This is a genomic window from Thalassospira tepidiphila MCCC 1A03514 (assembly GCF_001662875.1).
GTDB classification, from domain to species: Bacteria; Pseudomonadota; Alphaproteobacteria; order Rhodospirillales; family Thalassospiraceae; genus Thalassospira; species Thalassospira tepidiphila.
On the sequence record NZ_JPVZ01000001.1, the window covers coordinates 1 to 57,671 of the forward strand.

Annotated in this window: 51 protein-coding genes and 1 pseudogene; 16 read left to right on the top strand and 36 right to left on the bottom strand. The window is 54.7% G+C overall.

Annotated elements, in window-relative coordinates:
- The first annotated feature begins 687 nt into the window (after positions 1-687).
- On the top strand, positions 688-1,860 hold the full coding sequence (locus TH4_RS00005) for a M23 family metallopeptidase (protein WP_064779450.1): 1,173 nt from the start codon (positions 688-690) through the stop codon (positions 1,858-1,860).
- Positions 1,861-2,039: 179 nt separating this feature from the next.
- On the opposite strand, the gene TH4_RS00010 is transcribed toward TH4_RS00005, so the two are convergent.
- Together TH4_RS00010 and cyaY are read right to left on the bottom strand one after the other, a co-directional pair.
- A complete protein-coding gene (locus tag TH4_RS00010) occupies positions 2,040-3,836 on the bottom strand; it encodes an ABC transporter transmembrane domain-containing protein (protein WP_064779451.1) in 1,797 nt (598 codons plus the stop codon).
- 49 nt (positions 3,837-3,885) lie between these two features.
- Positions 3,886-4,224, bottom strand: coding sequence for an iron donor protein CyaY (gene cyaY / locus TH4_RS00015; RefSeq protein ID WP_063088989.1), 339 nt, complete (start codon positions 4,222-4,224; stop codon positions 3,886-3,888).
- Positions 4,225-4,491: 267 nt separating this feature from the next.
- On the opposite strand from cyaY, the gene rpmE reads away from it, so the two are divergent.
- Both rpmE and TH4_RS00025 read left to right on the top strand, forming a co-directional pair.
- The gene (rpmE, locus tag TH4_RS00020; protein WP_008891651.1) at positions 4,492-4,716 is read left to right on the top strand and encodes a 50S ribosomal protein L31; all 225 of its coding nucleotides are present in this window, start codon (positions 4,492-4,494) and stop codon (positions 4,714-4,716) included.
- Positions 4,717-4,971: 255 nt separating this feature from the next.
- On the top strand, positions 4,972-6,795 hold the full coding sequence (locus TH4_RS00025) for an adenylate/guanylate cyclase domain-containing protein (protein ID WP_064779452.1): 1,824 nt from the start codon (positions 4,972-4,974) through the stop codon (positions 6,793-6,795).
- Between the two features lie 120 nt (positions 6,796-6,915).
- Here TH4_RS00025 and TH4_RS00030 read toward each other — a convergent pair whose 3' ends face one another.
- A complete protein-coding gene (locus tag TH4_RS00030) occupies positions 6,916-7,362 on the bottom strand; it encodes a DUF1465 family protein (RefSeq protein WP_008891653.1) in 447 nt (148 codons plus the stop codon).
- Between the two features lie 491 nt (positions 7,363-7,853).
- On the bottom strand, positions 7,854-8,048 hold the full coding sequence (locus tag TH4_RS00035; protein ID WP_064779454.1) for a DUF1192 domain-containing protein: 195 nt from the start codon (positions 8,046-8,048) through the stop codon (positions 7,854-7,856).
- A gap of 89 nt (positions 8,049-8,137) precedes the next feature.
- On the opposite strand from TH4_RS00035, the gene TH4_RS00040 reads away from it, so the two are divergent.
- The 3 genes from TH4_RS00040 (at position 8,138) to TH4_RS00050 (ending at position 11,102) form a co-directional block, all read left to right on the top strand.
- Complete coding sequence (locus tag TH4_RS00040) at positions 8,138-9,145, top strand: NAD(P)H-quinone oxidoreductase (protein ID WP_064779456.1); 1,008 nt, start codon at positions 8,138-8,140, stop codon at positions 9,143-9,145.
- A gap of 300 nt (positions 9,146-9,445) precedes the next feature.
- The gene (locus tag TH4_RS00045) at positions 9,446-10,126 is read left to right on the top strand and encodes a DUF1013 domain-containing protein (RefSeq protein WP_008891656.1); all 681 of its coding nucleotides are present in this window, start codon (positions 9,446-9,448) and stop codon (positions 10,124-10,126) included.
- A gap of 166 nt (positions 10,127-10,292) precedes the next feature.
- Positions 10,293-11,102 carry a DeoR/GlpR family DNA-binding transcription regulator gene (locus tag TH4_RS00050; protein WP_064779458.1) on the top strand — a complete coding sequence of 270 codons (810 nt, stop codon included), beginning with the start codon at positions 10,293-10,295 and terminating at the stop codon, positions 11,100-11,102.
- Between the two features lie 5 nt (positions 11,103-11,107).
- On the opposite strand, the gene TH4_RS00055 is transcribed toward TH4_RS00050, so the two are convergent.
- Together TH4_RS00055 and TH4_RS21010 are read right to left on the bottom strand one after the other, a co-directional pair.
- On the bottom strand, positions 11,108-11,779 hold the full coding sequence (locus tag TH4_RS00055) for a LysR family transcriptional regulator substrate-binding protein (RefSeq protein WP_425337450.1): 672 nt from the start codon (positions 11,777-11,779) through the stop codon (positions 11,108-11,110).
- Between the two features lie 51 nt (positions 11,780-11,830).
- Positions 11,831-12,010: pseudogene (locus tag TH4_RS21010) on the bottom strand (helix-turn-helix domain-containing protein); the annotation flags it as partial.
- Positions 12,011-12,111: 101 nt separating this feature from the next.
- Between TH4_RS21010 and TH4_RS00060 the strand changes: the two are divergent.
- Complete coding sequence (locus tag TH4_RS00060) at positions 12,112-12,684, top strand: GNAT family N-acetyltransferase (RefSeq protein ID WP_064779462.1); 573 nt, start codon at positions 12,112-12,114, stop codon at positions 12,682-12,684.
- Between the two features lie 97 nt (positions 12,685-12,781).
- Here TH4_RS00060 and TH4_RS00065 read toward each other — a convergent pair whose 3' ends face one another.
- Together TH4_RS00065 and TH4_RS20420 are read right to left on the bottom strand one after the other, a co-directional pair.
- The gene (locus TH4_RS00065; protein WP_063088983.1) at positions 12,782-14,677 is read right to left on the bottom strand and encodes a propionyl-CoA synthetase; all 1,896 of its coding nucleotides are present in this window, start codon (positions 14,675-14,677) and stop codon (positions 12,782-12,784) included.
- A gap of 395 nt (positions 14,678-15,072) precedes the next feature.
- Entirely contained in the window at positions 15,073-15,237 is a 165-nt protein-coding gene (locus TH4_RS20420; protein ID WP_008891661.1) for a YdcH family protein, read from the bottom strand.
- Between the two features lie 115 nt (positions 15,238-15,352).
- On the opposite strand from TH4_RS20420, the gene TH4_RS00070 reads away from it, so the two are divergent.
- On the top strand, positions 15,353-15,970 hold the full coding sequence (locus TH4_RS00070) for a UbiX family flavin prenyltransferase (RefSeq protein WP_064779464.1): 618 nt from the start codon (positions 15,353-15,355) through the stop codon (positions 15,968-15,970).
- A gap of 12 nt (positions 15,971-15,982) precedes the next feature.
- Here the strand turns inward: TH4_RS00070 and TH4_RS00075 are convergent, their stop codons facing one another.
- Together TH4_RS00075 and TH4_RS00080 are read right to left on the bottom strand one after the other, a co-directional pair.
- Positions 15,983-16,447, bottom strand: coding sequence for a TIGR02444 family protein (locus TH4_RS00075; RefSeq protein WP_064779466.1), 465 nt, complete (start codon positions 16,445-16,447; stop codon positions 15,983-15,985).
- Positions 16,448-16,475: 28 nt separating this feature from the next.
- Positions 16,476-17,582 carry an ATP-dependent 6-phosphofructokinase gene (locus TH4_RS00080; RefSeq protein WP_064779468.1) on the bottom strand — a complete coding sequence of 369 codons (1,107 nt, stop codon included), beginning with the start codon at positions 17,580-17,582 and terminating at the stop codon, positions 16,476-16,478.
- A 120-nt stretch (positions 17,583-17,702) separates the two neighbouring features.
- Between TH4_RS00080 and TH4_RS00085 the strand changes: the two genes are divergently transcribed.
- Positions 17,703-17,909 (top strand): YdcH family protein, encoded by a 207-nt coding sequence (locus tag TH4_RS00085; protein WP_008891665.1) that lies wholly within the window; start codon positions 17,703-17,705, stop codon positions 17,907-17,909.
- Between the two features lie 48 nt (positions 17,910-17,957).
- On the opposite strand, the gene TH4_RS00090 is transcribed toward TH4_RS00085, so the two are convergent.
- Positions 17,958-18,770, bottom strand: coding sequence for a GGDEF domain-containing protein (locus TH4_RS00090; protein ID WP_245227646.1), 813 nt, complete (start codon positions 18,768-18,770; stop codon positions 17,958-17,960).
- A gap of 283 nt (positions 18,771-19,053) precedes the next feature.
- Between TH4_RS00090 and purE the strand changes: the two genes are divergently transcribed.
- The 3 genes from purE to TH4_RS00105 all read left to right on the top strand — a co-directional run bounded on the left by purE (position 19,054) and on the right by TH4_RS00105 (position 21,603).
- Entirely contained in the window at positions 19,054-19,554 is a 501-nt protein-coding gene (purE, locus tag TH4_RS00095; protein ID WP_008891667.1) for a 5-(carboxyamino)imidazole ribonucleotide mutase, read from the top strand.
- A gap of 103 nt (positions 19,555-19,657) precedes the next feature.
- Positions 19,658-20,743 carry a 5-(carboxyamino)imidazole ribonucleotide synthase gene (locus TH4_RS00100; RefSeq protein ID WP_064779970.1) on the top strand — a complete coding sequence of 362 codons (1,086 nt, stop codon included), beginning with the start codon at positions 19,658-19,660 and terminating at the stop codon, positions 20,741-20,743.
- A gap of 179 nt (positions 20,744-20,922) precedes the next feature.
- Complete coding sequence (locus TH4_RS00105) at positions 20,923-21,603, top strand: thermonuclease family protein (RefSeq protein WP_064779470.1); 681 nt, start codon at positions 20,923-20,925, stop codon at positions 21,601-21,603.
- 114 nt (positions 21,604-21,717) lie between these two features.
- On the opposite strand, the gene TH4_RS00110 is transcribed toward TH4_RS00105, so the two are convergent.
- From TH4_RS00110 to TH4_RS00125, 4 genes are read right to left on the bottom strand one after another with little or no spacing between them, the layout of a single operon-like run.
- On the bottom strand, positions 21,718-22,413 hold the full coding sequence (locus TH4_RS00110) for a COQ9 family protein (RefSeq protein WP_063088977.1): 696 nt from the start codon (positions 22,411-22,413) through the stop codon (positions 21,718-21,720).
- On the bottom strand, positions 22,414-22,998 hold the full coding sequence (def, locus tag TH4_RS00115) for a peptide deformylase (protein WP_064779471.1): 585 nt from the start codon (positions 22,996-22,998) through the stop codon (positions 22,414-22,416).
- A 52-nt stretch (positions 22,999-23,050) separates the two neighbouring features.
- Positions 23,051-24,283: an HlyD family secretion protein gene (locus TH4_RS00120; protein WP_064779472.1), complete on the bottom strand. Its 1,233-nt coding sequence runs from the start codon at positions 24,281-24,283 to the stop codon at positions 23,051-23,053.
- Positions 24,276-24,689, bottom strand: coding sequence for a hypothetical protein (locus tag TH4_RS00125; protein WP_064779473.1), 414 nt, complete (start codon positions 24,687-24,689; stop codon positions 24,276-24,278). Before TH4_RS00125 ends, TH4_RS00120 begins: the two co-directional genes overlap by 8 nt.
- A 361-nt stretch (positions 24,690-25,050) precedes the next feature.
- Between TH4_RS00125 and rpsU the strand changes: the two genes are divergently transcribed.
- Positions 25,051-25,254, top strand: coding sequence for a 30S ribosomal protein S21 (rpsU, locus tag TH4_RS00130; RefSeq protein ID WP_008891676.1), 204 nt, complete (start codon positions 25,051-25,053; stop codon positions 25,252-25,254).
- Between the two features lie 153 nt (positions 25,255-25,407).
- On the opposite strand, the gene TH4_RS00135 is transcribed toward rpsU, so the two are convergent.
- From TH4_RS00135 to TH4_RS00165, 7 genes are all read right to left on the bottom strand, one after another.
- Positions 25,408-26,172: an SDR family oxidoreductase gene (locus TH4_RS00135; RefSeq protein ID WP_157097676.1), complete on the bottom strand. Its 765-nt coding sequence runs from the start codon at positions 26,170-26,172 to the stop codon at positions 25,408-25,410.
- A gap of 147 nt (positions 26,173-26,319) precedes the next feature.
- Positions 26,320-26,907, bottom strand: a complete 588-nt coding sequence (locus TH4_RS00140) for a hypothetical protein (protein ID WP_064779475.1) — start codon at positions 26,905-26,907, stop codon at positions 26,320-26,322.
- A 119-nt stretch (positions 26,908-27,026) separates the two neighbouring features.
- Positions 27,027-28,424: an NAD(P)(+) transhydrogenase (Re/Si-specific) subunit beta gene (locus TH4_RS00145; protein WP_064779476.1), complete on the bottom strand. Its 1,398-nt coding sequence runs from the start codon at positions 28,422-28,424 to the stop codon at positions 27,027-27,029.
- Positions 28,425-28,436: 12 nt separating this feature from the next.
- On the bottom strand, positions 28,437-28,868 hold the full coding sequence (locus TH4_RS00150; RefSeq protein WP_008891680.1) for an NAD(P) transhydrogenase subunit alpha part 2: 432 nt from the start codon (positions 28,866-28,868) through the stop codon (positions 28,437-28,439).
- Positions 28,861-30,024 carry a Re/Si-specific NAD(P)(+) transhydrogenase subunit alpha gene (locus TH4_RS00155; RefSeq protein WP_064779477.1) on the bottom strand — a complete coding sequence of 388 codons (1,164 nt, stop codon included), beginning with the start codon at positions 30,022-30,024 and terminating at the stop codon, positions 28,861-28,863. The genes TH4_RS00150 and TH4_RS00155 overlap by 8 nt, the downstream gene beginning before the upstream one ends.
- 774 nt (positions 30,025-30,798) lie before the next feature.
- Positions 30,799-32,178: an ABC1 kinase family protein gene (locus TH4_RS00160; RefSeq protein ID WP_064779478.1), complete on the bottom strand. Its 1,380-nt coding sequence runs from the start codon at positions 32,176-32,178 to the stop codon at positions 30,799-30,801.
- 1 nt (position 32,179) lies between these two features.
- On the bottom strand, positions 32,180-33,955 hold the full coding sequence (locus TH4_RS00165; RefSeq protein WP_064779479.1) for a M3 family oligoendopeptidase: 1,776 nt from the start codon (positions 33,953-33,955) through the stop codon (positions 32,180-32,182).
- Positions 33,956-34,372: 417 nt separating this feature from the next.
- On the opposite strand from TH4_RS00165, the gene TH4_RS00170 reads away from it, so the two are divergent.
- Together TH4_RS00170 and TH4_RS00175 are read left to right on the top strand one after the other, a co-directional pair.
- Positions 34,373-36,193: an AMP-dependent synthetase/ligase gene (locus TH4_RS00170; protein WP_064779480.1), complete on the top strand. Its 1,821-nt coding sequence runs from the start codon at positions 34,373-34,375 to the stop codon at positions 36,191-36,193.
- 27 nt (positions 36,194-36,220) lie between these two features.
- The gene (locus TH4_RS00175; RefSeq protein ID WP_008891685.1) at positions 36,221-36,643 is read left to right on the top strand and encodes an ATP-binding protein; all 423 of its coding nucleotides are present in this window, start codon (positions 36,221-36,223) and stop codon (positions 36,641-36,643) included.
- A gap of 10 nt (positions 36,644-36,653) precedes the next feature.
- Here the strand turns inward: TH4_RS00175 and TH4_RS00180 are convergent, their stop codons facing one another.
- Positions 36,654-37,457 carry a DUF4197 domain-containing protein gene (locus TH4_RS00180; protein ID WP_245227648.1) on the bottom strand — a complete coding sequence of 268 codons (804 nt, stop codon included), beginning with the start codon at positions 37,455-37,457 and terminating at the stop codon, positions 36,654-36,656.
- A gap of 125 nt (positions 37,458-37,582) precedes the next feature.
- A complete protein-coding gene (gene clpB, locus TH4_RS00185) occupies positions 37,583-40,174 on the bottom strand; it encodes an ATP-dependent chaperone ClpB (RefSeq protein ID WP_064779482.1) in 2,592 nt (863 codons plus the stop codon).
- Between the two features lie 373 nt (positions 40,175-40,547).
- Between clpB and TH4_RS00190 the strand changes: the two genes are divergently transcribed.
- Positions 40,548-41,318, top strand: a complete 771-nt coding sequence (locus TH4_RS00190) for an MOSC domain-containing protein (protein WP_063088962.1) — start codon at positions 40,548-40,550, stop codon at positions 41,316-41,318.
- A gap of 10 nt (positions 41,319-41,328) precedes the next feature.
- On the opposite strand, the gene TH4_RS00195 is transcribed toward TH4_RS00190, so the two are convergent.
- From TH4_RS00195 to TH4_RS00250, 12 genes are all read right to left on the bottom strand, one after another.
- Positions 41,329-42,921, bottom strand: a complete 1,593-nt coding sequence (locus tag TH4_RS00195; RefSeq protein ID WP_064779483.1) for a type IV secretory system conjugative DNA transfer family protein — start codon at positions 42,919-42,921, stop codon at positions 41,329-41,331.
- Between the two features lie 282 nt (positions 42,922-43,203).
- On the bottom strand, positions 43,204-43,980 hold the full coding sequence (locus TH4_RS00200) for a DUF4167 domain-containing protein (RefSeq protein WP_064779484.1): 777 nt from the start codon (positions 43,978-43,980) through the stop codon (positions 43,204-43,206).
- A gap of 292 nt (positions 43,981-44,272) precedes the next feature.
- Positions 44,273-45,175, bottom strand: a complete 903-nt coding sequence (prmC, locus tag TH4_RS00205) for a peptide chain release factor N(5)-glutamine methyltransferase (RefSeq protein ID WP_064779485.1) — start codon at positions 45,173-45,175, stop codon at positions 44,273-44,275.
- A 2-nt stretch (positions 45,176-45,177) separates the two neighbouring features.
- A complete protein-coding gene (gene prfA, locus TH4_RS00210) occupies positions 45,178-46,260 on the bottom strand; it encodes a peptide chain release factor 1 (RefSeq protein ID WP_008891692.1) in 1,083 nt (360 codons plus the stop codon).
- A complete protein-coding gene (gene hemA, locus TH4_RS00215; RefSeq protein WP_064779486.1) occupies positions 46,257-47,603 on the bottom strand; it encodes a glutamyl-tRNA reductase in 1,347 nt (448 codons plus the stop codon). The genes prfA and hemA overlap by 4 nt, the downstream gene beginning before the upstream one ends.
- Before the next feature lie 7 nt (positions 47,604-47,610).
- Positions 47,611-48,852 (bottom strand): histidine--tRNA ligase, encoded by a 1,242-nt coding sequence (hisS, locus tag TH4_RS00220; protein ID WP_064779971.1) that lies wholly within the window; start codon positions 48,850-48,852, stop codon positions 47,611-47,613.
- A 128-nt stretch (positions 48,853-48,980) separates the two neighbouring features.
- The gene (gene ispG / locus TH4_RS00225; RefSeq protein WP_063088957.1) at positions 48,981-50,105 is read right to left on the bottom strand and encodes a flavodoxin-dependent (E)-4-hydroxy-3-methylbut-2-enyl-diphosphate synthase; all 1,125 of its coding nucleotides are present in this window, start codon (positions 50,103-50,105) and stop codon (positions 48,981-48,983) included.
- A gap of 180 nt (positions 50,106-50,285) precedes the next feature.
- A complete protein-coding gene (locus TH4_RS00230) occupies positions 50,286-51,488 on the bottom strand; it encodes a helix-turn-helix domain-containing protein (RefSeq protein ID WP_245227650.1) in 1,203 nt (400 codons plus the stop codon).
- Positions 51,489-51,656: 168 nt separating this feature from the next.
- Positions 51,657-53,939: a phosphoenolpyruvate--protein phosphotransferase gene (gene ptsP / locus TH4_RS00235; protein ID WP_008891697.1), complete on the bottom strand. Its 2,283-nt coding sequence runs from the start codon at positions 53,937-53,939 to the stop codon at positions 51,657-51,659.
- A gap of 5 nt (positions 53,940-53,944) precedes the next feature.
- Complete coding sequence (locus tag TH4_RS00240; RefSeq protein ID WP_008891698.1) at positions 53,945-54,973, bottom strand: NAD(P)H-dependent flavin oxidoreductase; 1,029 nt, start codon at positions 54,971-54,973, stop codon at positions 53,945-53,947.
- Between the two features lie 140 nt (positions 54,974-55,113).
- Positions 55,114-56,334: an aspartate kinase gene (locus TH4_RS00245; RefSeq protein WP_008891699.1), complete on the bottom strand. Its 1,221-nt coding sequence runs from the start codon at positions 56,332-56,334 to the stop codon at positions 55,114-55,116.
- A gap of 354 nt (positions 56,335-56,688) precedes the next feature.
- Positions 56,689-57,633, bottom strand: coding sequence for a hypothetical protein (locus tag TH4_RS00250; RefSeq protein WP_157097677.1), 945 nt, complete (start codon positions 57,631-57,633; stop codon positions 56,689-56,691).
- Positions 57,634-57,671: the final 38 nt, after the last annotated feature.

The window sequence follows — 57,671 nt, forward strand, 5'->3', positions numbered from 1 at the left end:
GTTATAGGCCCCACTCCCAAAACTGTCAAACCCTTTTTTGAGAAAAAACGTCAGAAAAAGACATTTTTGTAAAAAGGGCCAAAACTGGCCGGAACCGGGGGAATTCACCCTTCATCCCGTGGTTGAGAAACCGTGGTTGAACATGGATCAGACCGGTCGACATGCCCGTCATTCCATATAGCCCATTTGCAACATCGGAAGCCGTCGTTTTCCTACACCGAGCACAGGCAGATAACGACACATATATATATGTCATATCGCGCGCTTGATCGGCGGCCCTGTGAACTGGATTTCATTTTGTTTTCGGCTGCCATGTTCTTGCCACTGTGGGCTGGCACATGATCGCCGCCCATCGTGACCAAGGCAGCAGGATTCCCTCAACGGTTCGTAAAGGAAATCGCGCCATTATGTCGGGACGGGTTCCACTTTTACCTGCGGCAATTCGCATTTCACATCGCCAAATCTTTTATGTATAAGGTTCTTGGCGATGTTGCCAACAAGAGCGACGGCCCGGGTGAACTGACAAATGGCTTTTAGGGGAGTTCTGCGGCAATGGCCGGAAGAGACTTGGTTTCTATTGCGAGCGTGATGGTAATTCTGGGGGGAACAACCGGATATCTGCTATCTGATCATTATTCGAACGCCTCGGATACTGCCCTGTCTGCCAGCGCTGCAGAGAGCCTCGTTATGGGGGGTGACGCCGACGTCACTGAAACCGCCAGTATCCCCGATCTTGAACCACGCCGCGAAACGGTTGTCCTTGAAAAGGGCTCCAACCTGATGGCAACACTGACCGCCACGGGCCTTGAGCGGACATCTGCCTATAACGCGATTGAAGCCCTGCGCGATGTTTTTAATCCACGCAAGCTGCGTGCCGGTCAGGAATTCGACCTTGTTTATGCTGCTGATGCGCAGGACGATATCGAACTTCTGGACCAGATGAGCTTCCAGCCGGACCCGGAAACCATTGTTTCGGTTTCGCGCACCAATGACGGCTATCAGGCATCCTCGGACAAAATCGAACTGACACCTTCGCGCAATGTTGCGTCGGGCACGATTGAGCAAAGCCTGTTTCTGGCAGCGGAACGCAACGGTGTTCCGATCCCGGTTCTGATGGAACTGATCGAACTTTATTCTTATGAAGTCGACTTCCAGCGTGACATTCAACCCGGCGACAGTTTTGAGATCATGTATCAGGAACTGAAAAACGATGCCGGTGAACGCGTACGCTATGGCGATGTGCTTTATGCCAGCATGACACTGAGCGGTCATGAGGTTCGGCTTTATTCCTATACCGACAGCAACGGCGAAACCGACTTCTATAACCAGAAGGGCGAATCTTATCGCCGTGCGCTGATGCGCACACCGATCAACGGCGCACGTCTGTCATCGGGTTATGGCAAACGCAAGCATCCCATCCTTGGCTATACCAAGATGCATAAGGGGATCGACTTCGCAGCCCCGACCGGCACACCGATCTTTGCCGCCGGTAACGGCACGATTGCCAAGATTGGCCGCAATGGCGGTTATGGCAATTACATCCAGATCCGCCACAATGATTCCTATGCCACCGCCTATGCCCACATGAACGGCTTTGCCAAGGGCCTGAAGCAGGGATCACGAGTCAAGCAGGGCGATATCATCGGCTATGTTGGCACAACCGGCCGCTCCACCGGTCCGCACCTGCATTACGAGATCCTGCAGAACAACGCACAGGTCAACCCGATCCGCGTGAAGATGCCGAGTGGCAAGACGCTTAAGGGTGAAGAGCTTGATCGCTTCCTTGCGGATTCTGATGTGTTGCGCAAACAGTATGCTGAACTGTCAATCGGCAACCGCAAGATCGCCAGCGCCGAATAAGACCCCGATTGGTCCAAAATCAAAAACCCGCCCTTGTGGCGGGTTTTTTGTTTCTGGGACATCAAGACAGATGTCTGCACTGTTGAAGCCTAGGCTCAGCGTTTTAGGTCGGGAGAATGTGGCGATAAAGAAAGCAGATAGAGGACAGCCATACAGCACGCTTTGGCTTTGGCCCAAGATCAGGCTGCGTCGCGTTCAAACTGCAGCTTGGCCAGACGCCCGTAAAGCGGAGAACTTTCGAGCAGTTCCTGATGAGTCCCGACTGCTACCAGCTTGCCATCATCAATCACAGCAATCCGGTCTGCATGCAGAACCGTTGCCAAACGATGCGCAATCACGAGCGTGGTGCGCTCTTTCATGATGGTTTCAAGTGCCTTTTGAACAACCTGTTCACTTTCGGCATCCAACGCGCTGGTGGCTTCATCTAGAAGCAGGATGGCCGGATTGCGCAGGATCGCGCGCGCAATCGCAATGCGTTGCCGCTGACCGCCCGACAGGCGAACCCCCTTCTCACCCAGGAAGGTATTAAAGCCATCTGGCAACCGGTCAAGGAACTCGCTGGCATGCGCGGCGTCAGCAGCCGCACGCACATCAGCATCGCTTGCCCCTGGACGGCCATAGCGGATGTTGTCCCATGCACTGGCCGCAAAGATCACCGGATCCTGTGCGACAAGACCAATGCGTTCGCGTACTGCGACCGGATCGGCCGTCTTGATATCAACCCCGTCAACCTTGATCACACCACTTGCCGGATCATAGAAGCGCAGCAACAGCTGGAACACGGTGGTCTTGCCTGCCCCCGAAGGGCCAACAAGTGCAACCGTTTCCCCCGGTTTGACCGAAAGGCTGAGCCCCTCAAGGGCCGAGCGGTCAGGGCGGGCAGGATAATGGAAGGTGACGTTTTCGAAACTGACATGGCCCTGATGGGGTACTGGCAACGCGACGGGGTTTTCCGGGGCCTTGATTTTGGGTTCCGTCGACAGCAACGCAACAAGGCGTTCCGCCGCGCCAGCCGCTCGTTGCAGATCCCCGATCACTTCACTGATGGCGCCAACGGAACCGGCAACCACCACGGCATAGAAGACAAAGGCCGAAAGTTCCCCCGCCGAGATCGTGCCATCAAGCACATCATGACCACCAATCCACAGGATGGTGCCGACCGCACCAAACACCATGACGATAACAATCGCGGTCAGAAGTGCGCGGGCAGAAATACGCGCGACCGCTGTTCTGAAGGCCCCTTCGACATGGCCACTGAAACGTTGGCTTTCGATTTCTTCGTGGGTATAGGCCTGCACCGTGCGCAGCGCATTGAGGGTTTCTTCGGAAAAGGCGCTGACGTCGGCAACCCGATCCTGGGACTCTCGCGACAAACGCCGCACGCGTCGGCCGTATCCGACAATCGGAATGACCACCAAAGGAACAACCAGCAAGACAAGGGCTGTGAGCTTGGGACTGGTGATGGCCAACATCGTCAGGCCACCAACAAACATCAGGGCATTGCGAAGCGCGATCGAGACGCTTGAGCCAATGACGGCCTGAAGCAATGTGGTGTCGGTCGTCAGACGCGAAAGAACTTCACCGGTTCTTGTGACTTCAAAGAAGGCTGAGTCCAGTCGGATGATATGGCGGTAGACGGCAGAGCGAATATCGGCAACCACACGTTCCCCGATCCAGGAAACCAGGAAGAAGCGCATATAGCTTGCGCCCGCCAGCAAGAGGGTTACTGCAAACAGAACGAACAATGCCCGGTCAAGAAGCGAGCCATCACCTTCGGCAAAGCCTTCGTCAACCAGCATGCGCAGGCCATTGCCAAGCGCAAGTACGGTGCCAGATGCTGTCACCAGTGCGATCAGCGCGCCGAACAGCTGCAAACGGTATTTTGTGACGAACGGGACAATGGCACGGAGCGACGAAAGGTTCCGGCTGGTTTCACGATCGGTGAGTTTTGCAGAAGAAGTCGGTGTACGCGCCAAGGCACTTTATTCCGTATGCAGTGGTAACCACGCGGCCGATATAAAGAGATCAGCCAAGATCAAGCTTGTTCCCGGTTTTGACAGCGAGATCAGCCGAAAGCTGATCATGGAGCGTGGTCGAACCGCGGGTCGAGGTCCAAGTTTCGTTGTCTTCATCAAAGTCATAGTGGCTTGCCCCACTGACCGGCGAAGAAAGCCAGACCTGGCGGTTCGGACCATGCTTGTTGATGATGAATTGTTCGCCCGAATCGAGTTCGATGGTCAGGATGCCGGACTGCAGATCAACATCAAGGTCATCGCCCAAGGCATCATCAATAACATCAGACAGCGTTTCGATGGTTTCGTCTGCAAGCTGATGGAAGCGGGTTTCCTCAAGGGCCACAGTCATATTCTCCGTCTATCATCGGGGTCCAATGCCCCGGCAAGGCGACAATCAATTGTTGGCGCACCATACTATATAAAGAGGCCTGTGCAAGTATGCATAAGCACGGGTGCGAGAAAAGCTTGAAACATGGGTCAACCACTGTTAAACGACCGCCTGATCGCTACTGCACTCCCCTCATTTGGCGTTAATCGGATAATTACCGGTTACAGGGGTTGCGCGAGCCGATTTTTTACACTATACACCGCGCTTCAAATTCCGGAGTGATAGGCGATGAAAAAAGATATCCATCCCGATTACCATGAGATCACCGTTCAGATGACTGACGGCAGCACCTTCACCACGCAGTCGACCTGGGGCAATCCGGGCGATGTGTTGAAGCTCGACATCGATCCGAAAAGCCACCCGGCTTGGACTGGTGTTCACCGTCTTCTGGACAGCGGCGGGCAGCTTGCTAAGTTCAAAAAGCGCTTCGCTGGTTTCAATATCGGCAACTAAGCAAGAACACGCTTCTGTGTTCTGTGGGATCAGCGCCCGTCGCATCTTCTTGATGCCGCGGGCGTTTTTCTTTGTCTAAACCCTGAATTTGCATAGCTGCCGACGGTAAAAAGCTGTGGTTGGAACAACTCTTGGCTGTTATTGAGCATATCTGATGGTGATTTCGGCATTTTTTTGCCATAATCCCATTCGTTAGGATAAGGCGGCACCGATTCTGCTGCCCTGTTCTGCTTGCACGCATGATCAGGCTCTTAGATGAATCAAGTGACAGCACGTAACCAGGTTAGCTATGAGGTCTATGTTAAAGACCGTTCAGGCCGGTGGCAGATCCACGGTCACTTTACTGGTGCGCAAAGAAAGCAGGCAGAAGAAGAAGCCAAACAGATCGAGCGCGCAAATCACGTGTCAGGCGTGAAAGTCATTCGCGAGATTTACGACCACGCAACCAACAGCTCTGACGAATACGTGATTTACGAAACGCGCGGTCAGGGCAGACTGGAAAACACCAACCCGCAGGCAAAACCAAGGCGGTCAGCCCCGCCCAAGGCCGATGCGCAGCGTCCTGCCCCCGCCCCAATGATGCCAAAGGCAGATACATCTGCCGACAAGCCCAACGATGCGGCACCTGCGAGCGAAAAGAAACCCGCAGCTGTTCGCCCAACTGCATCGGTTGCAGAAAGCCAGACCCTTATTGGTCTAGGCCTTAAGATGATAGTCGCCTTCTGTGTTGCGATTGCGGTTGGCCTTGCCACCATGTTGCTTGCGGCCAAGGGGCTTGAATTCCTGCCGGGGATGGGGCTCAAGATCAGTCAGGGTTTTTATGACAAAGCCAACTTCCTGTCCTTCACCGTTGGTTTTTTGGCCAGCGTCGTACCGATGCTGATGGCGCTGACCAAAAAGTTCAAGGGACGTGCACGCAGATCTTCGATGGCGTCTTTTCGTTCGACAGGATCGAAAACGGCCCGCACCGGTAATCGCACGGGCAACACACAGGGATCTGGTTCGGATGTGCGCCGCAAGTCAGCCGCAGAAATGGCGGCCGAAATGGCCCGTGAGGATGGTGACACGGACGTAGAGGTCGCAGAAGACGCGCAGGACGACACACCGGCAGAGGCCGCACCGGAGCCGATTGACGATACGCCGGAAAAACCATTGGTCGAAACACGCGAAATGCGGGCGACACGCGAACAGATGCGCGACTTCATCACCGGATCGATCGAAGCCATTCAGCGTAAAGTGACGTCGCTTGATGCCTATCACAAGTTTGGCGTGAACCTTTATGTCGCCGGGGCCTGTGACGCATGCAGTGAAAAACACGCACTGGATCAAAAAGACGGGCGCGTCATTTTACGGGATTGCATTTCGGCAATGGGCGCGAACAAAAGCATGGCCGAGACATTCTGCAAGAATGTCGACGACTATATTCTTGAGCCGAAATACAAGGATATGTATGGCGCGGGCCGCCAGTCGATGGACGCCTATATCAAAGATGAAAAGAGCATCACGTCATCGGTTGCCAAAGCAATCAATGACTGGAGCGACAAGCCCGCCGCGGGCCCACAAGGTGCCAGTGGCAAAAAGCTTCATGCCCTGATGTTTACCGACATCGTCAATTCCACAGCCAAGACCCAGGAACTGGGGGATCATGGCGCACAGCAGATGGTGCATATCCATAACCAGATCGTGCGCACGGCCCTGATCAACAACTATGGCAAGGAAGTCAAACATATGGGCGACGGCATCATGGCCGTGTTCCCGTCCTCGGCGAGTTCGGTAGAAGCCGCCATTGAAATCCAAAAAAACATGGCATCCCACAATGCCAGCCAGGATCTGAAATTCCAGATCCGTATCGGCATCAATGCCGGTGAAGCCATTGCCGAGGAAAACGACCTGTTTGGCAGTGTGGTGCAGCTGGCCGCGCGTGTCTGTGCGCAAGCAGGCGGTGACGAAACACTGGTTTCGGAAAACGTCAAGAATACCTATAGCGGCAGTCGCGCAAGCTTCGTCTCGCAAGGCACACGTCAGATGAAGGGCTTTGCCGACCCGATTGAGGTCTTTCAGGTTCAAGCCCGCAGCTGAGCTTTGCGGCTCCCCCCCCCTATATCCCTTGATCACCAGAATGCGCTATGCGCCGTTATCAACCAAACGCGCCGCAACCAGTCCTGGGCAAAAGCAATGTTCGGGTAAGGCTGAGGTCTATTAGCCGTTGCAGCGTGCGGCGACCTGCAATTCCATACGGGCGGTACGCATGTAAAGTGAATGCGCGCGCCCCATCAGGTCGAGAAGACCGGGCGAGAGAAAGCCATATTCCTCGTGCGGATTGACCGTACAGACCCGAAGATCGACCATCAGATCATCGATATCGACAGCCTCATCCCAGGGGATTTCCCCCGCTTCAACAGCACGCACGGCAAGAAGCCACGCCATTGCCCGTATCAATCGCGTGGTCATGCGCATCTCTTCGACGCATTGTGCAACGGCTTCGCGACTGCCCTGTTTCTTGCTTTGGCCTCGATGGGCGGAAAGGTAATTCCGTGCCTCTATCAGCAGTGTAAAGGCTTCATCGTAGGTACGCGAAAAATGAACAACCGAGAAATTGCTTTGATACGACGCCGCCTTTGACGTCGGGGGATGCTCGTGAGTCATCCTGAATATATTGGGAAGGTTTTGAGCGGCTTCAAGACGGGAATTGCGCAAATAGAAAGACCGCCCACTTTCGGGGCGGTCTCACCTCAACCTGCTAAACTTGCCGGACTTTTTTTGGTTTTGTTTTTGTTGTGTGCGAACTTTAGCCAGCGCTTAAGAGGCGGTCAAGGCTATTCATGGCACAAATGTGACAATACGTATTAACCCGTACCTTTTTGCAGATTAATACGGGCACGCAGATGCGCACTGCCTTAATTGGCAGGCCACTAAGTCGCTAAAAATCAATCACAAAGAAAAAGAACCGCCCAAAAAAGGGCGGCTCAGTTTAACAGGGAGGCATCGAAACATCACGTTCGACAAGAGAGCCATCAGATGACCCTCTATTCCACATATAAGACGGCAAGTTTAATTTTCAATTAACCGCAGGTTTAAAAAAACCATCCTCACGTCTAGTAATCGAACATGCCGCTCCGAAGCATCCAGATGGGGTTTCAGCTCTTGAACAATGCTTCTGCACCCTCGGTCACACCTTTGCGGTGTTCGAGCGTCTCATCCACATGTTTAATTTCACGCTCCAGCGCGGCGCGATAGTCTTTCAGACTGGTGACCGACATTCCTTCAAGATTGCGCGGCAAGCCAAATTCACCCGATTTGAGAACAGCAAACTCTTCTTCGTCCACAATCATCCTCCATTATTCCCTGTCAGGTCAGGGGCATTGAATTTCCTTCATGTCCTAGATAGGTATAAAACGCTATTTTCGCCAACGAGGTCCCGATGTCCAATCCAGAATTTCCCAAAAAGATGAAAGCCGTCGAGATCACGAAAGACACCGACACCCCTGCCCTTGTGCTGGGTAATGTCGCGGTGCCGGACTTTGGCCCGGATGATGTGTTGGTGCGGGTTGCGGCAAGTGGGGTGAATAGACCGGACCTGATGCAAGTTGCAGGCATGTACCCGCCCCCGCCCGGTGCATCGGAAATCCCGGGGCTTGAACTGTCGGGCGAAATTGTTGCCGTTGGATCAAACGTCACTGACTGGAAATGCGGGGACAAGGTTTGCGCACTGGTTACCGGCGGAGGCTACGCCCAATATGCCGCAGTACCAGCGGCGCAATGCCTGCCGGTGCCGAAAGGCATGTCCATGACAGCCGCCGCCGGGGTACCCGAAACCTTTTTCACGGTCTGGCACAACGTATTTGACAAGGCACAGCTGAAGGCGGGCGAGACATTTCTGGTGCATGGTGGCACATCGGGGATCGGCACCACCGCCATCCAGCTTGCCAAGGCATTTGGCGCCAGGGTGATTGCCACCGCAGGCACAGACGAAAAATGTCAGGCCTGCCGTGACCTGGGGGCAGATGTTGCGATCAACTACAAGACCCAGGACTTTGTCGAAGAGGTCAAAGCCGCAACCGATGGCAAAGGCGCAGATGTTATTCTGGATATGGTCGCAGGCGACTATGTCAGCCGGAATTTCAAGGCAGCTGCCTTTGAAGCGCGCATTCTGATCATTGCCTTTTTGCGCGGCCCCAAGGCGGAAACCAACTTTACCCCGCTGTTGCTCAAACGTCTGACGCTTATGGGATCAACGTTGCGTGCGCAGCCGGTTGCCAACAAAGGTGCAATTGCCACTTCGTTGCGCGAAAAAGTCTGGCCGCTTCTGGAATCTGGTCAAGTTGCCCCCGTAATTTACAAGACCTTCCCGCTTGAACAGGCATCGGAGGCACATGCCACATTGAAGGGTGGCGCACACATCGGAAAAGTGATACTGGAAGTCGACTGATCGCGTATGGACGAAGGTCTGATAAGTTTTATCTGACCGATCCAAGGCAACATTGCTATGCTTGCGGTCCTGAAAGAAATATTCTTTTCAGAATGCCGCAACAGATTGTTGCATTTACCCGCACATTGATCGAAAAGAACGCAATGGCGGATCCGATGATGCGCAGCAACCCCGGCGGTTGACCTTGCTGCATTGCCGGACCACCTAAAGAGATTATATTCTGGGGCAGACATTCCCGCGCTTTTTGGGCCTTATACCCATCGCCGGTCTCCAGAGAGAAAGAAGGAAACAGGAGGAAATATGGCACAGCCCCTCATGCCCAAAGCAACCGCTGTATGGCTTATCGACAATACCGGCTTGTCGTTCCGGCAGATTGCTGCCTTTACCGAACTCCATGAGCTTGAAATTCAGGCCATCGCAGACGGCGACGTCGGCCAGGGTATCGTTGGCCTTGATCCGGTTGCCAATGGTCAGCTGACCAAAGAAGAAATCGCGCGTTGCGAAAAAGACCCGCGCGAATTCCTGAAAATGGCGAAATCCGACCTGCCGCGCCCGCGCGCGCAGTCGAAGGGTGCACGCTATACCCCGGTTTCCAAACGTCAGGACCGCCCGAATGCGATTGCATGGCTTCTCAAACACCATCCGGAACTTTCCGATGCGCAGGTTTGCAAGCTGATCGGTACCACCAAGGACACCATTGGCAAGATCCGTGATCGTTCGCACTGGAACTCGGCCAACCTGACGCCGCGCAACCCGGTCACCATGGGCCTTTGCACTGAGCTTGACCTTGAAAAACAGGTCGTGATCGCGCGATCGAAGAACCCGGAAAAGATCGCCAAGGATGTCGAGCCGGATCCGCTGCCCGAAGAACTGCAGATCAATCCGGAACCGGATTATCCGGGCAAGAAAAAGGACGAGAAGAAAGACGAGCCGAAAACTTCCGATTACATGGAAGCGGCCGAAAACCTCTTCAAATCCTGATCGGATTTCAAAGGCCGCCCACCGGGCGGCCTTTTTCGTTGGGGTTTACGTCCTGCTTGCGTAAGGTTTGTTTCACAGTAATGCAGCGAAACGGTAACGCAACCGACATGGTGGCGACATACCATTCGGCTGCTTTTCAAATGAACAACACCGAAGACACGTTTCCATGCAAAAACGCCCGACCGAACGCCAGGCAGGCATTGTCGAACTTGTTCGTGCAGATGGCTTTCGCACCATCGAACAACTTGCAGAACGCTTTGACGTCACCCCGCAAACCATCCGGCGCGACGTGAATGCGCTGTGCGATGAGGGCCTGCTACGCCGTCGTCACGGCGGTGTTGAACCCGCCCTTGAGCATGAAAACATCGCCTATCGGGCGCGCAAGGTTCTGAACGTCAATGACAAGCGCAAGATCGCGGCCCTGGTAGCGCGCGAAATTCCCAACGGGGCGTCGCTGTTCTTTTCTATTGGCACCACCCCGGAACTTGTCGCCAATGCCTTGTTGCAACATCGTGAACTTCGGATTTTCACCAACAACCTGAATGTCGCCTATGTCGCGGCCACCAATGACAGCTTTGAAGTGACCCTGATTGGCGGGCGTCTGCGCAACCGTGACCGGGATGTACTTGGTCCCGAGGTCGAGGCGTTCTTTAACAGCTACAAGGTTGATTACGGCATCTTTGGCGTCGGCGGGATTGATCCGGATGGCAGCCTGCTTGATTTCGATGAACAGGAAGTCCGCGCCCGATCCGCCATCCTGAAAAATGCCCGGAAATCCTATCTGGTTGCCGATCACACAAAGTTTGGCCGCAACGCCGTTGTGCGCGGCGGCTCCATCCGCAATGTCAGCGCGTTCTTCACCGATTGCCCGCCGCCAGATCATATCGCCGAAATGATCACGACGGCTGGTGTGGCGCTTCACGCGCCGGAGCCGGATGCGGATTTTCCAACCTTCTTCATTTCGGACGAAGACTGACCGGTTTACCGATCAGTTTTGCGCCTGTCAGCGGCTGCTTTCAGGCTATTGCAGACGGCCTGCAGTCCCGGGGTCAGAGTTTTGTCGCGACGCATGATGAGCGCAAGTTCACGCACGAGTGGCGGTGACAACGGGCGGGTCTTGATGGGAAACTGGGTTCGATCTGGTCTTGCACCCATTTCGGGCAGAATCGTCGCACCGATGCCTGCCCCGACAAGTTCCCTGATCGCCTCCACACTGCCGAGTTCCATCACCGAACGACCATTAACCCCGGATTTGCGCAACCAATCATCGACCAATGTGCGGGTCAATCCGCCGCGTTCATAAAGCACCAATGGCATCGCTTCCAGATCGACAGGGCGAATAACATCCCCGACATCGGCATCTGCGTGAAAGATTGCGACGAACGGATCGGTCATGATCGGCGTCACCGAAAGGCTGCGCCCACTGCATGGCATGGTCACAAGGCCGATATCGAGCTTGTTGTCCTCAATCGCACGAACGATGTCGCCAGCATTGCCAGTACGAACCATGATTTCGAGTTTTGGGAAGCTGCGTTGAAGCTTTTCCAGAATGGCGGGCAGGAAATAGATACAGGCTGTTGCCCCGGTTCCGATCCGCACGCGACCGGCTGCACCACTTGAAAATCCGGCCACGGCGTCCTCGGCCGCGCGCACAGATGCATCAATGTCGCTGATATGGGCCAAAAGGGCCAATCCCGCCGGTGTGGCCTCGGCACGTTTGCCAACGCGTTCAATCAATTTGACACCCATGCGGGTTTCAAGCTGACGCACCTGTTGGCTGATGGCGGGCTGACTGAGATTTAGCTTATCGGCTGCGGCCGAAAAACTTCCCAGTGCGACAACATCGGCAAAGGCATGAAGCTGATCAAGGTTAAGTGCACGCATACCAAACTTTTCCTTATGCTGTGCATAATTTATCAAAGCTAAACTTATGCTGTATTTGGGCGTAATGTCAGCTCAAACATCATCATGCCGGATAAAAAAACATGCCTTCGAACACCCCAGCCCAAGACGTTGCCACAACCCTGTCACCAAACATCACCATCCGCGATGCCGGACTTGAAGACATCCCGGCCATCACGGCGATTTATCGCCACCATGTTCTGCATGGCACGGCATCGTTTGAAGAAACGGCACCTGGCGAGGCCGAGATTGCCAATCGGTTCGCCGCCATTCGCGATAAAGGCCTGCCCTATCTCGTTGCGGTCCGCCTCGATGCGATTGTTGGTTATTGTTACGCTGGCACCTATCGCCCTCGCACGGCCTATCGCCATACGGTCGAAAATTCGATCTATGTGGCCCATGATTGCGTCGGCCAGGGGGTTGGCAGCCTTCTGATGGCGGCCCTGATTAAACGGTGCGAAGACGGCCCGTGGCGCCAAATGGTTGCCGTGATCGGGGATAGTGCGAACAAGGCATCGATCAGCCTGCATCAACGCCATGGCTTTGAAATGGTCGGTACGTTTAAAAAGGTCGGCTACAAGTTTGACCGCTGGCTTGACTCGGTCCTGATGCAACGGCCACTTGGCGACGACAGCCCGATCATTCCCAAAACTTGATCCTAAAAAAAGCACCCGCTTTTGAAAGCAAAAGCGGGTGCAAGGATGCTCCGTTAAGTTGGGAGCGGGAGTTTGCATCTGTGATGGACGGGTCTATCTATTTTGCATAACCGATTTCTTTGAGGACCTCGGCGATTTCGGGAAGGATTGCCGGATCATCGATCGTTGCCGGGGTGTTATAGCTTTCACCATCGGCGATGGAACGCATGGTCTTGCGCAGGATCTTGCCCGATCGGGTCTTGGGCAGGCGTTCGACCACAGTTGCCTTCTTGAATGCCGCCACCGGGCCAATCTGATCGCGGACCATGGCAACGACTTCGGCCAAGATCGCGTCATGCGGGCGGGTGACCCCGGACTTCAACACGATGAATCCCAACGGCAATTGCCCCTTAAGATCATCATGCACACCAATGACCGCGCATTCGGCAACATCTGGATGGCTTGAAAGCACTTCTTCCATGCCCCCGGTCGACAGGCGGTGCCCGGCAACGTTGATGATGTCGTCAGTGCGCGACATGACGTAGATGTAGCCATCTTCGTCAATAAAACCGGCATCCCCCGTGGCATAAAAGCCCGGGAATTCTTCAAGATAGGATGACTTGAACCGGTCATCATTCTGCCACAGGGTCGGAAGCGTCCCCGGTGGCAGCGGTAATTTGGCGGCAAGCGCACCAATCTGACCGCGTTCAAGCGGCTTTCCGGCCTCGTCGAGAACCTGCACATCCCAACCACAAGCCGCCACCGTTGGCGAGCCATACTTGATCGGAAGCAATTCAATCCCGCGCGGATTTGCACAGATCGACCAGCCGGTTTCAGTCTGCCACCAGTGGTCAATCACCGGAACGCCAAGGCTGTTTTCTGCCCATTGCAGGGTATCGGGATCCGAACGTTCACCCGCCAGATAGAGCGCCTTAAGGCTGCCAAGGTCGTAATTTGCCATATGAGCGGCCTTGGGGTCATCTCGTTTGATCGCACGAAACGCCGTTGGTGCCGTAAACAGCACCTTGACCTTGTGCTGGGAAATTACCCGCCAGAACGCCCCGGCATCCGGCGTTCCGACCGGTTTGCCTTCATACATCACCGTCGTACAACCGGCCAGAAGCGGCGCGTAAACGATATAGGAATGGCCAACCACCCAGCCAACGTCAGACGCCGCCCAGTAAACGTCACCGGCATCGACATCATAGATGTTCTTCATCGACCAGTTGAGTGCGACCATATGCCCGCCATTGTCACGGACAACCCCCTTGGGCTGACCGGTCGTGCCGGACGTGTAAAGGATATAAAGCGGATCGGTGGCATCAACCGGGACACAGTCAGACGGAGCGGCCTTGGCACATTCCACTTCCCAGTCGTAATCACGACCATCCATCAGCAACGCATCGCTTTGTGGCCGCTGGAACAGAATGACGCTTTCGGGTTTGTGATCCGCCATGGCGATGGCTTTATCCAGCAGCGGTTTATATTCAATCACGCGCGATCCTTCGATGCCGCAGCTTGCGGTCAGGATCAGTTTTGGTTTGGCGTCATTGATACGGGTCGCCAGTTCGTTGGATGCAAAACCGCCAAACACAACAGAATGGATCGCGCCGATCCGCGCACAGGCCAGCATCGCCATCGCGGCCTGCGGGATCATCGGCATATAGATGATCACCCGATCACCCTTGGTCACCCCGCGCGCATGCAGCGCCCCGGCAAGGCGGGCGACATCGTCGCGCAGATGGGAGTAGGTAAATGTCTGGACCGTGTTGGTGACGGGGCTGTCATAAATCAGGGCTGCCTGATCACCCCGGCCGTTTTCAATGTGACGATCCAGTGCGTTATAGCAGGTATTGACCTTGCCACCGACAAACCAGCGGTAAAACGGCGCGTTACTGTCATCAAGAACGCGATCCCATTTCTTGTACCAGGAAATGTTTTCAGCAGCTTCTGCCCAAAAGCCTTCCTTGTCGGCGATCGAACGTTCGTAGATTTCCTGATAGCGACCGGTCATTGGTGAAATACCCTCCCGCGGCGTTTGGTCTGGCGTCCATTTTGGACGCATGCGGAGCTATATGCTCGTAAATCGGCATCATAATACCGATTTAATTTACACATACCCCTTAGACATTGGTAGCGCCCTGTAATCCTTGGTTTCTGCGGATTACAATTACTCAAAACAGATACATGGTTGATCCCCTCCGTCAGGGGTTTCGTATCTGTTTGCAGCGATATGATGAATGTGGGAAGTTGCCCGTGATTTTGAAGTGCAGACATAAAGTTGCCGCCTCAAGCGTGGGCGTTAAGATGAGGCGGCAAAAGCAAGAGTTAGGAAATCTTTGAGGTCGTCAAACCGTTCGCATGGGGGATCGCGTGTTCTTGATCACGCGTTTGGCCATGCCACAACGGCTAATGGGTTATTCGGTTTATCTCGTCCTTGATTTCAAGCTTGCGGCGTTTAATGTCTGCAACAACGGAATCGTTGGGCGCCGGGCGGCGCGTCTCGAGGTGGAGTTCCTGCTCTAGTGCAGCATGTTTGGCAGTTAGAGCTTCGATATGGCTTTGAACGCTCATTCGCCTACTCCTTATATCTGACATTGCCCACAACAAGATGGTATTAATTTCGTAACATGATTTCCAGTGTTTCGATCAGAAACGTGAACAAGAACACAGCCCGGCAAGGATTGGCATGACGCAAAAAGATCGACTTATCATTGGCATAACTGGCGCATCGGGTGTGATTTACGGCATACGTTTTTTACAGTTGCTGAAAAATACGCCAATCGAGACTCATCTGGTTCTTTCCAAAGCAGCCGAGCGCACCATCGCCTATGAGACCGATTTTAAAATCCGCGAAATCAAGGAGATGGCTGACGTTGTCCATGACAATGCCGACATCGGTGCCTCGATTGCGTCGGGTTCCTTTCGCGCCCGCGGTATGATCATTGCCCCCTGCTCGATGAAGTCTCTGGCCGAGGTCGCAAGCGGAGTCGCAGATAATCTGATCGCGCGTGCCGCCGATGTTATCCTTAAGGAGCGTAAGCGTCTTGTCCTGATGGCCCGTGAAACACCGCTTCATGCCGGCCATATCCGCAACATGGCGCTGGCCACGGAAAACGGCGCAATCATTGCCCCGCCGGTCCCGGCATTCTATGCCCGGCCGCAATCACTTGATGAAATGGTGACGCAAAGTTGCGGACGCATTCTTGATCTGTTTGAGATTGACCTGCCGGAAACCGCCCGCTGGGGCGATACCGAGGCCGCCAATCCAATCCCGGTCACCGGCAAACCCAAAACACGCGAATAGAATAACCCGCCGCTAGGCGATCCCCATCATCCGGGTCAGGTCGCCAAGCGCCTTGTCACAGGCCTGCTGATCCAACGCAAACCGGTTGGGTGACAAATATGCATGGGCGGCGGCCATCGGATCATCACTGGGCACGGTTTCAACCGCGTCGCACAGGATATGCTGTTCAATCCGTTCAGCCTGCAATTCGTCTGACTTGACCTTCTGGCGCAATTCCTGTGCGCTGGCGCGCGGATCATCGCGCAGGTGTCGCCGTGTCTGGCGCAGTGGCTTGATCACGTTTTCGCGCCAGTCACGCACAGATGCCTCAAGTGCTGAAATGCTCAGCGGTGCCAATCCCTTCTGGCCCAGAAAGAACATGAAAAGCAGCATGTTCACATCAAGGTCACAGCGTTCCTGAAGATCAAGGCACAGCTTGGCGACGCCATCGCGACCATACATCGCGACCGTAAAGGCCCAGACTTCTTCCTGATCCATTCCCAACCTGCTGTGTTTTTATTGGATATCAAACGGTTTTGGCCGCTCTGGCAACTTTCGGCGGATGCCCCATATAGGCACCAAGCCCCTTGGCGGTCGACACCATCGTGCCTTCGGTATCAACAAGCCGCGGGCCGACAATAACATCTTCCATCGCAACATCGACGACTTTGCGCTGTTGCCAGGCGCAGACACGATCAAATTTCTTTTCTGCGATCAGATCCACCGCATGCACCCCAAAGGCCGAAGCAATCACACGGTCACGTGGTGATGGCGTGCCGCCGCGCTGAACATGCCCCAACACCGTCACACGAGTTTCCCAACCGGTCCGCGCGCCCAACTCATCGGCAAGCCAATGGCCGATGCCGCCATAACGGACTTTCTGGCCGTCATCGCCAAGGGTTACCGCCGATCCGTCATCACGTTTGACCGCCTCAGCAACGATCACCAGCGCATGGTTGCGGCCGCTTTTGCGGATATTGAGGCAATGCTGGCTAAGCTCATCAAGGTCATAATCCATTTCCGGGATTAGGATGACATCCGCCCCGCCCGCAACCCCAGCAAACAGGGCAATATGCCCGGCATCACGGCCCATGACCTCAAGGATCATGATCCGTTCATGGGAGGCCGCGGTTGGTTGCAAACGATCAAGGGCGTCTGTTGCGACATTCACCGCCGTGGTAAAGCCAATGGAATATTCCGTCTGGGCAAGGTCGTTATCAACCGTCTTGGGGATACCCACCAGATTGATACCGCCCATCTTGGCCAAACGATGCAGGATCGCCATGCTGCCATCGCCACCAATGCCAATCAGGGCATCAAGGCCAAGCTTGTGATAGCCTTCAATGACTTCGCTTGATCGGTCGGCAAAGCTGCCATCAGGCATCGGATAATGGAACGGATCACCCTTGTTCACCGTGCCAAGGATCGTCCCACCAAGGCGCAGCAACCCGTCACTATTGACCTGATCATTAAGGTCAATGGCCTGGGGCGGGTCCTGCATCAGGCCATGGGTTCCCTGACGAATACCGACAACATCCCAGCCATAGCCAAGAACCGCACGGCGGACCACCGCAAGAATAACAGCGTTCAATCCGGCGCAATCACCGCCACTGGTCAAAACTCCGATGCGCATTTGTTTCCTTCCCGATCATGGCAAATTTGTTTTACAGGGTGGTACAAATCATATGGGTTGCCAACATGATATCTGGTATTATCACTGTCCCCTCGCATTGGTTATTAAGCTGGATCAAAAATGGACGAAATCAATCAGATCGAGATTGAAAAGAGACTTCTTTCGCTCCGCGAGGAACACCGTGATCTGGACGTCGCCATCGAACAAATGGTTCAGGCCCCCCATCATGATCAACTGCGTCTTGGCCGCATGAAAAAGCGCAAATTGGCCTTAAAGGACGAAATCCTTTATATCGAGTCGCAGCTGGTCCCAGACATTATCGCCTGATTTACCAGCGGCCACGTCAAAATCTGCCTGATGTAAAATGGGAAGTAATCAGATGCCCTGCGGAATGCGATCCAGCCGGGCCAGATACATTTCCTTGTGCGCACGCAGTGCCGCATCTGTCGCCTTCAGGGCCGAGGCCGGTGTATCGCCGCTTTGCGCGTGATAAAGACCGAATACCGGCACCACCGGGATCGGTTTGCCCTTGTGGGTATAGGGATGTTGGTCAAGCCATCTGGTAATGGCGTCAACGCGTTGCCAGACATCTTCCTCGTCAACGTTATACATCAGGGCGGCAAAGTCATTGCAGCCGAGATATCCCAAATGATGCGGCGCCATGATGAAATCGGCCATTATGCGCCGGACATAGTTAAACAGGCCGTCTTTGCAGTCCTGCCCGTGAAGTTGCAGGATATCGTCAAGATTGGCCAATTCGCACATCAAAACCATCCGGCTTGTCCGATCCACACCAACCAGTGACATTTCGTTTTCAAGGATCTGCATGAAGGCCGGCCGACTGATCGCCCCGGTAAAGGGATCGCGGCCCTCATTGCGGGCTAGATGGGCCTGGCGTTGCTTCAGTTCATTGAGATTTTCGGTCAGGCCATTGATGCGCACCATCAGACGACCAATCGCCTGTTCTACCGCAGGTGTAACCTGTTGGTCCGGAATACCTAGAACGTTTGCGATATCGGGGGTGTGATAGGGTGTCTTGTCGACCGGATCCGGTATGGCGTCGGTGTCGATATCAACCTGATGGTCCTGATTTGGCGCACGACGACGGCCCGCATCCTTGCCATATGCAAGAATCCCGTAAGGGCTTGATGGATATCGTCCATCCCCGCCCCCCATAGAGGGTGTCATTGATCCTGGTCTTGTGACTTTCATGTCTGACCTTCGCGTGCTACCTGCACAGTTATATAAGGCAATGGTAAATAATAGATCAAAAACGCAATTAATTCACCAAGATTTTCAATCCTGAGTGATATTGGCTGCGATTTGCCATTACTTCATGAATTTCTTAATAAGGTCAGCATCATATACAAGGCTTTTCCCGACAAGACAATCCCGCAAGCAAGCTTGCATGATAGAACTTGCTGCATATAATGCGGGCCTTCATGAAACCGCCCGAAACGGAGCCGCCAATATGAGCGATCAAACCCCGGTCATCGGCATTATCATGGGAAGCCAGTCAGACTGGGAAACCATGAAAAATGCAGCAGATGTCCTTGATGCGTTGAACGTCGCGTACGAGACCAAGATCGTCTCCGCCCATCGCACGCCGGATCGCCTGTATGACTATGCCAAAACGGCAAAGTCGCGCGGCCTTAAGGTCATTATCGCCGGTGCCGGTGGTGCGGCCCATCTTCCGGGCATGGCAGCGGCCATGACCCCGCTTCCGGTTCTGGGTGTTCCGGTTCAAAGCCGTACCCTTAAGGGCCTTGATAGCCTGCTTTCCATCGTTCAGATGCCGGGTGGCGTTCCGGTTGGCACCCTTGCCATCGGTTCTGCCGGTGCCAAGAATGCCGGTCTGATGGCAGCCGAAATCATGGCGCTTATGGATGATGGCCTTGCAGCCCGCCTTGATGACTGGCGCGCAGCCCAGACCGCATCGGTCGCAGACGAGCCGGTCGACCCGGCCCCCTGATATCCTGATCTGAAAAAGGCGCCCCCGACGGGGCGCGTTTTTGTTTGATTGCACCAGATTTGACGATTGCCCGACAGATGGGCGAGTTTTGATCGAGGAATACATGACGGATTTCGACACGCGCATCATCGCCCCGGGCAGCACCATTGGCATCATGGGCAACGGCCAGCTTGGCCGTATGGCTGCCTTCTGTGCGGCGGAGCTTGGCTATAAGGTCCATGTGTTTGGTCCCGGTGCCGACAGCCCGACCGAACAGGTCTGCGCCAAGGCAACCGTTGCCGATTACAGCGACCTTGATGCCCTGCGCGCCTTTGCCGAGGATGTCGATGTTGTGACGTTTGAATTTGAAAACGTCCCGCATGACAGCGTCAAACTGCTGGCCGATATTGTGCCGGTCCGTCCGGGCTGGAAATGCCTGCATATTTCGCAAAATCGCCTGCGCGAAAAAACCTTCTGCAATGATCATGGTATTGGCACCGCGCCGTTTGAGGCGGTTCGATCCCTTGCCGATCTTGGGGCCGCCGTTGCCAATCTTGGCCGCCCATCGGTTCTGAAAACCACTGAACTGGGTTATGACGGCAAGGGACAGGTCAAGATCGCTGCTGATACCGACCTTGCCGAAGCCTGGTCTGAAATGGGCGGGGCCGAGGCCATCCTTGAAGGCTTCATCTCGTTCGAGCGCGAGATTTCAGTGATTGTCGCGCGCGGCGTCAAAGGTGACACCGCCTGTTTCTGCCCGGTTGAGAACGTGCATACCAATCACATCCTTGATGTCACCGTTGCCCCGGCTGAAATCGCAGACGACCTTTCCAAGAAGGCCGAAGACATCGCGATCAAGCTGGTCAGTGCGATGGAATTTGTCGGACTTCTGGCGGTTGAGATGTTTGTCACCTCTGATGGCGACATTCTGGTCAATGAAGTTGCCCCGCGTCCGCACAATTCCGGTCACTGGACGATCGATGCCTGCATCACCAGCCAGTTCGAACAGTTCATCCGGGCTGTTTGCGGCCTGCCGCTAGGCGATCCGGCCCATCATTCCAAGGCCCGGATGAAGAACCTTTTGGGTGACGACATCAATGACTGGCAGGCAATTTTGACCGAGCCGAATGCCAAACTGCACCTTTACGGCAAGGCCGAAGCAAAGCCCGGCCGCAAGATGGGCCATGTGACCTGGGTTCTGCCGAAATAAGGCGGTCCCGACGTCCAACCAAAACAAGAAATTGCCCCGGATGCCAAGCGTGTCCGGGGCTTTTTCGTATGTGATTCATAACGTTACACAAAACATCACTCGACTGGCATTTTATGCCCAGTTGATTGGCATCCGGTTTGCTGTTGAAGGGGCAGGAAACTCTTTACGGATGACATGTGATGAAAAAACTTCTGATCATTCTTTCACTGACCCTTGGCCTGATCGCCGTTGAAAGCCGCACGAACCAAGCCACGGCCACACCGGGGGCCGCAGGCTTCCCGGATGTGATCGAAGGCGACAAGCTGCGCTTTGGCAATCTGATTGTCGAACTGTTTGGCATTCGCGCGCCAAAACCCGGCATGATCTGCCGAGCCGGTTCGGTTGAATTTCAGTGTGGTGCTGCGGCTGCCCAGGCGCTTGATCGCATCATCGAAAACTATGCGATCAAATGTCAGCAGGTCTCGGACGTTCAACTGTTCCCGATGCTGACCGAATGCCAGATGGGTCAGGTTGACCTCAACCGTCTGATCCTGCGCGCCGGTTGGGCGATGGTTGATATGGTCAGCTGCGACACCCATCCGAGTTGCACCACCTATCTGCGTGATCAGCAGTTCGCCAAGGACAACAAAAAGGGCATCTGGATGGGCACACCGCCGTCCGAACTGGTCGCGCTTGCGGCCAAGCCGCCAAAATATGACCTTCAGGAAGCGGATGACGCCAACGCGCTTAAGACCCTGATTGAGGATGAGCTTGAACCACAGCGCCCGGAAAATCCGATCGAGATTGATCTGGCGTCTGAAATGGAAGAAGCCAACAAACCCGACATGACGCTTTTAAGCTTCCTGACCAATACCTTCTGATCAGGCCGTATCACTGCGTCCGCAAAAGTTTCCTTCCCTCAAAACTCAAAACGCCACCGGCACAATGCACGGTGGCGTTTTTGTTTTCAGCGGGATTTTTGACGGCCTTTTGTATCAGCCACCAAACTGGCGGCGCATCCGGCCCGGTGTTGGCATGCAGCGCGCAATCTTTGCCCCCATTTTAAACGGGGCGGCGGCAAACTTGCCAGCCTTGCCAATCTTGGCGGTGATTTTCGGGATCTGCATGACATTGCCAATCCGGCGATCCAGGAATGCCCAGCTATCGGCGTGGCCTTCGGACGTGTCATCCAGCCAATAGGCAAGGGTTGATCCATAGACACCAGCCAGCAACATGCGTTTGGTGTACCAGTTATGATCGGTCGAGGTATCCCCGGCTGCCACCCACATCGCATCCACCGTCCCATGGGTCAGTTTCAGACCAAGGGCGGCATTTTGCGGCAGGGTCATAAAGGCAAGGGCGGCACGCACGGTGTCTTTTTGCCCCTCGACCAGTTCAAGGCGGGTTTTAACCGCCGTCGCGATGCGATCACGAATTTTCAGGTTCTCAAGGCCCTTTTCATCAAGGGCCGCGATCATCTTGCGATCGGTCATTTCGACATAGGTAACGATGGCCTGACGAATGCCATTGGGAAGCAACCGATCAACCTCGCCCGGTGCAAGATCAAGGTCTTCTGCCCCGGCATGAAGTGCCTGTTTGGTCCAGCCATCGAACGGCACATGTTCAAGGGCTGCCTCGACCAGTGCTTCGCGCTGGGCTTGCAGACGGGTCATGCTTTCAGTAACAGACATTCAGGCCTCCTCGTCATCAGATCCGGCGTCGGTCGCAACCGACTGCCTAAAGGTAGTCTCGGGCGGGTTTTCGCGCAATTCCTCGTTAAAACCAAGCAACGACATATCTTCCATACGTTCGGGATACATCACCCCGATCAAATGATCATATTCGTGCTGAACCACGCGGGCATGGAAACCACCGGCGGTGTGTTCCACACTTTCGCCCTTCTCATTTAACCCGCGGTAACGGATTTTGTTCCATCGCGGCACCACACCCTGAAGGCCCGGGATCGACAAACACCCTTCCCAGCCATCAACGATTTCATCGCCAATCGGCTCGATTTCCGGGTTGATCAGAACGCTCAAGGGCACCTCGCCATCGTCGGGATCGTCGCTTTTGCGAAGGGCCGGCACGTAATAGACCATGATCGCCAAGGACTGAAACACCTGCGGTGCCGCAAGGCCAACGCCCGCGGCATCCTTCATGGTGTCCTTCATATCAGCAATCAGGCGCTGAATTTCGGGATCAAGCGGGTCTTCGACACGGTCTGCAACACGGCGCAGTACCGGGTGGCCCATCCGGGCAATTTTAAGGATCGACATGGCCCTATATCCAACCAAAAACGACCGGCTGTAAAGTCCTAATGCCTTGCTCCTAGTGTCCCGCAAAGACCAGAGTCTGGATCGGCCAGATCAATGCCTGCACGCGCAACAGGACCGCATGCACGGCACCCACTGTTTGCACCATGTGCAAAAACAGCCACCGCCCTGTTCCGATATCAGGATCTTCAAGCTGATCATGGGTGTTGGTATAGGCATTGGCGACACATTTACTGCCAAGTGGCACATCACGGATCGTTTCCGGATAAAGCGGCACCATCTTGGCCAGGAAGGTGCCCGGCCTTGCGCGATCAGTGATATCAAGCAACTGGTCCGTTGGCCGGAACTGGCCAGCAGCAATCACTGGCTGCACGTCGGTTACCACCATCGGGATGATTTCAAACGGCAATGACGCACAGGTGACCTCGGTGATCACACCGGGCTTGACCACCTGTGTGGCGATCTGGGCAAAGCCCGCCTGATAGATCGTCTCGCCGTCCTTTTCCGGGATCAGGATACCCGCCGGGCGCAGGACCGGACTGACATAATCACCAACTTGCAGGGCAAATTGCTGGATCTTTCCGGCCACACCGGCACGCACCACGGTTTTGGAAAGCTCCGCCTCTGCCGATCTTAGTGCCGCTTGCGCATTGGCAAGCTGCGCCGGAAGAAGGCTTTGAAGTTTGGTTTCAATCACCGTCATGCTCGCAAGGACGGCGTTCAGCCCGCCCTGCCGGGTTGTCAGGGATACTTCCAGGCGTTCGACCTCACGCCGTGATACCGCATTGTTCCCGCGCGACAAAAGATCGGCTTTGACTTCAAGCTCGTCACGCACCTGATTATAGGCGCCACGTGCCTGTTCAACATTGCCCTCGGCGACGGCAAGGTCGGCACGGGTGACATCCATCTGGGCGCGGATTTCGGCAATGCGCTGCTCGGCCATGGCGACGGCTTCGCGTTCGACCCGGTTATCAATGCGAAACAGCGGATCACCGCCCGCGACGACCTGATCGTTATCGACATAAATCTCGACCACACGCCCGCCCTTTTCCGGCAGGATCGTCACGGTTCTGAAAAATGACGACACATTCATGGTCGATGGATGGAAATAGAAAATCGTCGCAATAAGCGTGATCGTCAGGATCGCACAGCCAACAATGCCATAACGCAGCTCATACCAGACGGAAAACAGGGTGATTTCCTTGCCGATCCGCTTGCCCTGCTTATAACGGCGAAACAGGTAATCGGGCAGGATGGTGAACAACGAACACAAAAGAAGCTCAAACATCTTTGGCATTCTCCTGCGTCGTTACTGGCTCTGACGCAACGGGCGAGTCGTCGACAGCCCCCTTGTTGCGCGCCATTGCCTTGACAGACTGCGCAATCGACTGGAGCGGGCTATAGAAATCCGGCACCTGAACCACCGCAATCACAAGGGCAGCCAACCAGAACAGGTTGTTATGGGTAAACAATGCCAGAAGGGTCAGGATACTGATGAGCTGGATTTGCGTATGGTTGGCGTGATGGGCCATCCGTTCGGGGAGTGCATGCAGGCTAAGATAAAGCGCCCCTGCACCGAACACCGCCAACACCACGAACCACACAACAATGGTGAATAAAACATCTGTTTCACCGGGGGCTGTGACAAAAAACGGCGCATGTGACATCGCCGTTTCGCGCAAACCACCTTCCATTTCCCATCCTCCGAGCTGTTTGCATATCCCGCCCGGAAACCCGGGGAAACCAGATCATCTACCCGATCAGGATCAGGCAATAGATGTTGTTATCTCAAAGCATTATAACAACCTTTAAGGCATTTCTACCATATGGTTATCGCCACATGGTTTTAAAGCAGGCAAACCGGAAAACCCGGTAATTGCCCAAAGGGTTCGCCAAAACGCGGCCAATAAACGCCCAAGGCGAATATCCCCTTCCCTCTTTTCTTTTTGCCAGATTTGCACTATATACAGCCCACGGTCAGTTTGACCGTAAATCCAACCGGGGGGCATTCCGCACTCCGGGTGTTTTTGTTTTTTTGAAAGGAGCGTGGTTTCCGTGCAGGTAATCGTTCGCGACAACAATGTCGATCAGGCTCTGAAAGCGCTTAAGAAAAAGATGCAGCGCGAGGGCATTTTCCGTGAGATGAAACTCCGTCGCCACTTTGAAAAGCCGTCGGAGAAGAAAGCTCGCGAAGGGGCGGAAGCAATCCGTCGTGCCCGCAAGCTGGAGCGTAAGCGCATCGAGCGCGAAGGCTTCTAGTCTTTTTCACTTTCGGGGCATCTCGAACGTGACTGTACGATCGAATTTAGTTCGCTAAATTCGGACCCGTGCGCCAAACCCGCCTCGGAGCAATCCGGGCGGGTTTGGTTTTTTCTGGGCCTTGGCCGCAATCATGACCTGATCAAGAATTGATCAAGCGGCCTTGCAGATCGAGTTGCCACCATCGGCCAGCATTGCCGTGCCGGTCACAAAGCTTGAATGATCAGATGCCAGGAACAAGGCCGCTTTGGCGATTTCAGTTGGCTCTGCAATCCGGCCAAGGGCGTGGAACTTTTCCACCATTGCCCGTGCTTCCGGATCATTGGCAAAGCTTGCCGCCATTGGCGTATCAGTCCCGCCCGGCAACAACGCATTTACCCGCACATTGGCGCCGCCATATTCCACGGCCAGACATTGGGCCATCCCGATCAGGCCCATTTTACTTGCCGCATAGGCCGTCATGCCCGGCAGGCCAATGGTATGCCCAACAAATGTAGAGGTAAAAATAACCGATCCGCCGCCGCATTTGGCAATCGCGGGCATCTGGTATTTCGCCCCGAACATGGCTGATGTCAGATTGGTTCGAATGGTTTTCTCCCACTCCCCAACATCAATATCGCTCAGCGCACCGGGTGATCCGAGGGTTCCGGCATTGTTGAACCCCACATCAAGCCCGCCATATTCACCAATCGCGGCATCAACCAATGCCTTGGCAAACGCCTCGTCGCAGACATCCCCGGCAAGGGCAAATGCCTTGCCACCTGCCCCATTGATTTCCGTCACAACCTGATCAAGCCGATCTTCCGAGCGCGCCGCAAGCACAAGCTTTGCCCCTTCCCGGGCAAACAGTTTGGCCGATGCAGCGCCGATCCCGGAACTTGCACCGGTGATGATGACAACCTTGTCTTCAAGCAACATGATCTATCCAATCCATCTGGCACCGGCCCAGTTGACTGAGCGGTGCGGTTAACGATGGCAAAAGGATATGGGGCAGAGCCCAGTGTTGCTCGCCGGTTTCGGACCTGACGTTCAATGCCTCAATCAAAGGCACGTCAATTGGCGACATCAGTTCCCAGAAACCCACGCCCGGATGTCATCCATCATTGTGGGCTCATAGCCAATCGGATCTGGCATCGGCTTAGACCGCACAATGATGCCCGACTGGGTGCGATAGACGGTATAAAGCGTATCTTGTCTGATATCGGTAAAGGTAGAACTGCCATATTCGGCATCGACCAGGAAATTCCATTCCGCCAGATAGTTCATCAGATCAAGCGCATCGCCCTGCCCCAGATCATAGGCCATCTTCGGCTTGGTGTTTTCATCATTGATGTCGCGATATCGCCCCTCAAAGCGCACCAGCTTATAGCGGGCATCCATGCCCATCACATTGGCCCACGGTTTGAGCTTGATGAATTCGGCATCAATCCGCCACTGATCACCATAAATCTCAAAGATGCCGACATCCCCGCCTTCGCCCGCCGCCAGATGCGCCTCGAACAAATTGTCCTCAATCGGCTCGAAATACATCTTGGCAATCGGCTCCTCGGCCGTCAGCCGGACATAGGTCAGGATCGTCAGCCCCATGGACGCCACCAGCGCCACGGACAGCACAACCACCAAAAGCAGAGAAACCCGTACCAACCGAAACATGCGACCTTCCGAACCAAAACTTCAGGGCGAAGCATGACAGAACTATAAGACGTTGTAGCGCCGAAAAAAAGGCGGCCCCATCGGAGCCGCCTTTTGTCGTTTCAAACCGTATGGTCTGATCAGTTATCGAGATGCATGACGATTTCTTCGCACATCTTTTTGGCGTCGCCGAACAGCATCATGGTGTTGTCCTTGAAGAACAGTTCGTTCTGGATGCCTGCGTAACCCGCTGACATGCCGCGTTTGACGAACAGGACCGTTTTTGCCTTTTCGACTTCAAGGATCGGCATGCCGAAGATCGGGCTGGCCGGGTCGGTTTTGGCTGCCGGGTTGGTAATGTCGTTTGCACCAATCACGAAGGCAACGTCAGCCGATCCGAAATCACGGTTGATTTCTTCCATTTCCAGCACGTCGTCATAAGGCACGCTGGCCTCGGCCAGAAGCACGTTCATGTGACCCGGCATACGTCCGGCCACCGGATGGATGGCGTAGCGGACTTTGACACCCTCGGCTTTAAGGATATCAGCCATTTCACGCAGCGCATGCTGTGCCTGTGCGACGGCCATGCCATAGCCCGGCACGATGATGACACTCGATGCGTTCTTCATGATGAAGGATGCATCATCGGCCGATCCGGATTTGACCGAACGATCACCATCGCCACCAGCACCTGCGGCTGCTTCGCCCTCTGCGCCAAAGCCACCAAAGATGACATTGAAGATCGAGCGGTTCATGCCCTTGCACATGATGTAGGACAGGATCGCACCCGATGCACCGACAAGCGCCCCGGTAATGATCAGCGCACTGTTCTGAAGCGTAAAGCCGATGCCGCATGCCGCCCAACCCGAGTACGAGTTCAGCATGGAAACAACGACCGGCATGTCTGCGCCGCCAATCGGAATGATCAGCGTAACACCCAGAACAAGGGCAAGTGCAACAAGGATCCAGAAGGCCATATGGCTTTCGGTCACCACAAGGATGACACCAAAGACGACGATGGCAATCCCGATGGCAAGGTTAAGCATATGCTGCCCCTTGAACCGGACAGGCGTGCCTGAAACGATGCCCTGCAACTTACCGAACGCAATCAAGGAGCCGGTAAAGGTAATCGCACCAATCGCAACACCAAGGCCCATTTCAATCAGGCTGGCCGCACCGATATTACCCGCCGTTCCGATGCCATAGGCACCCGGCGAATAAAGGGCGGCGCCGGCGACAAACACGGCCGCCAGACCAACCAGCGAGTGGAAGGCTGCAACAAGTTGTGGCAGGGCGGTCATCTGGATCTTGAGCGCGATGACCGTACCGATGGCACCACCGATCAGAATACCGACGATGATGGTTGTGTATGACAGCACGGCCGGGCTTGCCAGCGTGGTAAAGATGGCAATTGCCATACCCACCATGCCAAGGATATTCCCGGTCCGGGCCGATTCAGGTGACGAAAGTCCGCGCAACGAAAGAATGAAGCAGACCGAGGCCACCAGATACAGGAAAGCCGATAGGTTTTCCGACATTGTGTGTTCCCCCTACTTCTTTTTCTTGAACATATGCAGCATGCGTTGGGCGACGATGAAGCCACCGAATATGTTGACCGAGGCCAACACCACCGCAATGAAGCCCATCATCTTGGAGAAGTTCATCTCCACCGGGCCTGCTGCCAGAAGCGCACCGACGATAATCACCGACGAAATGGCGTTGGTCACAGCCATCAGAGGTGAATGAAGGGCCGGGGTAACTTTCCACACGACGTAATAGCCAACAAAGCAGGCCAAGACGAAAACGGTCAGGCCAAGGACCGTCGGGCTAACCCCCGATCCCTGTACAGCGACCGCGGCCGTGCCAGCGGCATCGGACGCGCCACTTGCCAGACTGTCGGCAAGCTTTGCGGCCTTTTCCGCAAGGCCAAGGGCGGCATCGCGGAGTTCATTTGCATTCTGGGCTACGGATTGATCAGCCATTTGCGACCTCCTCCCCGCCGAATTTCGGATGAACGACCTTTCCATCATGGGTCAGGCGCGTCTCGGCGATGATCTGGTCCTCGCCATTAAACGACAGCGTGCCTTTGTCCTTATCGACAGAAAGGGTGATGAAGTTCAAAAGGTTCTTGGCATACATCGCCGTTGCATCGGTTGCGACGGAACTGGTGATGTTGGCAGGACCAATCAGCTTGACGCCATTATCGGTCATCACCGTTTCACCAAGTTTCACACCGGCGACGTTGCCACCACGTTCAGCCGCCAGGTCAATAACGACCGAGCCCGGCTTCATGCCCGCCACCATATCGGCGGTGACGATTTCCGGTGCCGGACGGCCCGGAATAAGGGCCGTGGTAATGACGATGTCGGTTTTGGTCAGAACCTCTTTCAGCTTTTCAGCCTGTTTTTTCTTGTAGTCGTCCGACATTTCCTTGGCGTAGCCGCCGGAAGTTTCGGCATCAGATGCCGTGTCGTCTTCGACTTCAATAAAGGTCCCGCCAAGCGACTGAACCTGTTCCTTCACCGCCGGGCGCACATCAAATGCCGATACAACGGCACCAAGGCGCTTGGCCGTTGCAATCGCCTGAAGGCCGGCAACACCGGCCCCGACCACGACAACGCGTGCAGGTGCAAGTGTGCCCGCTGCCGTCATCATCATCGGATAGATACGGCCAAATTCATGGGCGGCATCCAGAACGGCGCGATAACCCGCCAGGTTGGATTGCGAGGACAGCACATCCATCGACTGTGCGCGTGAAATACGCGGCATCAGTTCCATCGAATAACCATCAACACCGGCCTTTGCCATCGCCTCGATCAGGTCCTTGCGATCATAGGGCTCAAGCAGGGCCACAACAGCGGCCCCCTTTTTATAGGCGGTTAATTCGTTGGTTTTGCCGTCAATGACAGGTGGGCGCACCTTGAAGATGACATCAGCATCCTTCACGGTGGTTTTCATTGTTTTGGCAATGGTTGCACCAGCATCGACAAAGCGATCATCCGGTATGGCGGCGTCTATTCCGGCGCCAGCCTCGATTGCAACGTCAAACCCCAGAGCCTTAAGCTTTTTCACGGTCTCTGGCGTGACGGCAACGCGCTTTTCCCCGGGCCATATTTCCTTTGGAACGGCCAGTTTCATCGCGTTTGACCTCCTTCCCTAAATGATTGGTCAGTTTGACAATCCGTCTTCATTCAAAGCAACCGGTTCCAGAACGTCATTTCGCGTTCCTTTCGGACCGATCACCGGGCAACCCTTGTCCAGTTCAAATCATCCGGGCCAGCACACCTAACACCTAAAGCGGCCCGAAAAAGAAAAAGGCGGTTCTTCAGCAATCGCAGAAGAAACCGCCCACTTTCCCACCACGCATTACAAGGCAAAAACCTTGCTGACATATCAGGTCCCACCCGCCATTGGTGCTCAGGACAAACAATCAATGACGCCCTGCATGTCTGCGTTGAAAGCAAGATGCGATTTCTGATCGGCAACCACAATCCGAAAAACCGACAAAAAAGCACTTTAACTTTATATCAGTTAATATATCGAAAAATCCATTATGTGCGGAAATTCGCACATTTCATTTCCATTATGGAACAGGTCCTGATCCGGATCGTCACACAATAGAACGTTGATTTTTGGCAGTTTCCCCTGTTTTCGCCTCACGTTGTAAGTGAATATTATCTTACAAATAAACGCCCAAGTCTTCATTTATTCCCAAATGGGCACGCAACAGGGAACGTTGCAAACGCAAAAAGGTTCGCAAAAATATTCTCGCTTTTTGGGAAACCAAACCGGATCAGACAGCAAAAATCGGATTTTCTATCGCGCAATTTGCCCAAACGGGTGCTCGACTCTGCATTGAAAAGTCGACTCGCTTGGGGGGCCGGATAGGTTGGTGAATGCGCCTTGCGCGCCTTATTGGTCGGGGCGCTCCAAACCGATCTGGGTCAGTGCATCTTTTTGACGGGCTTCAAGTTTTGCCAAGTCAAAATCGCCGACAAGATCGTTAAACAGGCGATACCAGTTCACCTCTGCATCAAGACGCAGGAACACCGCGCCAAGCCCGACTGCCGCGCGGTCAACCAGAACGAATTCACGGGGTGGTTTGACGCCGCCGACACGGCGGAGTTCCTGATGCACCTTGCCCGCGACCTCCGCGCCATAGGCGACAGAGTTGGTTTCCCCCATCTTACGTTCGCGGTCATCCAGGATCGGGCCATAAACAAAGCTGGCCCAGATGTTCAACACATCAATCAGTTCGCGCGACGGGTTCTCAAAGCCCCAGCTTTCATAAGCTGAAACGGCCTTTTCCTCGTCCTCGTCACGAAGGGCTTCATAAAGCGTAATCACCGCTCTTACGAAGTCAGGCTTGAAAATGCGGATACAGCCGAAATCCAAAAGATTGACCGAAAGGTCATCCCGCAGGGTGTAATTGCCCAGATGCGGATCGCCATGGATCACCCCATAACGATAAAATGGCACATACCAGGCGCGAAACATATTAAGCGCCACCTGATTGCGCGCATCCTGATCGGGATCGCTTTCAAGGAAGTGTTTGAATTTCTGCCCGGTTTGCCAAGTCATGGTCAAAAGCCGTTTGGTGGTAAGCTCATCGACCGGTTCGGGCACATGAACACAATCCTCATCGGCCAGCATATGGCGATAAAGGCGCATATGCTTGGCTTCACGCTCATAATCAAGTTCTTCGCGCAGGCGGGCAGTCAGTTCTTCCTGAATGTTTTGTGCATCAATCGCGCTGTCATAGCGCTTGTAGATCGCAAAGGCTGCGCGCAGTTGCTTAAGGTCGGCCTCAACCGTTGCCGACATATCCGGGTATTGCAGCTTGCACGCCACATCGCGCCCATCAGGCAGGACTGCCTTGTGCACCTGCCCAAGTGACGCGGCCGCCACAGCATCGTGGCTGAATTCGGTGAATTTCGATTGCCATCCCGCCCCCAGTTCGCTTCGCATGCGGCGTTTGACAAACAGCCAGCCCATGCTGGGCGCGTCCGCCTGAAGTTCGGCCAGGGCCTGGGTATATTCCTTGGGCAGGGCATCGGGGATGGTCGACAGGATCTGCGCAACCTTCATTAACGGACCCTTGAGCCCGCCAAGGGCAGAAGTCAGTTCGGCGGCGTATTTGGCATGATCAATCTCGCCGCCGAACATTTTCCCGGTGGCAGGGCGCGCGGCCAGCTTGCTGGCCGATGCGCCCACCCGTGCATAACGACGAACCCGCCCGCCAAACCTGTTTTCCTCGTTTGCGGCGGTATAATCATCGTCGTTATCACTCATCTCAGGAAAGCTCCTCCAGCTCGTCGATCATGCGTTTGATCATATTAAGGCCCCGCTGCCAGAAGGCCGGGTCCGATGCATCAAGTCCGAACGGTGCCAGAAGTTCCTTGTGCCGTTTGGTGCCCCCGGCTTTCAGCATATCAAGATACTTCTGCTGGAAGCCGTCTTCGGCACCCTGATAAACGTCATAAAGCGAGTTCACCAGGCAATCGCCAAAGGCATAGGCATAAACATAGAACGGCGAATGGATGAAGTGCGGAATATAAGACCAGTAGTACTTGTATTCATCTTCATAGCGGATGGCATCGCCCAGGCTTTCATGCTGTACGGCGATCCAGATCTCGCAGATCTCATCGACGGTCAATTCACCTTCGCGGCGCTTTTCATGCACCCGCTTTTCAAATTCAAAGAACGCGATCTGACGCACGACGGTGTTGAGCATATCCTCAACCTTGCCAGCCAGCATGATGCGCTTCATCTTCGGATCACTTTCCGAACGCAGCATCGACTGGAAGGTCAGCATTTCCCCAAACACCGATGCGGTCTCCGCAAGCGTCAGCGGCGTATCAGACAGGAAATAGCCCTGCTCTGCCGCCAGCACCTGATGCACGCCATGGCCCAACTCATGGGCAAGCGTCATCACATCACGCGTCTTGCCGTGATAGTTCAAAAGCAGGTACGGATGTGCCGACGGTACAGTCGGATGCGCGAAGGCGCCCGATGACTTGCCTGCACGCGGCGGCACATCGATCCACGGGTTATCAAAGAATTTCTGACCAACTTCTGCCAGTTCCGGGGAAAATTCGCCATAGGCCTTAAGAACGGTCGAGCGCGCAGTATCCCAGTCGATCTGACGATCATCATCATCAGGTAGCGGCGCGTTACGATCCCAGTAATCAAGCTGATCAACACCAAACCATTTCGCTTTCAGGCGGTAATAGCGGTGCGACAGATCGGCATGGCTGTTTTTAACGGCGGTATTGAGCGCATCGACAACTTCGTCCTCGACCTGGTTGGACAGGTTGCGCGACGATACCGGGGTTGGGAATTTACGCAGGCGATCATCAATTTCCTTGTCCTTGGCAAGGGTATTGGTGATGTGCGCCAGAAGCTTGATGTTTTTGCCCAGAACGTCGCCAATTGATTTCGCGGCCTTTTTGCGATCTTCGACCTTGCTTGATGACAGCATGTTGGCGGCATCTGACATGGTCAGTTCTTCGCCATCAATCGGAAAGCGAAGCTCTGCCATGGTCTGATCAAACAGGCGCACCCATGCGGCTGATCCGGCTACGCGGCGTTCGTGCAGGACCTGCTCGACCTCATCCGACAGCTGATGCGGGCGGAAGGCACGGTTTTCATCCAACCACGGGCGATAACGACGAAGCGCTTCGCTTTGTTCGTATTTCGCATCCAGCGATGCTTCTTCGATCCGGTTAATCTCAAGACCAAAGAATAGCGACAGGCTGGAAATGCCGGTCATTTCTTCCTGAACGAACTGATAGAACTGGCCGATGGCTGCGTCCGAGCTATCCCCGGCATATTTAAGCTGGGCGAACGAGCCGATCTTGCCGCAAATCTCGCTGATGGCTTCGTATTCGACAATGGCGGCTGCCAGCTCATCACCGGTCAGGTCGTTAAGTTTGCCCTGATAGCTTTTCTGGAACGCCTGAGAGCGGCTTTTGGCATCATCAAGATCGCGCCGAATATTCGGGTCTTTCAGATCGTTATAGAGATCGGTCAGATCCCAGGTCGGCAAATTCTTGTTGATCGCGTTCATTTGTCCTCCAGACAGTCTCTTTGATCATCCTGACCCGATATATAGCCTGTCAAAGCCATAGCACCAGACCTGTTGACAGATACGGTTTCAAATTGCTGGCTCGATCATATCGTTCCTTGCAACATCGACAACCGCAAAGCCATATCCAGCCCAAACAAACTGCAATTTGCAGTACACTTGCACCGGAACAAGGCATTGAAACGCACGTTGCTGTGATATCGGTGACAATTCGGACTTTAAAATGTCATTTTCAGGCTGCGCAATTGTGCAATCCCTGATAACAAATTTATCTTGGAACGTTCGTTTATTCCAATCTGCGCGGCCGTTGTGCAGGTATAAGGTTTATTGCAACGTCCCCATCAGGGCAGCACAAAGATTGCCCGTTCCCGGGATCAAAAAGTGAGGCAAGGAAACGTCATGACGAGTTTGCAGGATTATGCCGACTGGCAAAACTTGCCGACCATGTTTTTCGACAAGGCGAAGAAACATGGCGATACGCCGTTTCTTTGGACCAAGGACCCCGAGGGCAAGGAATTTGTCCCCACCACCTGGCAAGAGGCCGCCGATCAGATCCGGGCTCTTGCACGTGCGCTTTATGTCATTGGCGTGCGTCCCGGTGACCGGGTCTTGCTGGTTTCGGAAAACCGCACCGAATGGGGCATAGCCGACCTTGCAATCATGTGCGTTGGCGCAATGACCGTTCCGGCCTACACCACCAATACCGAGCGCGACCACCTTCACGCGATCGAAGACAGTGGTGCGGCGATTGCCATTATCTCGACCAAGAAACTTGCCCAGCCCTTCCTGCACGCCGCGCTTGATAGCGGGCGCTGCCGCCATGCGATCATGATGGAAGAATGGGGCCAAAGCTTTGTTGGCGATATCACCATTTCACGCTGGGACGATCTGATTGCCAAGGGGCGCGGCCTGACCCATGACGTTGATGACTGGATTTCCAAGATCAAGCGCGATGATCTGGCCTGTCTGATTTATACATCCGGCACGGGCGGTTCGCCCAAGGGTGTGATGCTAAGCCACGGGGCGATCCTGTCGAACTGCATGGGTGCGTTTGACATCATCGAAACCCTTGGCATTGATGAAGAAATCTTCCTGTCCTTCCTGCCGCTGTCGCATTCCTATGAACATACTGCGGGGCTTTATTTCCCGATCAGTATTGATGCCCAGATCTATTATGCCGAAGGGCTTGATAAACTGGCGGCCAACCTTGCCGAAGTCCGCCCGACCATCATGACGGCTGTGCCGCGCCTGTATGAAATGCTTTATCAGCGCATGAGCCGCATGGTCGAAAAGGAAGGCGGCATCAAGCAAAAGCTGTTTAACCTGACCCTGCGTCTGGGGCGCAAGAATTACGAAGGCGAACGGCTTAACCTGCTTGAAAAGCTTCAGAACCTGATCTGTGAACTCCTTCTGCGTCGCAAGCTGCGCCAGCGTTTTGGCGGACGGATCAAGGCGATGGTATCGGGCGGCGGGCCGCTGAATTATGAACTTGGTGTTCTGTTTGTGTCTTGCGGCATTCGCATTCTTCAGGGCTATGGCCAGACCGAATTTGCCCCGGTGGTTTCGTGCAACCGTGCCGAAAACAACAAACTGCGCACGGTCGGCCCGCCTATGGTCGGCGCGGAAGTCAAAATCGCCGAAGATGGCGAAATCCTGCTGCGCGGCGAAAGCATGATGAAGGGTTACTGGAACCTGCCCGACGTGACGGCTGCCGCCATCATTGATGGCTGGCTGCATACCGGTGACATCGGCAAGTTCGATGAACAGGGCAGCCTGATGATCACGGATCGCAAGAAGGACATCATCGTCAATTCCGGTGGCGACAATATCTCGCCGCAGCGGATCGAAGGCCTGATGACGCTCGAGACGGAGATTTCGCAAGCCATGGTCTATGGTGATGACAAACCCTATCTGGTTGCGGTTGTCTGGCCGGACGAAGACTTCATGCGCGAATTCGCCCGCGACAACGGACTATCGAATGATATCGAAGTCCTTGGCAAAAACGAAGAATTCCGCAAAGTCATCCGCACTGCGATTGATCACGTCAATCAACGCCTGTCGACGATTGAAAAGGTGCGCAGCTTCATGTTTGCCGAAGCAGCCTTTACCATCGACAACGAAATGCTGACGCCGTCGATGAAAATCCGCCGCCACAAAATCCGCGAAGCCTATGCCAAGCAGCTTGATGGCCTTTATCAGCGTAAACGCAGCGGCCAATAACAAGCCAAACGACAGACCAGATTGACGATGACCCGCCCCAAAGAAATCAAACAAACCCTTACCCTGGTCCGGGGTCTTCCCGGATCAGGCAAATCAACATTGGCCAAAAATCTGTGTCAGGCAACCGGTGCGGTCCATCTGGAAGCCGACATGTTCATGGTCGACCACGAAGGGTTTTATGAGTTTGACGGCACCCGCCTGTCGCAAACCCATGCGCGCTGCGAAGCCGAATGTCATAACGCCCTGTCCGAGGGATATGACGTTGTTGTGTCCAACACCTTCACCCGTTTCTGGGAAATGAAGGCCTATATCGACATGGCCGAAAAGCACGACATTCTGTTGCAGATTGTCGAATGCCATGGCCGTTTCGGCAGCATCCATATGGTGCCCGACGAAACCCTTGCCGATATGCGCGATCGCTGGGAACCGTTGCCGGAAAAATACCGCTAGGCGCGCGTCCCTAGTTTACGGTTGAGAAGACCTTTTTCAGGATATCGGTGGTCCATCGCGTCGGATCGCTTCGGATATCGGCTTCCTGCACGGCGATATAATGGAACAGACCATCCATCGCCTTGGCGGTTGCGTGATCGGTCAGTGATGCCTTTAGATCCGGCACAAACGGCAGTTGGTCATACTGCCCCAACATCTGATCATAAAGCGATAACGCCCCGGTGTCGGACAGCGCATCCGTAATCACTGGCCGCAGACGTCCTTCGATATCTGTACCCGATACACGCCTAAGATACTGGGTCGCGGCATCATCCGGGCCCTGCAAAATGCCCTTGGCGTCGGCGACCGTCATCTGGCGCACCGCATTAACCAGAATATCGCCGGCATCCTCCATGGTCTGTTCGGCCGCGCGGTTCATGCGCAATTCGATTTCATCGGCATAGCTGCCAAGCCCCGCCGCGCTTAACAATTTCTGCGCGGTCTGAACTTCGTCGGGCAATGGAATATGCGCAACCGGATCGGCGTTAAAACCGTCAACCGCGCCAAGTTGGTCGGTGACCAGTTCAACACCCATATCAAGCGCCTGTTTCAATCCCTGTTCGACCGTATCGGATGAAAGTGCGGAAACGCCAGAACCAGAACCACCGGACGTGCTTGCCGATCCCGATGAATTCATCGCATCGCCAAGGGCCTCTTTGGCCTTGTCAAAGAACGACTGGGCATTTGCGGGAAGGATTGCACCGGCAGCCATAACACCCATGACAAGTGCCACAGCACCGGTTTTAAAAAGGAAATTGGAATTGCGTTTGCGCATCTGCGGCCCTGCGGTTTTTGATAGTTGTGTATCAGCAAACAAGACAATGGCCAAAAAACATGGCCCGAAAAAGACAAAACCCCGGTTAACCAACCGGGGTTCTGCATGTGAGGTATCAGGCGACCTTATTCAACAACCTCGACCTTTTTACCATTAAGTAAAAGGTCATTGGCCTCGGTCGAAACCGGAACAGTGTCACCATCCTTGATCCCGCCTTCGAGGATCTGCATCGCCAGCGGGTTTTGCAGATAACGCTGGATCACGCGTTTGAGCGGACGGGCACCGTAAACCGGGTCATAGCCCTTCTCAGCCAACCAGTCCTTGGCGGCATCATCAAGTTTCAGGGTGATCTTCCGATCCACCAGCAACTTATCAAGGCGAGCAAGCTGGATATCGACAATCTTGCTCATCTGATCGCGATGCAAACGATGGAACAGGATGGTTTCATCCAGACGGTTGAGGAATTCCGGACGGAACGATGCCCGAACAATTTCCATGACCTGGGCCCGGACTTCGCCGCTGTCATGACCCGGTTCCTGATTGGCAAGGATTTCCCCGCCCAGGTTCGAAGTCAGAATAATCAGCGTGTTGCGGAAATCCACAACACGGCCCTGTCCATCGGTCAGGCGACCTTCGTCAAGAACCTGCAGAAGGACGTTAAACACATCGGGATGTGCCTTTTCGACCTCGTCAAACAGGACAACCTGATACGGACGACGACGCACCGCCTCGGTCAGCGAACCGCCTTCCTCATAGCCGACATAGCCCGGGGGCGCACCAATCAGGCGGGCCACCGCATGCTTTTCCATGAATTCGGACATATCAATCCGCACCATGGCCTGTTCATCATCAAACAGGAACTGGGCAAGGGCCTTGGTCAGCTCGGTTTTACCAACACCCGTCGGACCAAGGAACAGGAACGAACCGATCGGTCGGTTTGGATCCTGCAAGCCGGCACGCGCACGGCGCACCGCGTTCGAGATTGATCGAACGGCATCATCCTGACCGACAACCCGCTTGCGCAGCGTGTCTTCCATTTCAAGAAGCTTTTCACGCTCACCTTCAAGCATCTTGTCGACCGGAATACCGGTCCAGCGCGAAACCACGGACGCGATGTGTTTTTCGGTAACCGCTTCTTCCTTGATGCCACGCGACGGATCGTTTTCCGCCTTTTCAAGCAGTGCCTGAAGGGCCGGGATTTCTTCGTATTGAAGCTGTCCGGCACGATCAAGCTTGCCATCGCGCATCGCACGTTCAAGTTCACCACGTGCCTGGTCAAGCTGTTCCTTGATATGGGTCGAAGCTGCAAGTTCCTTCTTCTGGGCTTCCCACTTCGCGGTCAGCTCAGCCGATTTGCCTTCCAGCTCGGCCAGTTCCTTTTCCAGACGGCCAAGACGGTCTTTGGATGCGCTGTCCTGCTCTTTCTTGAGCGCTTCCCGCTCGATCTTGAGCTGGATGATCCGGCGATCCAGTTCGTCGATTTCCTCTGGCTTGGAGTCAAGCTCCATGCGCAGACGCGACGATGCTTCGTCCATCAGGTCAATCGCCTTGTCAGGCAGGAACCGATCCGTGATGTAACGGTTCGAAAGCGTTGCGGCTGCGACCAGCGCGGCATCGGCAATACGGACCCCGTGATGAAGCTCGTACTTGTCCTTGATCCCGCGCAGGATCGATACCGTGTCAGAAACCGACGGTTCGCTGACAAATACCGGCTGGAACCGACGGGCAAGGGCCGCGTCCTTTTCGATATGCTTACGGTATTCATCAAGGGTCGTCGCCCCCACACAGTGCAGCTCGCCACGGGCCAAGGCCGGTTTTAGAAGGTTCGATGCATCCATCGATCCTTCGGCCTTACCTGCACCGACTAGGGTGTGCAATTCGTCAATGAACAGGACGACCTGACCGGCCTCTGATTCAATCTCGCTCAGCACAGCTTTCAGGCGTTCTTCAAATTCACCACGGAATTTTGCACCGGCAATCAACGCACCAAGGTCAAGCGACAGAAGTTTCTTGTCCTTAAGCGTTTCGGGCACATCACCCTTGATGATACGCAGTGCCAGACCTTCGGCAATCGCGGTTTTACCAACCCCGGGCTCACCAATCAGAACCGGGTTGTTCTTGGTCCGACGTGACAGTACCTGCACCGCACGACGGATTTCCTCATCACGGCCAATGACCGGATCAAGTTTACCTTCGCGCGCGGCCTCGGTCAGGTCACGGGCATATTTCTTAAGCGCGTCATACTGGTTTTCGGCACCCGCACTATCGGCCGTGCGGCCCTTGCGGATGTCATTGATCGCACCGTTCAGCGCCTGTGCGGTAACACCGGCATCTGCCAGTACCTTGCCCGCGGTTGATTTCGGATCAAGCGCAATAGTCAAAAGCAACCGTTCAGCCGTGACAAAGCTGTCACCGGCTTTCTTGGCGATTTCCTGTGCCTGATCCATCAGGCGGGCAAATTCAGATGAAAGATAAATCTGACCATTGCCGCCGGAAACCTTTGGCAATTTCGCCAGTTCCTGCGCGCACCGTTCCTGGGCAAGCTTGGGCTTACCACCGGATGCCTTGATCAGATTGGCTGCCAGACCTTCTTCGTCGTCAAGCAGCACCTTAAGCAGATGAATCGGGACAAATTGCTGATGGTTTTCACGCAACGCAAGCGACTGCGCTGATTGCAGAAAACCTTTTGACCGATCCGTAAAGTTTTCAAATTCCATTCCTGTCACTCCTTGAGCCAACAGTATTCAAACGATGTGGACCTTCTTGGAAGCGTCCACGGCATTGGTGTCATTACCGAATTCTAAAATTATAGATTATTTCGACAGCGACAACATTGATATGTCTCAGTCTAGCGTGTTTGCAACCATATACCCCTACAAAAGTTGCAAGAATTATTTGTGCACCGCAGCACAACTTTCTGTCATTATTCTAGATATCATATGATGATACTGAACCAAGGACATTGCCAGCCAGTCCCTTCGGGGTTGCCCTTGGCAAAACAACGTTCTAACGTCGCCCGAACAAACGAACCAGACATGCCGTTCGTCCCGTTTTTCCGGCATGCCAAAGCGCCATACAGGAATAGTGATCATGACGATCGAACTCAAAGCCATCAAAAGATACCCGGTCAAGGGAATGCGCGGTGTTGACCTTAAACAGGCAAAAATCAGCGCACACCACATGATTACCGATGATCGTCGCTTTGTGATTGCAACCCAATCATCTGTCGGACAAGAAGGCGTTCATGAATGGGCCCGCAAAAGCAACTTCCTGCAATTGGTCAACACGCCAAAGCTTGCTGAAATCGGCACCGAATATGACGACGCCACCTGCACCCTTACCATCCTTCGAAATGGCCGCGCCATCTGCAAAGGCAAGCTGGACGATAGCATGGGCCGCACCGTGGTTGAGGATTTCCTCAAGGCGTTTCTGAAAAACGAGATTGCCGGCACGCCCAAGATCTATTCAGTTCCCGATACGAATTTCGGCGACATGAAGGAACCTTACATATCGCTGCTGAACCTGGCATCGATCCGTGATTTCGGGTCGCGCATCGTCCAAAGCGAAATCGATCCGATGCGTTTTCGCGGCAACCTGTTGATTGACGGGTTGGAGCCGTGGAAAGAGCTTGAATGGAACGAAGACAAGATCATCAAGATCAATGATGTGTCGTTCCGCGTCGTGCATCCGATCACGCGCTGCAAGGCAACAAGCGTTAATCCCGACACGGCAATTTCCGACATCAATGTGCCGCTGATGCTGCGCAAAGGGGTAAACCACCTTTATATGGGGATTTACATCGAAGCGCTTGAAGACGGCATGATCACACCGGGTGACAAGCTGACCGTGACGGTCGCCTAAGGGCCGGTGATCAGTTCCCGGAATTGAATGTCGGGGCGTGTACGGCGATGCCCTTGAACATCTCGTCATGATACCAATCAATGCGGTGCGCACGAATAGGCGGGCATCCCTTGCGGAACAATATCTGTTCTTCCTTGGGAAAGCGCGCCACTTCGGCTGACCGCAGGATGGGCTGATTATCCTGAGACCGCAAATGCACCGGGCGGCTGGTATCCTTGCCACCACCGGTGTCATCAAATTTCGACATTGCCGTCAGGCCCGAAACCCAATCCAGGTTAAACGCCCCTTCCTGACTCAGAACCGAAATCGCGTCCACCCGGCCGACGACGTTTTCCCAGTTCAGGCAAACATCCATCAGGCCACTGACACCAGAGAACCCCGGCCAGACAATCATGCCCTCGCCGTATCCGCCGCCCAGAAGGCGCTCGAACAAGGGCATCCGGCCAACATTTTCGATCCCATCCAACAAAACCAGAAATTCCGGATCGCCCGACTTCCAGCCACGCTGATTAAGCAGGTTCATCATGCCTGTCAGCATCACGCGGCTGAAGGATGGCTGAACTTCCGGGTTATCACCGCCAAGCTGACCGACGATAAAGATCGAAACCGGGCCACTGTTGATGTCTTCAAGTGTGAAGCTGCTTTTGCTGACCAGACGTGCGATTTGCGGATTGTCGAATTCTTCGGTGGCGGCACGGCAGGCCTCGATGATCTTCATCCGCTGATCTTCGGTCATATCAAGGATATTCAGCGCGACCTCGGATATGCGGCCATCCGCAGACTCAATCCCCATGAGTTCTTCAAGGGTTTTGTAGAACCGGTGCGATGGCATGATCAGGTTGCGGCGTACCTCGGCAAGGTTGCGGTCTTCCTTGGCACTGCGCTGGATCGTGTAAACGATAAAGCCCTGCAACAACGTCCTGGCAATACGGACTTCCTGTTCATCGAGTTCCTTGACAAATACCGGTGCCAAAAGTGTATCGGCGATAAAGCCGGTATCCGTGATCATTCCTTCCCCCTGCTGGCGGATGAAATCGAACGGATTGAACTGTTGGGTTTCGACACCGGTTTGTTTGTGCGGATCAATGACAATCAGTCTTTGTCCAAGCTTGGTACGGCGATCATGTATGGCGCGAAAGATGCTGCCATGGCGCTCATAGACAAACAGATTGCCGGTATGCAAAAGCGCGTTTGGCTCTGCCGAGGCGCGATAGAATTCTTCGGGTTTGGTCGAAAAGGTAATGACGCGCTTAAGGCCCTTGGCCCCGATCAGGCGCTTGTCATCCCCCCAACGCCCCAAAACGAAGGACGGATTGCTTTCAAGCAGCTTACGACCGTTAAGGTCTTCAAGAGTGGCCCACGCGCCCTCGCCACGACCACCAGCTCCTTTTCCGCCCAGTTTCTTCTTTTGCGATTTGGACGATGATGATGGCTTCATTCGGTTCAGGATGATGACAACCAGCGGAATGAACATCGGGACGATGAAACAGACAGCCCCCAACAGGGCCAACTCGTAATCACCGTTAAACAGCCCAAGGGCGATAACCATACCGCCAAGAGCCCACAGCAAAACCATGACGACCCGAAATAAGCCAGTCCCCATCTATCACTCCCCACGAATGCGCCTGCACCGTGAAAAGATGCCGGTTCTTTTATCCCGATCTTGCTTCCACGGTTTTATTGATGATTTGTCCCAGCACCCGCGCGAAAAATAATCGAAGGTTGCACGGAATGTTCAATTATATGCTTATACAGTTTTATGCCCCTTAAAGCACTGAGTCTTTGGGGGAATGCGCGGTTTTACAGATGGTCCAAACGACAACACCCCTGCAAGCGACGGGCTTGCAGGGGTGTTTGTCATGTTGAAAGACCGCCTCGGGTCAGATCAGGCCGAAACCGGCTCGGATCCTTCGTCAGAGGTGGCACCTTCTTCGTCATCGCGACCTGCTGCGCGGCTACGACCGCGGCGGGCGGTCGGATGGCGACCACGGGTACGTGCGGTACCGCTTGCGGCACGGCGCGGTTTCTTTTCACCGTCTTCGCCCTGCTCGGCAGTGTCGGTTTTGTCGGCACTTGCCGGTGCATCATCACCAGATGCTTCTGCCGGTGCGCTTTCCTCTGCGCTGGCGTCATCATCTGATTTCCGCGGGCGACCACGGCCCGGACCACGTGCATCCGAACGACGCGCACGCGGCGCGCGTTTCGGACGGCCACCATCATCTTCCGACGTTTCAGCAGAAGTGTTTTCTGCCTCTACCGGGGTGTTGTCATCGCCATTGTTTGACGCAGAGTCTGCGTTTTCGTTGGCGTCACCCTGTTGATCATCGTTCTGATTTGACTGGCCATCACTGCGGTCGTCACGGCCACGATTGTTGCGCTGACGATTATTGTCACCACCACGTTCCTCACGGCGCTGGTTTTCCCATTCCTGGGCAGCCTGAAGGATGCGGTGGTAATGTTCCGCGTGCTGATAGAAGTTTTCCGCAAGAACCGGATCGTCGGTGCAATCCTTCGCAAGGGAAATGTATTTTTCATAGACCTGTTGGGCGTTACCGCGTACGCGGCCATCCGGTCCATTACTGTCAAAATTCTGAAATTTTGGATTTACTGGACGTTTATTCGACTGTTGCCGTCCGCGCGGACGTTTATTGTTATTTCTCATATCAACATGACTTTGGTGTTGAAGGACAATCCGGTAGCATCATCGGCTCCGGAACCACTCCGTCTGAAAAACATATTTCCCGCTAAACAGCGCCGATCACGGCATTATTTTTACAAACCTGCCGGGAACCTTGAAAGGAACGGAGATTGTCGACTGTTTACAGGGGAACACGGCGCTTTCATAAGCGCGTTGGGCACCCGGCCCGTTCGATTCAACCTATATGGCTTGATCGGTTATTCCAACTGTTTTTTTCACTCGCCTGCGCTTTTTTTACATCACAGGTGCGGAAATATCAGATTACGCAACGTCCGACGGAACAACGGGTTTTCTTTGCCGCAACGCAGCGGACAATTCCGCCAAGGTCTTCGCGATACTCCACCCCGACAAAACCGGCCTCAACCAGCATCTGGCCGACATCGTTTTCCTGCCCGCGACCGATTTCAAAGATGACAAAACCGCCGGGCTTTGCCAGATCAAACGCGACACGCGACAAAACGCGATAGGCCGCCAAGCCATCCCCCTCATCGGTCAGGGCAAGACGGGGGTCAAATTTTTGCACCTCCGGCGACAGGGTCGTCATTTCGTCGGCTGTGATGTAGGGCGGGTTTGACATTACAAGGTCAAATCCCTCCGCCCGGTCTTTTTCATCAAGGGCGCTGTCCCAATCCGAGACGCGGAATTCGACGCTGTCATCAAGCTCAAGCAGCTTGGCATTTTCACGCGCACAGGCCACCGCCCCCGCGCTTAGATCAAGTCCTATGCCAGTCGACCCCGGCAGATCGCCAATCGCCGACAACAACAAACACCCCGTCCCGGTGCCGAAATCAACAATCCGCGGCGCATCGGCATCCTCAAGGAAATCAATTGCCCATTCGACAAGTGTTTCACTATCGGGGCGGGGCTCAAGCGTTTCGGGTGACAGCTTGAAAGTATGGCGCCAGAAATCACGTTCGCCCAATATACGACCGACCGGTTCATGCCCAAGACGGCGTGCAATCATGCCCCGAAAGGTTTCCGCCTTGTCATCAGGCACGATATCTTCGGGCCATGCACTGATCCGGCCCCCATCAACACCCGCGGCCCGTGCCAGAAGAATACGCGCATCCATCCGCGCGTTTTCAATACCGGCATCGGTTAAGGCCGTGACGGCCTCAGCCATCAGGCTGCCAAGGGTCGATGGGGTGTCAGAAGGCATGATCAGCTTTCAATTTCGGCAAGCTTCTGGGCCTGCTCCTCGGCGATCAGGGCATCAATCATTTCATCAACCGCCGGACCACCGGCAATAAAATCATCCAGGCGATAAAGTGTAAGGTTGATGCGATGATCTGACACGCGCCCTTGCGGGAAGTTATAGGTGCGAATGCGTTCCGAGCGGTCACCCGACCCGACCTGTGATTTACGGTCGGCCGCACGTTCGCTGTCCTTGCTTTCGCGTTCCTGATCATAAAGACGCGACATCAGCATCTTCATGGCTTTTTCTTTGTTCTTGTGCTGCGACTTTGCTTCCTGGCTGGCGGCAACCACACCGGTCGGAATATGGGTAATGCGCACAGCACTATCGGTGGTGTTAACGTGCTGCCCCCCCGCGCCCTGCGATCGATAGGTATCAATGCGCAGATCCTTCGGATCGATCTTGATATCAACTTCCTCGGCCTCTGGCAGCACGGCCACGGTCGCGGCCGATGTATGAATACGCCCGCCACCTTCGGTCACCGGCACGCGCTGCACGCGATGCACGCCACTTTCAAACTTCAGACGGGCAAACACATCGGTACCCGACACGTTGACGATGACTTCCTTGAAACCGCCAAGATCGTTTTCGCTGGCATCCATCTGCTCGAACTTCCAGCCGCGCCCTTCGGCGTAACGCTGATACATGCGGTACAAATCAGCGGCAAACAAGGCGGCTTCTTCACCGCCGGTGCCAGCGCGAATTTCAAGGATGGCGTTCTTGGTGTCGGCCGTATCTTTCGGGATCAGCATCAGCTTCATCTGACGCTCTGCCTCGGGCAGCTTATCCTGAATGTCGTATTTTTCGGCCTCGGCCATTTCGCGCATATCGCGATCGCTTTGCGGATCGGCCAGGATTTCCTCGGCTTCTTCCAGATCGTTTAGAAGCTTTTTATATGCCTCAATCGCCTCGACCACCGGGGCCAGTTCTGCATGTTCGCGCGACAGCTTGGAAAAGCCATCCCCATCAAGCTCTCCGCTTGAAAGAAGCGAATTGAGTTCGTCGAACCGGCGTGTAACGCCTTCGAGTTTCCCAAGGTCCAAACTCACTCTTTATTCTCCTGTTCAGGGTCGCCGGGCACGTCATCGCGGCCAAGCGGCTTGTCTTCAAGTTCAAACAGGCGCGACAGCAGTTTCTGGGCCTTGACCCATTCCACGGTGCCCGCACCGTCTGTTGTCGTCGCCAAATCTTTCAATGCCTGTGTCGGCGTATGCAAAAGGCGATTGATCAAAAGCCTTGTCGCCTTTTCCGCGTCCCCATGACTTTCGGCCAACGCATCTGCGCGCACCGCTTCAAACCGTTTGCGCAGATCGGCGATTGCCGGCACGGCTGCGCGCTGCGCACGATCACGCACAAAGTTATCAATTTCCGCTTCGATCAACGCCCAAGCCTGATCGGCCTTTTCTTCACGGCCGCCACGCCCTTCGGCGGCGATCTTTTCCAAATCCTCGATCCGGTAAAAGAAAACCTCGTCAATCTCGTCGACCTGCGGATCAATATCCCCCGGCACGGCCGTATCGATCATCAGAACCGGACGGAACCGGCGACGTTTGACCGCCGCCATCGCACGATCCTTGTCGATCATGTAACGCCGCGATCCACCTGCGGTAAGAACAAGGTCGGCCTCGGCCAGAAGCCGATCCAGATCATCGATTTCCGACCAGTGGCAATCCAGCCTGCGCGCCACCAGACGCGCACGGGCTGCCAAGCGATCTGTTACCAGAATGCGTCCGATGCCCCGTTCTGCCAGCGATGCGGCGATCAGTTCCCCCATGTCGCCGGCACCCGCCAAAAGCAGGGTACAGTCACCAAGGTCACCATGCAGGTCGCGCGCAACCGATTGCGCTGCGGCAGCAATTGATACAGCCCCCTGCCCGATCCCGGTTTGATTGCGGACCTTTTTGGCAATGGCATAGGCCGTCTGATAGACCAGTTCCAACTCACGCCCGACCAGATCATGCTTGCGCGCGATCCGATGGGCATCCTTGACCTGACCAAATACTTCGGGCTCGCCAATCACCAGACTGTCGAGTGACGCCGCAACGGCAAACATATGGCGAAGCGCATCCCGGCCAGACCGGATGTAAAGCTCGGTCGCAAGCTGATCCCGATCCAGATCCGCCCAAAGCGACATCAGATCAATCAGGCGTTCACGCCCGCGTTCGGCCTCGGACGCCAAAAGATGCACTTCGGTGCGATTGCAGGTCGAAACGACGACCGCCTGACCCAAACGGGCCTGTTCAATGGCGGCCAAGAACTGTGGCAGACGGGCTTCTTCGATGAAAAGACGGTCGCGGGTATCCTCGCTTGAGCGCCGATGATTGGTGCCGATCACCATCAGGCGATCCAGCGGCCAATCCCCGGCATCCTCATGCGAAATCGCGTCCGTCACACCATTCTCACTTTTTGCCGATCACATCAGCCAGTTGATCAAGCGCCACTTCCTGCTGCTCGCCACTGTCAAGGTCGCGCAACTGAGCCACACCCTTGGCAAGTTCATCATCCCCAAGGATGACCGCCTTGCAGGCATTGGCCTTGTCCGCACGTTTCATGCGTTTTTTCATGTTGCCGGAATAGCCAAGCTCGACCGCAACACCCGCCTCGCGCAGGGTCTGGGCAAGGGTACGACATTTGGCCTCGGCCGCGTCGCCCATCGGGATCAGCGCCACGGGGCGTGCACCCGCCGGGGCTTCGCCCACCATCAATGCCAGGCGTTCAACACCCGCGGCCCAGCCAACACCGGCCGTCTGCGGACCACCCATGGTCGAAATCAGCCCGTCATAACGGCCACCGGCCATGACAGTACCCTGCGCACCAAGGGTGTTGGTGGTGAACTCGAAACAGGTGTGGCAGTAATAATCAAGACCACGCACAAGACGCGGGTTCAGCTCGTAATTGATGCCGATATCGCCAAGGCCCTCGGTCAAAGCCTTGAAGAATTCCTTGGAATGCTCGTTGAGGTATTCGGCAAACAGCGGCGCATTGGCCACCAGTTCGCGATCGCCTTCGTCCTTGGAATCAAGGATCCGCAGCGGGTTCTTTTCAAGGCGCGAACGGCTGTCTTCCGACAGCTTGTCAAAATGGCCCTTGAAGTAATCAACCAGCACATCGCGATACGCCGCACGGCTTTCCGGGTCACCAAGGGTGTTAAGTTCAAGCGTGATGCTGTCCCAAAGACCAAGGGCCTTTAGGATATGCGCACCATAGCCAATCATTTCGATATCGCCCGCGACCTGTTCGACGCCAAGCAGTTCGGCACCGATCTGGTGGAACTGGCGCTGACGGCCTTTTTGCGGGCGTTCATAACGGAACATCGGGCCATAATAGCTGACCTTGACCGGTGACATCTGCTGCATGCCGTTGGAAATATAGGCACGCGCGATACCCGCCGTTCCTTCGGGACGAAGGGTAATCTGTTCGCCACCGCGATCCTCAAAGGTGTACATTTCCTTGGTGACGACGTCGGACGTGTCGCCAAGGGTGCGTGCAAACACCTCGGTAAATTCAAAGATCGGCGTGGTCATGCGATGGTAGCCATACAACTCGCCGATTTCGCGTGCGGTATTCGCGATGTAATCCTGCAGACGGTTCTGTTCCGGCAGAAGGTCGTGCGTGCCACGGACGGGTTGAAGCGATGCCACTTTGGGTCTCCGATCTAACTTGAATTCCAGATATTTGCGCGAAACGTCAATCGGCGCAAACACATGCGAACATGAAAATAGCTTTCCGCCGGTGTGGCGGAAAGCCAAAAGTAGTCAATACTGCCTTGCTATTCCGCCGCGGTTTTCTTGGCGGCTTCTTCGGCTTCGATCTTGGCAGCACGTTCTTCGACCAGTTCGACGATATGGTCGACCATCTTTTCCGTGCTGATATTGTGATCCGGGCGGCCGGAAATATACATCTTGTGGTTCCCACCACCGCCACCGGTCAGCCCGATATCCGTTTCACGCGCTTCGCCCGGGCCATTGACGATACAGCCAATGATCGACAGCGAAATCGGGGTCGAGATATGGGCAAGGCGCTTTTCAAGCTCTGCCACGGTCTCAACCACGTTAAAGCCCTGACGCGCGCAAGACGGGCAGGAAATGATCTGAACCCCACGGGTGCGAAGCCCCAGCGATTTCAGGATATCAAAACCAACATGGATTTCCTCAACCGGATCGGCAGACAGCGAAACGCGCAAGGTGTCACCAATACCCGCCCACAACAGGTTGCCCATGCCGATGGAAGACTTCACCGTGCCACCGCGCAGACCACCGGCTTCGGTGATGCCAAGATGCAGCGGATAGTCACATGCCTCGGCCAGGCCGTAATAGGCGGCAACAGCAAGGAATACGTCAGATGCCTTGACCGAGATTTTGAATTCACGGAAATCCTGATCTTCAAGAATTTTGGCGTGGTTCAACGCACTTTCGACCATCGCCTCTGGGCATGGTTCGCCGTAACGTTCCAGCAATTCCTTCTCAAGCGACCCGGCATTCACACCAATGCGCATCGAACAGCCATGATCCTTGGCGGCCTTTACAACTTCACGCACACGTTCGGTCGATCCGATATTGCCCGGGTTGATGCGCAGGCATGCGGCCCCTGCCTCGGCGGCCTCGATCGCGCGTTTGTAATGGAAATGGATGTCGGCCACGATCGGGACATGCACCTGTTTGATGATGTCTTTCAGGGCCGCGGTTGATTCCCGATCCGGGCAGGACACACGAACGATATCCGCACCGGCTTCTTCCAGTCGATGGATCTGCGCAACGGTCGCGTTCACATCGGTGGTCAGGGTGTTGGTCATCGACTGCACCGAGATCGGTGCATCCCCGCCAACTTCCACGTCACCGACACGGATTTTGCGGCTTTGACGGCGTTCAATATCGCGATATGGGCGGACGCTCATTTCCGGTTCCAAAATGTTTTAGATGTCTTGGGGGTGTATATAGCTTATCAAACGCGGTTTAGAAACCGTTGGCTAACAGATTTTCCGCCAGATTTCGCATAGCTGTCACGAAAAAGGCGACCCGTTCGGATCGCCTTTCGCATTTTGTCTGTTTTCATCGCCCGCAGGCGTTGGCCAAACCTATTGAACGGTTGGTTCTTCTGCCTGGGTCAGATCACCAACATCAAGCGAGAAGTCCGAAATCACCGCGCCATATTCCCCAACCGGCTGGGCTTCGGAACCATCAATGCTGTAGGTCAGGGCACCGGCATTGCCGACTTCAAGTTTCAAACCGTCACGATTCGGCACCATATAGGTATCACCGGCTGTCAGCATCCGGGTCAGCAGAACATTGCCATCTGCCTCGCGAATACGAACCCAGCTGGTTTCCACCGCCGAAATGGTGACACGGCTATCAACATTGACCGCGCCAAATACGCGTGCGCCACCGGCCTCGTCAACTTCGGGTGCCGCGGGAACCGATGCAACTTCCGCTGCCGGTGCAGCCGGCGTTTCTGCGGCTGGTGCCTCTGCGACTTCGGCTTCAACCGGTGCCTGTTCTGTGGTGGTTACCACTTCGTTGGCAACGGGTGCAGCTTCCTGCGCCGGGGCTTCAGCAACTTCCTCGGACACGACTGGTGCTTCTGCCGGTTCTTCGGTTGCTTCTGCGACTTCGGCTACGGGTTCAGATGCTGGTTCTGCGGCCGGGGCCTCGGAAACGGTGGTTTCTTCAACCGGTGCATCCGTGCTGCCGGCACTTTCCGGTGCAGAGGCAACTGGTACCTCCTGATCGGCAATGACCGGTGCAGGCGTTGTTATTTCTGCCTCGGCGGCCTGTGCATCTGCGGCGTTTTCAAGATTACGCGGCGCTAAATCCTGGCTTGCCGTTGTCGAGTAGCTTGCAAGCCGCTCTGGCAACGGATCAACCAGATCGGCAATGGTTTTGCCCTGGCTCGACAGGTAGTACCATCCGCCATAAGCACCAAGACCAAGCATAACCGCGATCAGCAATACCGCCCCACCGGGTACACGGCTTTCCTGTACGGGTTTTGGGAAGGACAGTTCACTACGCACGGCCGGCGCATTGCTTTCTGCGCGGAAGCGACGTGCGATTTCTGCACCGTCCAGTCCAAGATGTTCGGCATATGCCTTTACGAAGCCAAGGCCATAAGGACCATTCGGCAATGCCGCATAGTCGCTGCATTCAATGGCTTCGATGTAAATTTTGCGAATACGAAGCATGCGGCAAACGTCTTCGACTGTTTGCCCCAAACCAACGCGGGTCGCCTTTAAAAGGCTCCCGACCTCGGTATAACCACCGATCTGGTCTTTATGTTCGTCCATCACACTGTCATTTGCAGACGAATCCCCGGACAAAGGCCTGAAACGAAGGCGTTCTCGGGTTTCGTCATCCAAATGATCTTCCTTTCGCTTTTTGATCGCCAACTGCGCACCCCCACGTTACGATCTAGCAATAAAACTAGCAGATATCCCCACCAAAAGCGATTGTTTTTAAAGTTTTACACCGTGATCTATTGCGAAAGCCTTAAGACGCGAACGCAATGATCTGGTCGGATTATCCATTATCGTCAGAATATAACTCTCGACTTCAGACTTACACATGCTTCTGACCATTTCCTTGACCGGACCAACAGAGGCAGGCGCCATCGACAAGCGTTTAATTCCCAAACCGATAAGGGCCATCGCCTCAAGCGGACGTCCCGCCATTTCACCACAGATGGTCAGGCGAACGTCCTTTTGATCGCACAGTGTCACCAACTGGCGCATGAATGCGAACACACTTGGTGACAGCGTGTCATACCGGCCCTCGATCCTTGGATTGCCGCGGTCAGCAGCAAACATGAACTGCAACAGATCATTCGTCCCAACCGAGAGGAAATCAACCCGTTGCAGCAAGGCCGGAGCCTGCCAGATCAGGGCGGGGACTTCAAGCATTGCTCCGACTTCAACCTTGCGCGGGATAAATCCGCGTACGGCTTCACGTTTGAGCTGCTCATCAAGAACCGCCTTTGCCTGATCAAATTCAGCAACTTCGGCGATCATCGGGAACATGACATAAAGATCGCGGTCATGCCCGGCCCGGATCAGTGCACGCAACTGATGCACAAGCACCGCCGGACGATCCAGTGTAATCCGGATCGATCGCCAGCCCATCGCCGGATTCTCTTCTGTCATATCCTCCCAATAGGGCAGCAATTTGTCACCACCCACATCAAGAGTCCTGAAAACCACCGGTCGGCCTTCGGCCTGTTCGAAAATACGGTCATAAAGCCGGGTCTGATCGGTAATGTCAGGCATGGCGGATCGCACCATGAACGGAATTTCCGTCCGATAGAGGCCAATCCCGTCGGCCCCGCTTTCAATCACATGCGGAACATCAATCAAAAGCCCGGCATTCACGTTAAGTGAAATCTCCGCCCCGTCGGTCGTTTCCGCCGGAAGGTCACGCATCTGGGCATAAAGCGCCTTTCGCTCTGCCCGGGCGCGCAACGCGCCGTCAATCACTGCGCGCACGTCTTCGCTTGGCCGAACGAACAGCTGGCTGTTATCGGAATCGACAATCAGCGGATCACCGGCCTCGACCTTATCAAGCACCCCTTTGACCCCACCCAGAACCGGGATATCAAGGGCGCGCGCAACGATTGCGACGTGCGAGGTGTGCGACCCTTCTTCAAGGGCAAGACCGCGCAGACGGGTATGATCATAATCAAGAAGTTCTGCCGGGCCGATATTGCGCGCCACCAGAATGATATCATCGGGCAGATCGCCAAAGGCCGGGGATTGATACTGCCCCGAAAGATGCTGCAGCAATCGGTTGGCCAGATCTTCAAGATCGTGCAACCGTTCGCGCAAATAGGGGTCGGTCACCTGCGCCATACGCGCGCGGGTGTCGTCATGCACCTTCTGAACCGCGGCCTCGGCCGTCAGGCCGGTATGTACCGCCTCGGTAATGCGGTTCAGCCAGCCGGTATCCTGAGCAATCATCCGATAAGCTTCAAGGATGTCGCCCGGGTCATCGCCTTCATCCATGCCGTTGATGCCAGAAACGGCTTCCAGCATCTTATCAAGATGGTTCTGAAGACCGTGCATGGCTTCGCGCAGGCGCGTCAGTTCTTCTTCCGGGTCGTCCGAAACCATGCGGTCGATGACGATGCGCGGCTCGTGCAATACGGCAATGCCCTTGCCGATCCCTGGTGCCAGACGCGCCCCGCCCAGACGCAGCGGCAACAACGCAATACCGTCGGCCGGGATCAGTTCCTCGCGGCTGACAAGTTCGCCACCGGCGACCATTTCGGCCAGCACCATGGCGACGTTTTCAAGCGCTTCCTGTTCGTCCTCGGAATACAGGCGTTCGGTCCGGTTCTGCACGGCAAGCACACCGATGATACGGCCACCGCGCAGGATCGGCACACCGATCATCGAATGATAGATTTCCTCGCCGGTTTCCGGACGATAGGCAAAGTTCGGATGGCCTTGCGCGTCCTTGAGGTTAAGCGGGCGGGCATGGGCCGCAACAAAACCGACAATCCCCTCGCCCACACGAAGGCGGGTCAAGTGAACTGCTTCCTTGGACAGACCACAGGTCGCAAACAGTTCCAGCACTTCGCCCGCACGCATCACATAGACCGAGCACACCTCCGCCACCATATCAGCAGCAATGATGGTCACAATCTGTCCGAGGCGTTCTTCAGCAGTCCCCGGTCCAGCCATGACGTCGCGCACACGCTTTAGAAGGCGTCGCGGACCTGTGACTGCGGCGGACGGAATGCTCATTTGACTTAGCTGTCTCTCTTAACCAGGGATTGAACGGCCTGTTCGACCAACTCTTCGAGGATTTCGGAAACCGGTTGTTCTTTCTTTACCATACCAACCGACTGTCCTGCCATAACCGATCCGCTTTCGACGTCACCATCGATCACCGCACGGCGCAGGGCACCCGCCCAGAAATGTTCAATTTCAAGCTGTGCAGCGCCTTGGTCAAGCTCGCCTGCGCGGAACTTTTCAATCACGGCACGTTGGGTGTTGCGGAATTCTTCGGTGCCCTTGTTGGCAAGCGCGCGTACCGGAATGACCGGGAAACGGTCATCAAGCTGCACGGTGGTCACCGCATCGCGCGCACTTGCGCGGATAAAGGCCTTTTTGAAGTCAGGATGCGCAATGCATTCCTCGGCACAAACAAGCCGCGTGCCGATCTGGACACCCGATGCCCCCTGCTCAAGCAAACCGGTAATCGCTTCACCGCGGCCAATCCCCCCGGCACAGAAAACAGGAATGTCGGAAACTTCCGGCAGGATTTCCTGTGCCAGAACCGTCAGCGATACCGGGCCAACATGGCCACCAGCTTCGCTGCCCTCGATCACCAGCGCATCGGCACCCGAGCGGATCAGCTTCTTGGCCAGAACCAGTGCCGGGGCAAAGCAGATAACCTTGGCAAATTCCTTGGCCTGCTTGATCGAGTTTGATGACGGCAGGCCGCCAGCAAGAACCACATGACCAACACTGTGTTCACGGCACACTTCAATCAGCTCATTGAGCTGCGGGTGCATGGTGATCAGGTTGACGCCAAACGGCTTGCTGGTCATTTCCTTGGTGGCGGCGATTTCGGCCGACAACAGATCCGGGGTCATCGACCCGCAGGCAATCACACCAAAACCACCCGCATTGGAGACCGCCGAAACAAGGTGACGCTCTGAAACCCAGGACATGGCGCCGGCCATGATGGCGTAGTCGGTGCCAAGGAATTCCTTGCCCGATGCCCACAGGTTTTCCAGGCGCGCCCGTGCGGCGTCAATTTTCGGATCACTCATATTCTCTGTACCCCAAAGCAGAAAACGCAGGAGACCAGTGGTCTCCTGCCATTTCATTACAAAGGCTGAAACACACTGCTCCAGCTAGTATGTATTATTACAGGTAATTTAACAGCGGCTTAATCGCCAAACTGTTGAACTTACTCGGCATCCAGACCGTATGCCGTGTGCAACGCACGAACGGCAAGTTCGGTATATTCCTCGGCGATCAGAACACTGACCTTGATTTCCGAGGTCGAGATGACCTGAATGTTGATGCCTTTTTCCGCAAGGGTTTCAAACATCTTGCGCGCGACACCGACGTGGGAACGCATACCCACACCAATGATCGACACCTTGGTCACATCAGAGGTGCTGAGCAGTTCCTGATAGGCGATCTTGTCTTTGTTCTTTTCGATCACCTGAAGCGCACGCTGGAATTCACCACGCGGAACGGTAAAGGTCATGTCCGTGCTTTTGCCGTCTTCTGAGACGTTCTGCACGATCATGTCGACATTGATATTGGCATCAGCCAGCGGGCTGAAGATTGAAGCGGCAATGCCTGGCTTGTCCGCAACTTTCACCAAGGTGATCTTGGCTTCATCACGGCTATAGGCAATTCCGCTGACGACTTCCTGTTCCACGATCTCGTCCTCGTCTACAACAAGTGTTCCTTCTGCATCACTAAAGGTAGAACGGACCTGCACCCGCACGCGATGGTTCATTGCCATCTCGACTGAACGGGTTTGCAGAACCTTTGCACCAAGGGATGCGAGTTCCAGCATTTCTTCGTAGGTAATCTTTTCGATCTTGCGCGCCTTGGGCACAATGCGCGGATCGGTGGTGTAAACACCATCGACATCGGTATAGATGTCGCAACGATCAGCATTGAGTGCCGCGGCAAGGGCGACCGCCGACGTATCCGAACCGCCACGCCCAAGGGTGGTGATACGGTTGTCGGGTGCGATCCCCTGGAAACCGGCCACGCAAACGACTTCGCCGCCATTCATGCGCTTATCAAGCTCGGTGGTGTCGATTTCCTTGATGCGGGCCTTGGCATGTGCGCCGTCGGTCTTGATCGGGATCTGCCAGCCAAGCCAGGAACGTGCAGGCACATCCATGCTTTGCAGCGCCATTGCCAGCAAACCGACAGTCACCTGTTCGCCCGACGATACGATCACGTCATATTCACGTGCATCATACATCGGCGAAACTTCCTGCGCCCAGCCAACCAGTTCGTTGGTCTTGCCCGACATGGCGGACACGACAACAGCAACCTGATTGCCGGCATCGACCTCGGATTTCACCCGGCGCGCGACATTCTTGATTTTCTCGACATCGGCGACCGAAGTGCCGCCAAATTTCATGACAATACGGGCCATGAAGTATCCCCGCTATGCTCGCCGTCCATCGGCTGTCCGAACGTGACGGCATGTGATCCGGTCTCAGCTCAGGATAGCATGCCGCACTCACAGCGCTTTCCCTGATCCAAGCGGCGTTATCAATACTGCCATAATTCACATGAAACAAGCTTCAAGGATGCCGACCACTACTCGAAGGGCACTTTTTTTCAATGGGGAAGATTCAACTCCACGAATGCCACTAAGTCAGAGCCCATCATAACCACGAGCACGACATTTCAATCACGCTTCTTCAGAATCAGTCTTCTCTCAACCGGAGGACAAATCCTGCTTCACGTTGCACGCTATAAAGCGGTCGGCGATCCTATTATGCACCTATCGCCCTCTATCGATTTCATTCAACTTTTCAAGGAACGACACGATGTCTTCCACGCCTTCATCATTTGCCATTTTCCTAAAGCAGTTTAGTCTTTTGACCCCTCTAATAAGATTGATGTCTGCAAACATGGTTTTAACAACAAAAACCATTGAAAAAACTACCGCAGCCATGACCCCAACCGATCGCAGCAGATAGACAATGGAGACTTCGAGCCCAACAGTTGCCCGCTCAAAAGCCCTGTCCGTTTGGGCGGATATGGTTTCTTTCGAGGCTATCGCGTCCTGCAAATCATTGTTAGCCTTATCGAATACACCGTTGAATTCTTCAACTAGACCATCTTTGATCTGAAGGAATGTCGTTTCGCTAACGCCGTCCAAGAAAAACTTCGCAACCTTTGCTGCCTCGTTATCTGACGAAAACATTCCCCCTTTACATATTACGGCTTCATCTCTTGATGCGAATTTATTCAATTCAACTTCGTTCAGATACCCAATTGGATGACTCTGAATAAAAGTAGAGTTATTTCCTTTATGAAGAGTCCCATACCTAACAGAAAGTTCTGAGAACAGTGACTGATCGTCGCGACTATTCGGCAAACCAAAACTCGCGCGAAATACGTATTGTGATGAATTCCCAGATAGAGGCGAACAAATTGCCTGCCAAAACTGCTCCGGAGATCCTGAGGCTGCAATCCGCGCTATAAACTCATTCAATGAAGGTGCATAGGTTTCCATTTTGTCTATGTATTCATCGAGAACATTCGTAGAAAGTGCATTTGCTAGTATCTCTCTCTTCGCTGTATCGCGGACATCAGTCATCATTCCGTCCGAAATCACAGACATTACCTCGCGAGAAAGAACCTGCTCTTTGGCCCAAAAACCCGCGCCGATTAGCAAGCAAAAGCAAGCCACAATCCTCAAGTACTCAAGCCAAAATCGCACCACAACCTCCGAAAGTATTGAAAAAATAAATACTACTT

What these genes read in the sequence shown, in the direction of transcription:
- TH4_RS00005 (WP_064779450.1), top strand. Translation starts at nt 688, where the DNA reads ATGGGGGGTGACGCCGACGTCACTGAAACCGCCAGTATCCCCGATCTT.
- cyaY (WP_063088989.1), bottom strand. Translation starts at nt 4,224, where the DNA reads ATGACTGTGGCCCTTGAGGAAACCCGCTTCCATCAGCTTGCAGACGAA.
- rpmE (WP_008891651.1), top strand. Translation starts at nt 4,492, where the DNA reads ATGAAAAAAGATATCCATCCCGATTACCATGAGATCACCGTTCAGATG.
- TH4_RS00025 (WP_064779452.1), top strand. Translation starts at nt 4,972, where the DNA reads ATGAATCAAGTGACAGCACGTAACCAGGTTAGCTATGAGGTCTATGTT.
- TH4_RS00030 (WP_008891653.1), bottom strand. Translation starts at nt 7,362, where the DNA reads ATGACTCACGAGCATCCCCCGACGTCAAAGGCGGCGTCGTATCAAAGC.
- TH4_RS00035 (WP_064779454.1), bottom strand. Translation starts at nt 8,048, where the DNA reads ATGATTGTGGACGAAGAAGAGTTTGCTGTTCTCAAATCGGGTGAATTT.
- TH4_RS00040 (WP_064779456.1), top strand. Translation starts at nt 8,138, where the DNA reads ATGTCCAATCCAGAATTTCCCAAAAAGATGAAAGCCGTCGAGATCACG.
- TH4_RS00045 (WP_008891656.1), top strand. Translation starts at nt 9,446, where the DNA reads ATGGCACAGCCCCTCATGCCCAAAGCAACCGCTGTATGGCTTATCGAC.
- TH4_RS00050 (WP_064779458.1), top strand. Translation starts at nt 10,293, where the DNA reads ATGCAAAAACGCCCGACCGAACGCCAGGCAGGCATTGTCGAACTTGTT.
- TH4_RS00060 (WP_064779462.1), top strand. Translation starts at nt 12,112, where the DNA reads ATGCCTTCGAACACCCCAGCCCAAGACGTTGCCACAACCCTGTCACCA.
- TH4_RS00065 (WP_063088983.1), bottom strand. Translation starts at nt 14,677, where the DNA reads ATGACCGGTCGCTATCAGGAAATCTACGAACGTTCGATCGCCGACAAG.
- TH4_RS20420 (WP_008891661.1), bottom strand. Translation starts at nt 15,237, where the DNA reads ATGAGCGTTCAAAGCCATATCGAAGCTCTAACTGCCAAACATGCTGCA.
- TH4_RS00070 (WP_064779464.1), top strand. Translation starts at nt 15,353, where the DNA reads ATGACGCAAAAAGATCGACTTATCATTGGCATAACTGGCGCATCGGGT.
- TH4_RS00075 (WP_064779466.1), bottom strand. Translation starts at nt 16,447, where the DNA reads ATGGATCAGGAAGAAGTCTGGGCCTTTACGGTCGCGATGTATGGTCGC.
- TH4_RS00080 (WP_064779468.1), bottom strand. Translation starts at nt 17,582, where the DNA reads ATGCGCATCGGAGTTTTGACCAGTGGCGGTGATTGCGCCGGATTGAAC.
- TH4_RS00085 (WP_008891665.1), top strand. Translation starts at nt 17,703, where the DNA reads ATGGACGAAATCAATCAGATCGAGATTGAAAAGAGACTTCTTTCGCTC.
- TH4_RS00090 (WP_245227646.1), bottom strand. Translation starts at nt 18,770, where the DNA reads ATGACACCCTCTATGGGGGGCGGGGATGGACGATATCCATCAAGCCCT.
- purE (WP_008891667.1), top strand. Translation starts at nt 19,054, where the DNA reads ATGAGCGATCAAACCCCGGTCATCGGCATTATCATGGGAAGCCAGTCA.
- TH4_RS00100 (WP_064779970.1), top strand. Translation starts at nt 19,658, where the DNA reads ATGACGGATTTCGACACGCGCATCATCGCCCCGGGCAGCACCATTGGC.
- TH4_RS00105 (WP_064779470.1), top strand. Translation starts at nt 20,923, where the DNA reads ATGAAAAAACTTCTGATCATTCTTTCACTGACCCTTGGCCTGATCGCC.
- TH4_RS00110 (WP_063088977.1), bottom strand. Translation starts at nt 22,413, where the DNA reads ATGTCTGTTACTGAAAGCATGACCCGTCTGCAAGCCCAGCGCGAAGCA.
- def (WP_064779471.1), bottom strand. Translation starts at nt 22,998, where the DNA reads ATGTCGATCCTTAAAATTGCCCGGATGGGCCACCCGGTACTGCGCCGT.
- TH4_RS00120 (WP_064779472.1), bottom strand. Translation starts at nt 24,283, where the DNA reads ATGTTTGAGCTTCTTTTGTGTTCGTTGTTCACCATCCTGCCCGATTAC.
- TH4_RS00125 (WP_064779473.1), bottom strand. Translation starts at nt 24,689, where the DNA reads ATGGAAGGTGGTTTGCGCGAAACGGCGATGTCACATGCGCCGTTTTTT.
- TH4_RS00135 (WP_157097676.1), bottom strand. Translation starts at nt 26,172, where the DNA reads ATGTTGCTTGAAGACAAGGTTGTCATCATCACCGGTGCAAGTTCCGGG.
- TH4_RS00140 (WP_064779475.1), bottom strand. Translation starts at nt 26,907, where the DNA reads ATGTTTCGGTTGGTACGGGTTTCTCTGCTTTTGGTGGTTGTGCTGTCC.
- TH4_RS00145 (WP_064779476.1), bottom strand. Translation starts at nt 28,424, where the DNA reads ATGTCGGAAAACCTATCGGCTTTCCTGTATCTGGTGGCCTCGGTCTGC.
- TH4_RS00150 (WP_008891680.1), bottom strand. Translation starts at nt 28,868, where the DNA reads ATGGCTGATCAATCCGTAGCCCAGAATGCAAATGAACTCCGCGATGCC.
- TH4_RS00155 (WP_064779477.1), bottom strand. Translation starts at nt 30,024, where the DNA reads ATGAAACTGGCCGTTCCAAAGGAAATATGGCCCGGGGAAAAGCGCGTT.
- TH4_RS00160 (WP_064779478.1), bottom strand. Translation starts at nt 32,178, where the DNA reads ATGAGTGATAACGACGATGATTATACCGCCGCAAACGAGGAAAACAGG.
- TH4_RS00165 (WP_064779479.1), bottom strand. Translation starts at nt 33,955, where the DNA reads ATGAACGCGATCAACAAGAATTTGCCGACCTGGGATCTGACCGATCTC.
- TH4_RS00170 (WP_064779480.1), top strand. Translation starts at nt 34,373, where the DNA reads ATGACGAGTTTGCAGGATTATGCCGACTGGCAAAACTTGCCGACCATG.
- TH4_RS00175 (WP_008891685.1), top strand. Translation starts at nt 36,221, where the DNA reads ATGACCCGCCCCAAAGAAATCAAACAAACCCTTACCCTGGTCCGGGGT.
- TH4_RS00180 (WP_245227648.1), bottom strand. Translation starts at nt 37,457, where the DNA reads ATGCGCAAACGCAATTCCAATTTCCTTTTTAAAACCGGTGCTGTGGCA.
- clpB (WP_064779482.1), bottom strand. Translation starts at nt 40,174, where the DNA reads ATGGAATTTGAAAACTTTACGGATCGGTCAAAAGGTTTTCTGCAATCA.
- TH4_RS00190 (WP_063088962.1), top strand. Translation starts at nt 40,548, where the DNA reads ATGACGATCGAACTCAAAGCCATCAAAAGATACCCGGTCAAGGGAATG.
- TH4_RS00195 (WP_064779483.1), bottom strand. Translation starts at nt 42,921, where the DNA reads ATGGGGACTGGCTTATTTCGGGTCGTCATGGTTTTGCTGTGGGCTCTT.
- TH4_RS00200 (WP_064779484.1), bottom strand. Translation starts at nt 43,980, where the DNA reads ATGAGAAATAACAATAAACGTCCGCGCGGACGGCAACAGTCGAATAAA.
- prmC (WP_064779485.1), bottom strand. Translation starts at nt 45,175, where the DNA reads ATGCCTTCTGACACCCCATCGACCCTTGGCAGCCTGATGGCTGAGGCC.
- ispG (WP_063088957.1), bottom strand. Translation starts at nt 50,105, where the DNA reads ATGAGCGTCCGCCCATATCGCGATATTGAACGCCGTCAAAGCCGCAAA.
- TH4_RS00230 (WP_245227650.1), bottom strand. Translation starts at nt 51,488, where the DNA reads ATGGACGAACATAAAGACCAGATCGGTGGTTATACCGAGGTCGGGAGC.
- ptsP (WP_008891697.1), bottom strand. Translation starts at nt 53,939, where the DNA reads ATGAGCATTCCGTCCGCCGCAGTCACAGGTCCGCGACGCCTTCTAAAG.
- TH4_RS00240 (WP_008891698.1), bottom strand. Translation starts at nt 54,973, where the DNA reads ATGAGTGATCCGAAAATTGACGCCGCACGGGCGCGCCTGGAAAACCTG.
- TH4_RS00245 (WP_008891699.1), bottom strand. Translation starts at nt 56,334, where the DNA reads ATGGCCCGTATTGTCATGAAATTTGGCGGCACTTCGGTCGCCGATGTC.